The organism is Deltaproteobacteria bacterium (assembly GCA_020848745.1).
Classification (GTDB): domain Bacteria; phylum Desulfobacterota; class Binatia; order UTPRO1; family UTPRO1; genus UTPRO1.
Genome location: JADLHM010000030.1, coordinates 1 through 50,498, shown reverse-complemented (window position 1 = coordinate 50,498; position 50,498 = coordinate 1). Strand labels below are relative to the sequence as shown.

The following is a 50,498-nucleotide window of genomic DNA, read 5'->3' as shown; positions in this document are numbered from 1 at the left end:
CGAGCACGGACGCGGCGGTCGCGCGGCGATTCGCCGCCGGCGCCGACGCGGCGCGCGCGCGGATCATGCAGCGTCGCGGCGAGATCGAGGCGGCCTGCGCCGAGCGACGTCGACGCGAGGAGGCGCTGGCGAGCCGCGAGGCGCTCTGTCGGACCGTCGAGATCATGGAAGGCGACGACCTTCGCGAACGACTGGATGCGCTCGAAGCCGAATGGGCCGCGCTCGCGCCTCTCGTCGAATACGAAGTCGAGGGTGCCGAGCTGGCCGCGCGATTCGCGGCGACGCTCGCCGCCCGCCGTCGAGGGCACGCCCGGGCCGTCGCCTTCCGGGAGGATCGCGACGCGCTCGACGCCCTGGTCGTGGAGGCGGAAGGCCTCTCCGGCGAGGTCGATCCGACGGCGGTCGCGCGATGGCGGACCCTTTCCCGCGCGGCGCGCGCGCTGGTCGCGAGGCTGAACGACGCGGCGCAACCGGTCTCCGACCTGGCGGATCGCCTGGCGATCGTGGCGGCTGCCTTCGAGGCCCACGAGGCGGCCGCACGCGAAGCGGCCGCCAAGGCGACACAGGATCGGGTGGAGAAGCTCGTGCGGTTGGCCGAGCGCGGTAAGCGTGCGGCCGCGGCGGACACCGTCACCCTGCGAGAAGGCGAACGACTGCTCCGCGATCTCGCCGCCGCGATCGGGGAGATCGGCGCGCGCACGACGAAGGAGACGCGCGAGGTCGTGGCGACCCTGCGTGCGGTGCAGGAGCAGGTGACGCCTCGCGTGCAGGAGCTGCGCGACATGGACGACTGGCGACGATTCGCCAACGTCCAGCAGCAGGAAGAGCTCATCGCGATGGCGGACGCCATCGTCGCGTCGCTGAAAGCCGAGGAAGAAGCCGGCACGGCGAGCGACCTGGCGGCGACGGCGAAGGCCCTGCGTGAGCTCCACCTCCGATGGCAGGAAGTGGCGGCCGTCCCGCATCACGTCGGGCGGCGGTTGTGGGAGCGCTTCAAGGCGGCGACCGACTTCATCCGGAGCCGCTGCGAGGTCTACTACGCGGCGCTGCGTCAGGAGCGCAGCGCGAACCTCGCCGCCCAAGCGACGCTCGTCGAGCAGGCGGAAGCGCTCGCCGACTCGACCGACTGGGCGAGGACCGCCGCGCGGCTCCGGGAGCTGCAGAAAGCCTGGGAGGACACCGGACCGGCGCCGCGCGAGGCCGGCCGCGAGCTGGCGCGGCGTTTTCGCGCCGCGTGCAACACCTTCTTCACCGGTCGCCGCGGCGCGCTCAGCTCCCAGAAGAAGGAATGGGGGGAGAACCTGGCGCGCCGGGAGGCCCTGTGCGAGCGCGCCGAACAGCTGGCGGCATCGACGGACTGGGATGCGACCGCGTCCGAGCTCAAGAAGCTGCAGGCCGAATGGAAGACCATCGGCCCCGTCGGCCGCGAGCAGCGCGAGGCGATCTGGAACCGCTTCCGCTCGGCGGCGGACGCGTTCTTCGCTCGGTACCACGACCGGCACACGATCGCGGCCGCCGAGAAAGTCGCCGAGCATGCGGCGCTGGTGGCGGCGCTGGAGGATCTGGCTGGGCTCGAGGAGGTTCCCGACGATCTCGCGGCGCGGGTGCAGTCGCTCCGGACGGGGTTGTCGAATCTGCCGCGGGTCGAGGGCGCCGAGATGCAGGCGCTCCACGAACGCTGGCGTATCGCGCTCGCCGCACTGGTCGGCCGCTGGTCCGCGGCGTTCGCCGGGACGGACCTCGACCCCGACGCGATGCATGCGCGTCTCGAGAAGCTCGTCGCGAAGGTCGAGCAGCTCGTGAAGGGGGACGCGCCCGTCGCCGCGGCGAGCGCATCGAGCGCCGCGTCGCTCGCGGAGCGGCTGCGGACGGCGCTGGCGAACAACGCGATGGGTGTGCGCCCCGACGAGTCGCGATGGCGCGCCGCCCGCAAGACGGTCGAGCAGGCGGAGGAGGCGTGGCGGCGGCTCGCCCTGGTGCCGAGCGACGAGACGCGTGCCCTCGCCGCCAGGTTCGCGGCCGCCTGCGCGCGGGTCATGGAGCATGTCAAGCTGCACGTCCGCCCCACCGAAGATTTCGACGAGGGACGGGGAGGTCGCGGCCGTCGCGAACGACACGCGGGCGGCGGACGTCCGGGGAGGCAGCGATCGGCGCGGAATCAGGGGCCCGGCGCGCCGGGCGGAGCGGGGCGGCCCACGGAAGCGAAGAGCCGCTGAGCCCACCCCGGATCCCCCTCCGAAGAGTGCCTCAGTAGCGGACGCGAGAGCGGGCGGGCGGAGTCGAAGCGATGAGTCGGGGCGCGGACTCCTCTAACGGCGCGGCGCGCGCATCCAGGTGTGGCTCGGAGCGCCGGTCGCGAGCCGCGGCGACTCTTCGAGCGCCACGGGGGCAGCTTCGCGTCGGTGATCGGCGGCGCGCCGGCGGCCGCGGTCGGTGCCGATCGGGTGCGCCTCCGCGCGCGCCGCGAGACGCTCGTCGCGGGCGTCCGCTCGGAGAAGCTCGGCGCCGTCGCCACCGAGTTCGACCACGTCCACAGCGTCCATCGCGCGCTCGAGGTCGACTCCCGGCACCACGGTCGGCCCGGCCGATCTGAAGGGCCTGCGCGCGTTCTCGGAGGAGATGCGGCTCCGCCGCCGGATCGTCGTCTGCCGCGAGGGGCGCGCACGCCGGATCGACGGCATCGACATCATGCCCTGGTCCGACTTTTTGGAGGCGCTGTAGGCCGATCGGTTCCGCTGATCTCAATGTGAGGACATCGGCGCGGCCAAGCCATCGGCGCGAGCCGCGACGACCTATTCGCTCGGTGCGGGACGTGCTAACGGTGCGCCCGTGCCGACGCCTTCGAGGAGCCACGACATGAGCGAATCGCCCTCGCCCGAGAAGAAGGATCTCACGCGCCGCTACGCGCACCACTTCACGCCCATGCGCGTGCGCACCATGCAGCACGTCGGGCTCGACCTCTTCGAGGAGGAGCGCTGGGGCTGCTACACGAAGGACCTGGACGGAAGGGTCTACCTCGACGCGCTCGCGGTGGGTGGGGTCTTCAACCTGGGCCGCCGCCACCCGGAGATCGTGGCCGCGCTGCGCGAGGGGCTCGAGACGCTCGACATCGGCAACAACTTCCTCATGTCGCGCGAGCGCCTGAAGCTCGCGGAGAAGCTCGCCGCGACGACCCCCGGCGACGTGAACTGCGCGGCCTTCGGGGTCTCGGGCTCCGAGGCGGTGGACCTGGCGATCAAGATCGCGCGCGGCTTCACCAGCCGTCCGCGCATCATCTCCGCCGAGGAGTGCTATCACGGCTGCACGGGCTTCGCGATTTCCACGATCGGCAATCCGGATTACCGCGTGCCCTTCGAGCCGCTCGTGCCCGGCTTTTCCCGCGTGCCCTACGGGGAGATCGACGCGCTCGCCGCGACGATGGACCGCGACGTGGCGGCCGTGATCCTCGAGCCGCTGATCGCCGAGGCGGGGCTGCTCGAGGCCCCCGCGGGCTACTTCGCCAAGGTGCGCGAGCTCTGCGACCAGCACGAGGCGCTGCTCATCGTCGACGAGGTGGTCTCGGGGCTCGGGCGCACGGGCACCTTCTGGGGGATCGAGCAGCACCCGGGCGTGGTGCCCGACCTGATGATCTCCGCGAAGGGCCTCTCGGCGGGGATGTACCCCATCTCGGCCACGCTCTTCTCGGAGACGGTGGCGGATTTCTTCTTGACCTATCCCTTCAGCCACTACTCGAGCTTCGGCGGGCCCGACCTCGGCTGCGTGGTGGCCTCGAAGATGATCGACATCGTGAACCAGCCGGCCTTCCTCGCCGCGGTGCGGGCGAAGGGCGACCGCCTTGCGGCGGGCTACCGCGTGCTCATGGAGCGCTATCCCGCCCAGGTGCGGAGCTACGGCCAGGTGGGTCTCGCCACGGCGCTGCGCTTCTGCGACCCCGACGCGGGCTACCGCATGAACCACTACCTCGCGCTCGAGGGGGTCTTCGCGATCCTCGCCACCAACGACGCTTCATCGATTCGCCTCTACCCGCCGCTCGTGATCGAGGAGCGGGAGATCGATCAGCTGCTCGACGCGCTCGATCGGGCTCTGGCCCGTCTGGCCAAGACCAGCGCGTAGGTCGCGCGAGCGAACAGGAAGAGGAGAAGATCATGTCGAGCGCCGCCGAGCTGATCCAGGCCGCGAACTCGTTTCGCGACCTGATGAATGACAACCCGAGGATCCAGAAGCTGCTCAAGCGCTGGAGCCCGACGCTCCACTTCACGGCCACCGACGACGCGGCAGCCAGGCTGAGCCTGCGCATCGACGGGGGGAAGGCGGGGCCGGCCGAGGAGGGGCACCAGGGACGCTGCGACCTCGAGGTGCTCGGCACGGCGCAGGATCTCGGCGACATGTTCCGCGGGCGCATGAATCCGACGCAGAAGTACCTGAACGGCGAGATCCGCGTGAAGGGTCATCAGGCAGACATCATCAAGCTCGACGCGATCACGATGATCATCTGGCCGGAAGAATAATGAGGTAGGGAGCCGTACCGTGGCCGAGCTGAGACGCGTCCTCTCCGCGCCGAGCGTGGCGCTCGTCGGCGCGGGCTACGCCTTCGCCACCCTGTCGATCGTGGCCGACGTGCAGGTGGCGACGCTCATGCCGGGGGCCACCGGCTGGATGGCCGTCGTCATCGCCGGAGTCGTCTGCTGGCTCGCCTCGGCGAGCTTCGCCGAGCTCTCGGCGATGTATCCCTCGTCCGCGGGTGTGCGCCTCTATCTGCAGAAGGCCTTCGGCGAGCGCTTCGCCACGGCGATGTCCGCGACCTACATCTTCACGGTCATCGCCGCCTCGGGGGCCGAGGCGTACGTCTTCGGCAGCGTCTGCGAGGCGCTCCTGCCGGGCGGGCCGCCGGTCTGGGCCTATATGATCTCGGCGTTTCTGCTCGTGGGCGCGATCAACTACCGGGGGATCGAGCTCTCGGCGGGCGTGCAGGACGTGCTCTCCGGCGTGATGTTCGTCTTTCTGCTCAGCGTGAGCCTCGTCGCGCTGGCGAAGTTCGGCGCGCGGCTCGAGAACTGGACCGATCCCTTCGCCGCGGGCGCGAGCGCCGGGGGGCTCGTCTCCGCGGTGGGCGTGGCGATCTTCCTCTACGCGGGCTTCGAGTGGGTCACGGCCCTCTCGGAGGAGGCCGAGGACCCGGGTGCGATCCGCCGCGGCATGGCCGGCTCGGTGCTGATCCTCGGGGTGATCTACGCGCTGCTCAACCTGGCCCTCGTCTCCGCCGTTCCCAAGGAGGTGTTGAGCGGCGCCAGGCCCTGGGTGGACGGCCTGAGCTACGGCGCGCGCCCGCACGTGGTCTTCCTCAAGGTCGTCTTCGGGCCGTACGCGACGCTGGCTCTCATCGCCACGGGGCTTCTGAGCTTCCTCGCCTCGATGACGTCGTTCAACGCGGGGATCCTCACCACCTCACGCTTCCTCTACGCCATGAGCCGCGATCGCACGATGCCGCGCGTGCTCTCGCGCATCCACCCGGAGTACTTCACGCCGGCCGCCGCGGTGGTCGCGCTGACGGCTGTCGCGCTCGTGAGCTCGCTGCTCTTGCTCCTCTTCGGCGGCTTCAACGCCTTCACCTTCGCCGTGGCGGGCAGCGAGGCGCTGATGCTCGCCCTCGCCGCCGCGTGCGTGATCTGGCTCCGGCGCAAGGCCCCGGGGGTCGAGCGCGGCTACCGCGTTCCCTTCCACCCCGTGAGCACGGTCCTCGTTGCTCTGATCTTCGCCCTCCTCTTCGCCACGGTCTTTCTCGCGCCGCAGCCCGAGGCCCGCGTGGGGCTCGCGATCTACGTCGCGATCGTGGTCTTCTTCGTGGCCTACACGCTCGTCGTCGTGCCGCGGCTGCGCGCCGGCGCGACGAAGCGTCCGGGCGCGGTCCCGACGCAGGCCCGCGGCGCGCAAGAGCTCTCCGGAGAGTAGGCGCGCAGCGCTCCGGGCAGCACCCGGGCGGCTTCCCCACCGACCAGTCGATAGAGGGGAGCACTACGTACGGCCGCTTGCTACAGGAATCGCGGGACGGAGCGTTCTCAAAGAACCAATCTGGAAGGATGTGGCGGATCTCCTGCGCGAGGAGATGTCCGGGGCTCATGGGACGACGGCCGACGCGTCGGCTGCGAGGCGATCGAGCGCCTCGACGCGGCGACGCTCGGTCGGCGTGAAGGACTCCTCGAGGAGGCGCGTTTCGGCGGCGGCGCGCGCGTCCTCGCCGAGACGCGCGTCGTGTCGGATGCGGCCGCGCGCCGTGCGGAATGCGGCCACGCGCTCCCGCCAGGCGGCGCGCTCGCGGTCGAGGGCGGCGAGACGGCCGGCGGCCTCCGGACCCGCGAGGCGTTCGCGAACGGCGGCGATCTCGGCGGCCTCACCGCCGCGGGCCCTGATTTGGTCCTCGGCGGCGCGAAGGGTGGTCGCGAGGCGTGCCGTCGCGCGGGCCTCGCGCACCTCTGGCGGCAGGTCGGCCTCGCCGGCGGCGAAGATCGCTTCGACCCGCGCGGCGCGCTCCTCCGGCGCGAGGGTCGGATCGTTGGCGATCCGGCGGGTCTCGAGGAGGCGGCGTGCATCGGCTTCCTCCTCTGCGAAGAACGCGTCCGCCGCCTCCGGGCCGAGGGCCTCGCGGCGGATCGCCATCAGGGACGCAAGGCGGGAATCGAGGTCGTCGTCCGGAGCGTCCGCCGTGGCGAGCGCGCGGACCCGTGCGCGGTAGGCGAGGTAGCGGTCGAGGAGGGCGACAGCCTCGGCCGCGGGCTGCGGCGGCAGCCGGCGCTCGATCTCGCGCACGATGCGGGAGCGCAGCGCGTCGGCGGCCACTTCGCCGGTCGCCGTCAGGAAGTAATCGAAGAGCCGTCGGGCGTCGATCGTCGGCACGAAGCGGCCGTCGGCATCGACGACGAATCCGCCGTCGACCCGCGTGCCGCGGAGCGAGCGCGGACGGGGCAGCGTGTCGCCGGCCGCAAGGGGCGGGGCGAGGGGGTCGGCGGGCGCGGGCGCTGCGCCGTCCCGCGCGGGCGGCGCGGCGCGGCGCGCGCCGAGTCCGTCCTCGTGCGCGGCGGGACGCGGGCGGCCGATCCAGGCCCCCGCCGCCGCGAGGGCGACGAGGGCCAGGAAGAGTGCTCGGCGCATGCCGGCGCCGAAAACCTAGAGTCCCGCCGACTTCAACCGATTCGCGTGGGCGCGAAAGATCGACGGAGGGCTCGACTCGAAGATCGAGACCAGGCCGAGGATCTGGTTCACCTCGTCGAGGTGATTCTGGAAATAGTTGTCGCGGATCACCGTTCCGAGGTGCGAGCTGCACTTGCCGACGAGCCCGTCGTTCGCCTCGGGATAGAAGAAGGAGGAGAGCGCGAGCGGACCGTCGGAGACGTCGAGGGCGTTCGTCAGGATGCCGGTGCCACTCCAGGAGTAGTAGCGGATGCCGTTCACGCTCGCGGCGCCGGAGCCGCAGGCGGTCGCCGGGATACCCTGCGGATACTGCGCGTTGAAAGCCGCGAGGCCGGCCGTCGTGAGGGAGTTCAGCGCCGCGATGGCGTCCTGCTGGTTCGTGTGGCCGGTGAGGAGGCCGATCACGGTGCCGAGCGAGTTCGCGAAGTAGGCGAGGACCGCCTCGGTGAACGAGCCGTTCTGCACGTTTGCGCGCAGGTAGTCGGCGAGCGCGGCCCCCTTGTGGGGCGTCGCGACCGAGGATACCGACGCGACGAGATCGGGCCGGACGGCCGCCACGTAGCGCACGTCGAGCCCACCGTGGCTGTGTCCGATCAGGTTCACTTTCGGCTTCCCGGTGAGCGCCGTGATCGTCTCGATCTGGTCGATCAGCTGCTCGCCGCGCGCCTCGGTCGAGTTCAGCTGGCTCACCGTCGTCGTGAAGACGCGTGCGCCGCCGTCCTCGAGCGCGCCGACGATGCCGAACCAATAGCTGTACACGCCGAAGAGCTCGTCGAAGCCGCCGAGTCCGTGCTCCAGCACGATCGGATACTTGGTCTTGGTGTAGGTGCAGTTGAAGAGGCAGAACGTGCTTGCGCTCGTGCTGGTGCCGAGTACGAGCGCGACCACCAAGAGGCCACCCGTCACCATCCGCATGGCTGTTCGCATCGTCGCTCCTCCCTGAGGTTGGGGTTCGTGGACCGCCTCGGCGCGTAGCACGTGTCGCGCGCCCGGCACAACGAGCGACGTCGCAACTCGGCGTCGATTTCCGCGTGGAAGCGCTCGCGAGGACGGCTGGTCCGGTCCGGTCCGCGCGCCAAACCGCTCCGCGGCGGAGCCGAGTCGCCGATTTTCGTTGACTCGACGTTCGCCGCGAGAGTACGGCAACGATCGGGCAGGGGTGCCGTCCTCGTCGCTCCGCTACCGGTCTCCGCTCGACATCCAAGGAGGGAGTCATGCTCGATCGAACGTTCGGCGCGCGTGTGGCGTGTGCGCTGGGAGTCGGGATGATGTTGGGGACGGCGCCGCCCGCGCACGCGCTCCTCGGCAAGGCGCAGTATACGTGTCAGACGGCGGTCGCCAAGGAGGCGATCCGCTTCCTCGGTCCGCTGTTGCGGCTCCACCAGGCGTGTCGCGACGCCAACCTCGCGGCGCCCGGCTCGTGCGCGGCGCCCGATTCCGACGCCGTCGCGAAGCTGCGCGCCAGGCTCGCCGCCGGCATCAGGAAGCATTGCGACTTCGGTGCGCTGAGCCCCCCGAACCTGCTCGTGATCGGCTACCCGGGGCCGTGCCCCGACCCCGACCCGAGCAACGGCTTCATCGTCGACGACCTCATCGCGTGCATCCAGGGGAGCCACGAGAGCCGCATCGGCGGAGTCTGCGGCGGCGGGACGAATCTCGGCGAGTCGTGCGGCACGCTCGGTGACTGCCCCGACGCTGGGCCGGGGACGCTTTGCCGTGGCCTCCTCTCGGTGCAGTACGACCCCGAGACGACCGGTCCACTCTCGAGCTCGGCGCGGAAATGCCAGCAGACGATCGCGAAGAGCTCGAGCAAGCTGCTCGTCACGATCCAGAAGAGCATCCAGAAGTGCCGAAGCAACCTGCTGGACTGCGAGTTCCACGAGGACGAGCTCGTCTGCAAGCTGAGCGGCTTCGGAGCGGCCGACTGCGCGACCGCCGATCCCAGGACCGCGGCGGCGATCGGCAAGGCCGAGCAGCAGCTCCGCGCTCGGGTCGAGAAGGCGTGCGCGCCGAGCGACCTGCCGGTCATCGGCATCTGCGAACCGGATCAGCCGACGATCGGGGACGGTATCGACTGTCTGATCGACGCCATCCGCGACATCGTGGACAATCCCGATCCCGATCCCGGAGCCGTCCCCGACCTCGGCGACTTCGTCTACGCGACGGCGGCGGTGTGCGGCGACCGCCGCGTCAACACGCCGGCCGAGGAGTGCGACGGGACGAGCGACGCCGCGTGCCCGGGGCAATGCGGCGACCCGCTCGGTCTGTTCGCGTGCCAGTGTGCGGATGTGCCGCGTGCCCGCGCCGTATGCGCTCACCCGCCCCGAGACCGTGGTCGTCGTCGGCTTCTGAAAGGACGGCGCGAGGCACGCGAAGGCGATTGAACATGACCCACACGATCGCCGCGGCCAAGGAGAGCCAGGTGCGCCTGCCGGCCGGGCGCTGACCGCGCTGGAGCATGCGGGTCGTCGTTCCACTCGACTCCGAACGAGCACGACAGAACGAGCACGGCGTCGGCGGAGCTCGCCGCCGAGATCGTCGCGATCGAGACCAACGTCCTGGAGTGTACGAGCGACGTCTGGATCCGCGTGGAGGACGCCGGCGACTACTTCGTGAACATGTGGGACGGCAGCATCTTCCGCGGGGGCGCTGCAAGCGAGCCTCGGCGCGAGCAAGCCGCGCGCCTTGAGCCTGCGTGCCAAAGGACCAACGGATCGATCTCGGACGAGGAGCCGGAAGCCCGGACGATCCCGTCGCGAACGGCGCTACTGCTTCCGTTTCGGAGGCAGCACGACCTACGTCCAGGACCGGAGCTTCACGGCGGTGAAGGCTTCCCCCGACGAACTCGCCTGTCCGGACTAGCCGGTCAGCAGTTCGGGGTGATCGTCAGCACCATCACGTTCGGGACGTTCGGTGCCGCCGCTCACTGACCGCGCCGGTGCCCGTCGCCGCGCGCGTCAGCTCCAGAGGACCTTCGCACCATAGGGGCGGAATGCGGGGTCGTGAACCGGGCCTGCGCGGCCGGGAGGCCACTTCCGCGAATGGCCGGGCGCGGCGGCCTGGGGCGCTGCTGTACGTGCAACGCCGCGGACCGCGGCTCCGCTACCGTGTCAACGAAGCCCGGCCAGCCACTCCACGACCGCGGCCCGTTCTTCGGCGTCCCGGAGCCCGCCGAAGGCCATGCGTGTTCCGGGAGCGAACGTCGCGGGATCGCGCAGGAACGCTTCGAGCTGCTGAGGCGTCCACGCGCCAGGCTTGCCGGCGAGCGACGGCGAGTACGCGAAGCCCGGGGCGCTCGCGATGTCGCGTCCGACGACTCCGTGCAGGTTCGGCCCGGCGAGCGCGCCCGCGTTCGCGTCGGTGGGATGACACGCCTTGCAGATCTGGCTCGCCGGCGGCGGCGCGGCGCTGCTCGCGGCGGCGTCGACTCCCGGCGGCGCTGCCGCAGGACCCGCCGCGGCCCGCCCCGCGGCGCGGCGACTGCCTGCCCGGCCATTCAGCAGCGCCGCGACCTCTTGCGCCGTCCGAACGCCGCTCTCGATCGCGCCGTCGATGAAGCCGCGGAAGCCGAGAGCGAAGTCGCTTCCCGCGAAGTGCACGCGCCCGGCCGGCTCGCGCAGTTTCGCGAGCGCTCCGGACATCTGTCCCGGTCTCAGGATGCACCAGGTGCCGACCGAATACGGGTCGAGGGTCCAGTCGTACGCGAGCGTGTCGGTGACCGTCACGTGCGGGAGGTAGCGGCGCACGATCGGTTCGAGCGCCTTCGCGTCGTGGACGTCGATGGCGTTCGGGTTCGTGCCGAAGGCGATCACCGTGCCGCCGGCGCTCCCGGCTTCCGCCGTGAACATCATCGAGAGCGGCTCGTTCTCTCCGGCGAACGCGACGAAGCGCGGGATTTCCCCGCGCAGGCGCGCGTAGACCTTGACGCCGAAGCCCCCGTGCCGCTGTTTCGACGCCGCGACCTTGACCGGGTCGAGAGCGGGCGCGAACTCGACGTTCGCGAGCACGTTCATCGGGAGCGCGGCGACGACGGCGCCGGCGGTGAAACGGCGGCCCGTGTCGGTGAACACGCGCACGCCGCTCTCGTCCTGTTCGACGCGGCGGACCGGCGTGCCGAGCAGGAGGTCGGCTTTCGCGTCGGCGAGCATCGCGCTCAGCAGGCGCACGGTCCCGCCCTCGATCTTGTAGCGCGCCGAGTAGTCGTTGAAGCGCTGGAAGTCCTGGCCCGAGAGCGCCCACCAGCGCAGCATCTCGACGAAAGCGCAGTCGGAGAACGCGCCGCAGCAGCTCGCGCCGAAGACCCCTTCGAGCAGCGCGCGGTGCGAGGTGGAAAGCTCCATGCGGTCGAGACGGTCGCGCACCGAGAGGTCGTCGAGCTTCGACCACTCCGCGATGCTCGCGAAGGGATCCATCGGGAGCGGGAACGCGGTCGCGGCTCCTTCGTGGAAATCCGCCATCAGCCCGGCCAGAAGCGCGGACCCGGCGAGCGCGTCGAACTCCATGCCGGCAGTCGAGCCTTTCGCGCAGAACGCTTCGCCGACGGTCGACAGAACGTCGAGGATGCCGGCCGTCTGCAGCTCGCCCTCGCTCCACCAGAAGATCCGGTCCGGCACCGCGCCGGGCGTCTCCGCGAGCGCGAGCCCGTAACGCGAGATCTCGGCCCAGACGTGGGGCTGGCACCAGTGCACCCACATGCCGCCGAGGTCGTAGTGCCGGCCGTCGAGCTCGGCGGTGAAGGTGCGGCCGCCGATGCGGTTGCGGGCTTCGAGGACGACGGTACGAAGGCCCGCGTTCCCGAGCTCGCGCGCGGCCGCGACGCCGGCGAAGCCCGCTCCGATCACGACCACGTCGTAGTCGTCGCCGCCGCGCGCCGAAGGGACCTCGGCGCGCGACGTTCCGATCGGCAGGGCGGCGAGCCCGGCGGCAGAGCCGAGGGCCTTGAGGAAACTGCGGCGCGTCGTGCGCCCGGCGCGTTGCGAATCTTGCTCGCTCATGCCGGATCCTGCGCTCCTCTCGAATCGGGGGCGAACTGGGCGAAGGGGTCGACGCGCGGATCGCGCGGCGCCGCCTCGGCCGAGCCGAACACTCCCGCGAAGCGGGGCAGGTCGAGGCCCGCCGTCGTGTGCGCGCCGGCGAACGCGAGCACGCCGGCCCACAGCGCCGGGTCGTCGTCGAGGCGGGTCAGTGCGTCGCGCAGGCGATCGAAGAGCTCCGGGGTGAACGCGTTCCGCTTGGCGCTGCGATCGACCTCGATCACCAGGACGCGGCCGCGCACCTCCTCGCGCACCACGCCGTCGCTCGCGCCGGCCGCGTCTCCGGAAGCCGCGCTCACAGGGCTTCGATCCGCGCCGGCGTGTGCTTGTGCCACGGTGTGCCGGCGAGCCAGTCGCGGTCCTCGATGCGCGTGAGGTCGTTCGGCGCGACGCCCGTCCTGCCGAGGTCGGGGAAGTCGAGGCCGAGGCCGTTCGGCAGCGAGACGTGCCCCGGCTGCATGCGGTCCGAGACCTCGACGTCGACCACCGCGCTGCCCCGGCGGGTCGAGAGCCGCACGCGCCCGCCCTCGGCGACACCGACACGTTCCGCATCGCCGGGGTTCATGCGCAGCGCGCCGCTCTTGTCCTTCCGCCGCCAGGCGGGGTTGCGGATGATCGTGTTCGCGGTGAAGGAGCGCCGCTCGCCCGCCGAGAGCACGAACGGGAACTCCGGCGATACGCCCGGCGCGGGCTCGTCGGCCAGCGCGTCGAGCTCGTTGAAGAGCTCCGGGATGGCGAGTTGGAGGCGGCCGTTCGGCGTGTGCACGCGCGCGAAGCTCTCCTCCCAGTCGTCGACCGAGAAGATGACGGCGCTCCTGCTCCCGATCAGCGCGTCGAAGAGGGCGTCGCCCGCGTCGCCCGGCTCGCCGCCGAAGCCCGCGCGCGCCATCGGTTCGCGCTGCCGCTGCGCCGCGATCTGGCAGAGCCCCCAGATGGCGGCAGACTCCGCGAGGCCCTTCGGCAGCAGATCGCCGATCGCACGGAAGAGAAGAACCGGCACGACGCCGAGTAGGTCGGGCCTCGCCCCGACGAGCTCGAAGAACTTCGTGCGGAAGGCCGCGCGCCCGTCGCCCCAGGCGCTGCGCAGCGCCGCGACGGCGTCCTGCGGGAGCGCGCCGAGCGCTTCGACGAGGCGCGCGTGCAGCTCGGCCTCGGAGAAGAGCCCCGGCAGCGGATCCATCAGCGCCCGGCGCACGTGGAAGTAGTTCTGCGGGAACTCGAAGTTGAAGAAGGTGGCCTCCGCCTTCTCGAACTGGCTCGCGACCGGCAGCACGTAGTGCGCGAGCCGCGCCGTCTCCGTGAAGGCCACGTCGATCACCACCAGGAGGTCGAGCGCCGCGAGCGCCTCGCGCATGCGCGCGCTGTCGGCCAGCGAGTGCGCGGGGTTGCCGCTTTCGACGAGCATGGCGCGGAAGCGTTTCGGGTGATCGGTGAGGATCTCCTCGGGGATCGAGTTGCAGGGAATCAGGCCGGCGATGATGCGCGCGCCGGTGACCGGCGTGCGGCGCAGATCGGCGTCGAGGCGCTCGAGCCCCGCGACGAGCGGCACGAGCGAGGTCGGCCGGTAGGCGGCGCCCTGCTTGCCGAAGTTCCCCGTGAGCAACACCAGCAGGTAGTGGAGATACGACACCAGGGTCGAGTGCAGGTTCATCTGCACGCCGAGGTCCTCGAAGAACGCGACGCTCGACGCGCGGGCGATGCGCCGCGCGGTGCTGCGCACCCGCTCCTCCGGCACGCCGCTCTTCTCGCAGTACGCCGCGACGTCGAGCGACGCGAAGTGGGGCAGCACGTCGGCCGTGCCGTCGGCGTGGGCGGCGATCCATTCGCGCGCGCAGAGGTCCTCCTGCACGAGCACGGCGCAGAGCGCGGCGAGCAGGAAGGCGTCGGCGCCGGGGCGCACCTGGAGGTGCACGTCGGCGATCTCGGCGGTCTCCGTGCGGCGCGGGTCGATCACGACGAGCGTGCGCAGCGGGTCCTTCGCGATCTCGCGCAGGGTGACGCGCGCGCGCTGGATGCCGTGCGAGAACCAGGGGTTCTTGCCGAGGAAGATCGCGACCTCGCAGTGCTCGAAGTCGCTGCTCGAGAAGCCGCCGAGCATCCGGCCGGCGACCCAGAACTCGCCCGTCTTCTCCTGCGCGAGCGCGCTCGACTGGTAGCGCACGCCGAGCACGCTCTTCGTCGAACGGCCGTAGGCGCCGGGCAGGTGGTTTCCCTGGCCGCCGCCGCCGTAATAGAAGATCGACTCGCCGCCGTGCGCGTCGCGCACCGCCGCCAGCTTCTCCGCGACCTCGCGGACCGCCGTGTCCCAGTCGATCTCCTCGAACGTGCCGTCGGCGCGGCGGCGCAGCGGCTTCGTCAGCCGGTGCGGGCCGTTCTGGTAGAAGTCGAGGCGCAACGCCTTCTCGCACGCGTAGCCCTGCGAGATGGGATGCGCGTCGTCGCCGCGCACACGCACGAGCTGGCGGCCGTCCGCTCCGCCGAGCTGCACCTCGATGCCGCAGTTGCAGGCGCACAGGATGCAGGCATTGGATTTCCAGTCGGACGGGATGGATGCGGTGGCCATGGGGTCTCCTCGCAGGGTACGCCGGATTGGGTAGACCATCAGGTTGCATGATGCAACCATCTGCGCGAGGCTCCCGGCATGGGGAGGAAGCGCTTCGACGGGATGAACTGCGGGATCGCCCAGGCGCTCGAGGCCATCGGCGACTGGTGGACGCTCCTGATCGTGCGCGACGCCTTCTTCGGCACGCGCCGCTTCGGCGATTTCGAGTCGAACCTCGGCATCGCGCGCAACATCCTGTCGACCCGCCTCCAGCACCTCGTCGACCACGGCGTCTTCGAACGTGTCGACGTGGGCCACGAGGGCCAGCGTTTCGAGTACCGCCTCACCGAGAAGGGCGAGGCGCTGCTGCCGGTCCTGACCGCGCTGCGCGAGTGGGCCGACGAGTGGGTGTTCGGCCGCGGGCGGGAGCCCGTCGTGGTGAGGGACCGCGCGACCGGCCGGCGCGTCCCGAAGCTGCGCGTGACCGACGCCGACGGGCGGCCGTTGACGCGCCGGGACCTCCGTATCTCGCCCGGTTCCGGTGCGACGGCGCAGACCGTGCGGATGCTGGAGAGACGGCGGCCGCCTCATCGGCCCGCCTGATCGCGGTACACGAACACGAGCGGCAGCGCGAAGCACACGACCGCGAGGGTCGCGCTCGCGCCGCGCGACATCGTGATCGCGAGCTCGCACATGTGACACCGTGCACCGCACATGGGAACAGCTTGACGGAAAGCTGGGAAGCTGGGAAGCTTGCTTCCATGAAGACCACCGTGGACCTTCCAAGCGATCTCGTGCGTGAGATCAAGCTGAAAGCCGTGCATGAGGGACGCAAGCTGAAGGACGCCGTGGCGGATCTGCTGCGAGCGGGCCTGGTCGCCGGGGCAGCCAGCGCGGCGGAGAAGGCCGCCCGGAAGGGCAAGCGCCGCCTCCCGCTGGTCAAGGGCCGTCACCCGGCTACCGCGGCGACCGAAATGACGCCGCAGCGCACTGCCGAGATTCTGCTCAGACAAGAAGCGTCATGGCATGCTGAAACTCGCCGATAGCAACGTGTGGCTCGCGCTGACCGTGTCCACACATGGCTTTCACCGAGCGTCGCGGGCGTGGTTCGATGGGATCGGAGCAGTGGATCAGGTGATGTTCTGCCGCGCGACTCAACAGTCGTTCCTGCGGTTGCTGACCACGGCGGAGGTTCTCGCCCCCTACGGCATCGAGCCGCTGAGCAATGCGCAGGCCTGGGCCGCCTATGAGGGATGGCTCGACGGCGGCAGTGTCTCGTTCGTGGATGAGCCGCGCGGAACGGACCTGTGCTGGAAGGCCCTGGCAGTGCGTGCGACCGCTTCTCCGAAGCTGTGGATGGACGCGTATCTCGCTGCGTTCGCTCTGTCGGGTGGGTATCAGCTCGTGACGACGGATCGGGCCTTCAAGCGATTCAAGGGTCTCCGTCTCCAGGTGCTGGCGTCATCCTGACCGCGTCACCGATCGGTTGGTCGCGGGTGGAACTGCGAGTAGAGGGTGGTCGCCCGGCCACTCACCGGGCGCTCCGGGTCGTGCCGGCCGGCTCACGGCGACATCGGGGCCGGCGCGCGACGATCGCCGCGCGCCGGCCCTGGTGCGTGACCTACTTCTCGTGCAGCGGAATCCGCATCCCGTAGAAGGAGCGGTACACGAACACGAGCGACAGCGCGAAGAACACGACCGCGAGGGTCGCGCTCGCGCCCCGCGACATCGTGATCGCGAGCTCGACCGCCAACAACCCGAAGAGGGTCGTGAACTTGATGATGGGGTTCATGGCGACCGACGAGGTGTCCTTGAAGGGATCGCCGACGGTGTCGCCGACGACCGACGCGGCGTGCAGCTCGGTGCCTTTCTCCTTCAGCTCGACCTCGACGAGCTTCTTCGCGTTGTCCCAGGCGCCGCCGGCGTTCGCCATGAAGATCGCCTGGTAGAGGCCGAACAGCGCAATGGAAATCAGGTAGCCGATGAAGAAGAACGGCTCGACGCAGGCGAAGGCGAGGGTCGAGAAGAAGACCGTCAGGAAGATGTTGAACATGCCCTTCTGCGCGTACTGGGTGCAGATCTCGACGACCTTCTTCGAGTCGGTGATCGAGGCCTTCTCGGTGTTCTCGAGCTTGATGTTCTGCTTGATGAACTCGACGGCCCGGTAGGCGCCGGTCGCGACGGCCTGCATCGACGCGCCGCTGAACCAGTAGATGACCGCGCCGCCGGTGACGAGCCCGAGCAGGAAGGGCGCGTGCATGAGCGACAGCTTGTCGAGCTGCTGGGTGAGGCCGTGCGTCAGCACCATGATGATCGAGAAGATCAGCGTGGTGGCGCCGACGACGGCGGTGCCGATCAGCACCGGCTTGGCGGTCGCCTTGAAGGTGTTGCCGGCGCCGTCGTTCTCTTCCAGGTAGTGTTTGGCCTTCTCGAAGTTCGGCGTGAAGCCGAAGTCCTTCTTGACCTCGGCCGAGACGTTCGGGACGTTCTCGATGAGCGAGAGCTCGTAGACCGACTGGGCGTTGTCGGTCACGGGGCCGTACGAGTCGACGGCGATCGTCACCGGCCCCATGCCGAGGAAGCCGAAGGCGACGAGGCCGAAGGCGAAGACCGGCGCGGGCGTGAGGTCGCCGACCTTGATGAACAGCGAGTCGAGCCCCATCAGCGACACCGCGAACGCGGTGCCCATGAGCGACACGATGACGACGCCCATCCAGTACGCGCTGAAGTTGCCGGCGACGAGGCCCGAGATCACGTTCAGCGAGGCGCCGCCCTCGCGCGACGCGGTCACGACCTCGCGGACGTGTCCGGACTCGGTCGAGGTGAAGATCTTGATGACCTCGGGGATGATCGCGCCGGCGAGCGTGCCGCAGGTGATGATCGTCGAGAGCTTCCACCAGAGCGAGCCGTCGCCGAGCCCCGGGATCAACAGGAACGACACGACGTAGGTCATCGCGACTGACACGATCGAGGTGATCCACACGAGCTGGGTGAGGGGCGCCTCGAAGTTCATCTTGTCGGCGTTCAGGTAGCGGCTGCGCGCCATGGCGTCGTTGATCCAGTACGAGGCGGCGCTCGCGATCAGCATCATGAGGCGCATGACGAAGATCCAGACGAGGAGCTGAACCTGCACGTTCACCTGTGTGGACGGGACGGCGAGCAGGATGAACGTGATGAGCGCGACGCCCGTGACGCCGTAGGTCTCGAAGCCGTCGGCCGAGGGGCCGACCGAGTCGCCGGCGTTGTCGCCGGTGCAGTCGGCGATGACGCCGGGGTTGCGGGCGTCGTCCTCCTTGATGTTGAAGACGATCTTCATGAGGTCGGAGCCGATGTCGGCGATCTTGGTGAAGATGCCGCCCGCGATGCGGAGCGCCGAGGCGCCGAGCGATTCGCCGATCGCGAAGCCGATGAAGCAGGCGCCCGCGAAGTCGGCGGGGATGAACAGGAGAATCGCGAGCATGAGCACGAGCTCGGCGCTGATCAGCAGCATGCCGATGCTCATGCCGGCCTGGAGCGGGATCGCGTAGGTCGGGAAGGGCTTGCCTTCGAGGCTCGCGAAGGCGGTGCGGGAGTTCGCGAAGGTGTTCACGCGGATGCCGAACCAGGCGACACCGTAGCTGCCGGCGATGCCGACCAGGCTCGCGAGCAGGATGACCACGACCTTGACGGCGTCGAAGTGCATCAGGAAGCCGAAGTAGACGACCATGATCGCGCCGATGAAGAGCTCGAGGATCAGGATGAACTTGCCCTGGGTGACCAGGTAGGTCTTGCAGGTCTCGTAGATGAGCTCGGAGATCTCGAGCATCGAGCGGTGCACGGGCAGGTTCTTCAGCGTGTTGAACTGCATGAAGCTGAAGACGAGGCCGAAGGCGCAGATGACGCCGCCCATGACCAGCAGGAGCGTCCAGCCGTCCGTGCCGAGGAACTTCTCGGACGCGAGGTTCGGAAGGATGAGCTCGGCTTCGCTGGCGCCGGCCATGCCGGCCGCGCCCAGGACGAAAACCGCGACTGCCAACAACGATGACGTTACACGTGCCCGAATCATGCGGGTGCCTCCTCCAAAAACTCGAGGCGGGAAGGGGAACGGTCCGACCAGCCTCTAAGGTTTCGAGTGGTTGGCCGCCCGGACGAGAAGGCAGGGACGTCGTGACGTCTGCTTCCCGCGAGCGCTTCTGCGCACTCCCGACGAACTCGCCGCCCGTCGACGACCCGGCCGGCTTACAAGGCGGCGCTCTGTAGCATCCGGCGCCGGTAATTGCGAGCGCGCCGCGGTCCGGGAGACGGACGCCATGGGGGGAGCGGGCCAGCCGGAGACGCTGCCGTCACGGTATCGGCAGGCGGCGATCAGCGTCGATGGCGGCAATCGTCATCCCGTGCCGGGCGCCGTGTCGACTAGGCGCGGAGCCATGCCCTCGCCGAGAGCGGTAGCCATGGGGGTGCTGTGCGCGACGCTCCTGGTCGGAGCGCCGGCTCACGCGAAGCGGAAACCCCTGATTTCGTGTCCCGGCGGCCAGTTCGTGTTCGCGGAGGCGCCGCTTGACGTCGGCGACGGCACGGTCAGGCGCGCCTGGTCCGGCGTCCTCCTTGCCGATGGGATGGTCTCGATCCCGGGCGTCTGCCCGCCGGTCCCCGCCGACCTCCGCCCGGGGCGGCTCGGGATGCGGCTCAGCGCCGTCTGGACCGATTGCGACGGGATCGACGGCAAGGTCCGGCTCCGTGGTGTGACGAACGCGAGCTGTAGCGAGCTGAACCTGCGCCTCACCCTGCCGCGCACCGTCGAGAACAAGCCCAAGGGCGGCTTCAAGGTGAAGGGCATCGCCGAGGCCTGCTTCGTCGATCCGGGCACCGAGCCGCTCGAGGACGGCCAGCAGCTCTATGGCTCGACGACCTGCACCACCGCGACCGATGAGCTGCTCCAGATCCTCGGTGAGATCTGCGAGCAGCTCCAGGGCGAGCCCTGCCTGTCCACGAGCGCGAGCTGCGGCAAGCGCGCGCAGGAGATCTTCACCGGCGTGTCGCTCTTCCCTTCGGTGACCCAGCCGGCGAGCTGGAACCACTTCGGGGGGCGCGGCGAGATCATGGCGCAGGCGGGTCTCTGTATCGCCAAGGACCTCGCCAACGGGCCGCACACCAACGTCGCCGGGGTGGACATCGGAATCGGTGACGTGTCGATCAGCCAGAAGGTCGCGTTCCGCGCCTTCGACGTCGATCAGCGGATGGTGAGCCTCTACCAGAACATCGACTTCTGCGTGCCGGTCTTCGGGTGTCTGGCCGGCGTCGGGCAGGACATCGTCGTGCGGCTCGCGGCGAGCTGCCCCGCCCATCCCGTCGGGCGGTCGTGCGGCAGCTATCCCGTCAAAGCCGCGCACGCGCTCGACGTCCTCGCCAACGAGTCGGCGCGCTACCTCGGCCTCCAGGCCCCCGTGATCACCGTCGTGACGCCGTACGGACCGGTGAACGTGCGGCCGCAGATCCAATTCTGGTCGAAGCTCGGCACGGTACTGTCGCCGTTCGGCACGTCGGCAGAGACGCGCGGCCCGCTCGACTATCGCTTCCACGATCCCGCGCTCGACGCGTTCGTCGACTTCTCCGACTGGTACGGACGCATTCCGGGCGTGCTCTTCTCCACCCAATCCTGGTCCCTGACCTCCGCCATCGGCTGGGACAGTCAGGTCGGCCTCGGGAGCCGCGACCCGCGTCCCTGGACGAGCGCCTGGACTCCGGCCGGCGACCCGAACGCCGTCCGACCGGACCACGACCTCGGGGCGGCGCGCAGCAACGCGGAGAAGGAAGCGAGCGTCCACCTCCGCGCCGAGGCGGAGATCAGCTACTCACCGACGGACATCCTGCCTTCGTGGCTGACGAGCAGCGGCGTCAACCTCTCGTTCAAGATCTGGATCAAGCCGAAGGCCGACGCGGCGGTCGCCGGGCAGCTCGCCCTCTACGCGTCGGAAGGGTTCCGCTACCGCGTCGACAACGACCTCGACCTCTACACGCAGCTCGTGCTGCGCGACGGCGCGAGCGCCGCCGGATCGTTCCTGGTCGACGCGGGGATGGACCTGGTGGCGTACATCAACATGCCGACGCCGTTCGACGACATCACCCTCGTCGACGTGCATCCGGACTTCTCGATTCCCGTCACCAAGGGTGACGACGACTCGCGCGTGAACGGAGCATGGCGCGAGGCCCGCGCGGGATCGGCGTCGCTGCCCTCCAGCGCTCCGTCCTTCGATGGCCCGATCCGCACGTTCCATGGCGACGTCGATGGCCCGACCTTCATCGCCGAGTGCCTCGCGGAGCCGGTTCCCGAGCAGCCGAAGGAGCCGCCGTCGTTCACGCCCGGCGATCCGAACGCGTTGAACCGCGATCTCCTCTTCCCCTGCGACATCTGCGTCGGGGTGGGGACGCACGACATCGACATGTGCGTGCCGCAGCCGGGGCACGGCCTGGCGGAGTGTACGCAGGGTCCCCGCTGCCATCCGGCGCTCGTCGAGGCCGGCATCTGCAAGGATCTGAGCTACCACTCCACGCCGCAGACCGCGCTCCTCTATCCGGCCAACAGCAACCCGTTGCCCCCCGCGAAGCACTGGGACTGCGATGGGTACCACAAATCGGGATGCCTCGATCTCTGCGCGTTCAATACGCTCACGGGCGCGCTGACGGTGGCGAAGTCCGCCGTCGACGTGGTCGGGCCGCTGTGCGGGATCCCGATCGTGAAATAGCGCGCCGTTCGGGGCGCTGTCTCGGAGCGTATCCCCGAGGAGACCGCTCGCTCTCCGGGGGCGCCGTCTCGCCGCGTCTCGGCAGGTAGCCCTGCGGTCGCGGCCGGCGCCGCGCAGCGATAAGTAGGGAGCGCCGTGACGCTCGAGCTCCGCATCATCGGCTGCGCCCGGACCCCCTGGACCCGCCGGGAGGACGCGCCGCACCAGCCGCCGGCGGCCGCCGATGCGAAGGGCGTCATCGAGATCGCGCCGGAGTTTCGCGAGGCGCTGGCCGACCTGGAGGGCTTCGGCCGGATCTGGCTGCTCTTCCATTTCCACCGCAGCGGCGGGTGGGGATCGAAGGTGCGGCCTCCGCGGGGCGGCCCCAAACGCGGCCTCTTCGCGACCCGCGCGCCCGACCGCCCGTCGCCGCTCGGCCTCACCAACGTGGCGCTCGAGTCGGTCGACGTCGCGCGCGGCGAGATCCACGTCCTCGGCCTCGACCTCCTCGACGAGACCCCGATCCTCGACATCAAGCCCTATCTGCCGATGTTCGACGCCTGGCCCGAAGCGGGCCACGGGTGGATCGAGCCGTACCTCGCCGCGGGGATCGAGCCGAAGCTCAAGCGACCGAAACGCACGACCGGAGGAGGGTGACGACATGCAACTCGGGATGATCGGGATGGGACGGATGGGCGCCAACATGACCCGGCGCTTGCTGCGCGGCGGCCAGGAGGTGGTCGCGTACGATGTCGTGCCGACTGCGGTCGACGCGATCGCACGCGAGGGTGCGACCGGTGTGCATTCGCTCGACGCGCTCGTCGCGGCCCTCGCCCCGCCACGGGCGCTCTGGCTGATGGTGCCGGCGGCGCTCGTCGACCAGACGCTCGCCGACCTCGTCCCGAAGCTCGCGCCCGGCGACGTCGTGATCGACGGCGGCAACTCGTTCTACCGCGACGACGTCGACCGCGCGAAGCGGCTCGCGGCGAGCGGCATCCACTACGTCGACTGCGGCACGAGCGGCGGCGTCTGGGGGCTCGAGCGCGGCTACTGTCTCATGATCGGCGGCGAGGCGGAGGTCGTGCGGCGCCTCGCTCCGATCTTCAAGACGCTGGCGCCAGGGTGCGGACGGCTCGAGCCGACGGCGGGCCGCGAGTCGCGGACGTCGACCGCGGAGGAGGGGTACCTGCATTGCGGTCCGAGCGGCGCGGGTCACTTCGTGAAGATGGTGCACAACGGCATCGAATACGGCCTCATGGCGGCGTACGCCGAGGGACTGAACATTCTCCGCCATGCCGACATCGGGAAGCACGCGCATGCCGCCGACGCCGAGACGACGCCGCTCCGCGACCCGGAGTACTACCAGTACGATTTCGATCTCGCCGAGATCACCGAGGTGTGGCGGCGCGGCAGCGTGATCGCGTCCTGGCTGCTCGATCTGACCGCGCGCGCGTTCGCGAGCGACCCGCAGCTCGACGGCTTCTCCGGCCACGTCTCGGACTCCGGTGAGGGCCGCTGGACCCTCGACGCCGCGATCGACGAAGCGGTGCCGGCGAACGTCCTCGCGGCGGCGCTCATGGAGCGTTTCGCCTCGCGCGGCCAGGCCGAGTTCCAGGATCGTGTCCTCTCCGCGATGCGCTATGCCTTCGGTGGTCATCACGAGAAGGTGAAAGGCCACTGACGTCTCGGGATCGGAAACACGCATGCGACGTGGACATCGACGCCGACATCGGGATGCGATGCTCCGCTGGTTCGTCGTCGACCCGACCTTCCGGCGCGCGGTATGCTCCGCCCATCGACGTCGCCGCCCGCCGAGATCGTCACGACGCGCGGCGCGACGGCAGCCCCCAAGGAGGATCGATCATGCGAAGGACGACGATCAGCCGAGCGAGCGGCATCGTGGCGATGCTCGCACTCACCGCGGCCGCGCCGAGCGGCGCGCAGCAGCGCGACCATCTCCAGTGCCACACGATCAAGGACGAGGCCCGGGTCGCGCCGGCGCTCGCCAGCCTCGAGACCCAGCTCGGCGTCGCGAGCCATTGCAAGGTCACGGCCCGCGCCCGCCTGCTCTGCGAGGAAGCGAGCGTAGACGGCGGCGACGGCACCAGCGTCGCCCATCGCGGCGAGTGCCCGTGAGCCAGCGGCGCGTCCGCTCCATGCCGCCGATCGTGTTGCCGCGGAGATGTTGATCGACGCGGTGACGAGCGCGTCGTCGTCGTCGAGGACGACTCAAGCGGCAGTACAGATCCGACTGTCTGACAACGGGTAGGCTGACAACGCGCCGAGCGAGACTACCACCGAACGGATGCGCGCCCGTCGAGGACCGTCGCGCGAAGGGAGATCGGTCCATGGACTCAGCTTCGACCACGGAGCCTGCCAGCCCGGACGGCGCGGCAGCGTCGCTTGCCGAACAGATCATTGCGCAGACCGCCGAAGCGATCGTCTACGCGAACCGCGAAGGCGTGATCGAGCGCTGGAACGCAGCCGCCGCGGCGATGTTCGGCTTCACCGCGAGCGAGGCGATCGGCAGCAGCCTCGACTTGATCATCCCCGAGCGCCTGCGCGTCGCGCACTGGCGCGGCTTCGACGCCGCGATGCAGAGCGGCAAGCTGCGCCTGAGCGGCCACCCGACGCTGACGCGCGGGCTGAGCAAGTCGGGCGCCAAGCTCTACGTCGAGATGAGCTTCTCGCTCGTTCGCGACGAGGCAGGCCATGTGCTCGGCTCGGTCGCCGTCGCGCGCGACGCGACCGAACGCGTCGCGCTCGAGAAGGCGCAAAAGGCGGTGAAGGATGCCGGAACGCGGTGAGCGATTGAAGATCCAACTCTTGTCCGACCTGCACCTGTCGGTGCATCCCATGCCGGTGCCGCGCACCGACGCTGACGTCGTCGTCGTCGCCGGCGATCTGGCCCGGGCGCAAGGCTCGATCGAATGGGCCAGGCAGTTCGAGCAGCCGACGCTGGTGGTCGCCGGCAATCACGAGTTCTACGGCTCGGACCTCGAGACGACGATCGCGCAGCTTCGCGAACACGCGAAGGGATCGCGAATCCACGTCCTCGAATGCGAAGAGTGGCACTTCGAGGGCGTGCGGTTTCTTGGCTGCACGCTGTGGTCGGACCATCGGCTGTTCGCCGACGCGCAGCAGCGCGAAGCCGGGCTGCGGCAGGCGATGTCGATGGTGCGCGACTTCTCGCGCATCGCGGTCGCACCCGGACGCGCCGAACTCTTCACGCCCGATGTGTCGCGCGCGGAGTTCGAGAAGTCGGTCGCGTGGTTGGATGCGAAGTTCGGCGAGGCGCACGACGGCCCGACAGTTGTCGTCACGCACTTTGCGCCGGCGCGCGGCAGCATCCATCCGCGCTTCGCCGGTTCGCCGCTCAACCCCTGTTTCGTCAGCGACCTCGAGGACCGCATCCTGCGCTGGAAGCCGCGGTTGTGGCTGCATGGGCACATGCACGACAGCTTCGATTACACGGTCGGCAGCACGCGCGTCGTCGCCAATCCGCGCGGCTACGCGAAGAGCGGCGTCGTCGAGAACGCATCCTTCGATCCATCGCTCGTGATCGAGGTCGCGCCATAACCGCACCATCCTACGAGAAGAGCACCCCTTGCAGGGGTCGGCGGCCAGATTAGGAGGCGTGTGAGATCGCCAACCACGATCTGATCGAATTCCGCTCGGCTGAGTCCCCACAGCCCGGGCCGCGAGGGCGAAGAGCAGGAGCGGAATGCGAGGTCTCGAGCGGCCGCCCACGGAGTGGCGATAGTGAGGGGATGAGGCCGGTCGACAAGAAACGGCATGGCGCTCGCGACCGTGGGAGCCGCCTCGAAATCACCTGAGTTTCTCCTGATCTCGTCCAGGACTCCGTGACGCGACGGTCCTATCAGCGTCGGCCAGAGAGGAGATCCGTCATGGAGAAGCATCGTTTCGTCGCCCTGATCCTGCTCGTCGCCCTGCTCGCCGCCCGACCGGTCGCAGCCGCGCCGCACCCGAATCCGAATCCGCTCCCGGTGCCGTTCTATTCGCAACAGGACCCGCTCTGGCGGTCGGTGCTGGTCGGCGCGAACCAGGACGTGCCGATGCGGAAGCGGGGCTCGCTGCTCGCCTGCATCGCGATGGTGGCGGCGTCGCAAAACCTGGTGCCGCTCTTCCCCGTGCCGGGGAATCAGTCGGTGCTCGGTCCGACGCCCGACTACATCCACGCCTTCCTCATCGAGTTCAGCGGCTATCAGACGAGCCCCGCGGAAACCGTGATCGTCGACTACGACGCATTCTCGTTCGGCTTCCGGGACGCGTCCGGCATCCAGGCCGGTATCGACTTCGTTCCGCACGCATGGCCGGAGATGCGCGTGTACGTCGACGGCGATCTCGAGAGCGGCATCCCGTCGATCCTCTATCTGCAACGCGAACCCGGCCGCTTCCATCCGGTCGTCGTCGTCGGGTGGGACGACGTGAGCTCGTCCTATCTCGTGCTCGATCCGGCGCGCCTCCGCTGGGACGACTATCCGGTGCCGCTCGAGCACATCCTCGGGCCGGAATGGCAGCGCCTGGTGAGCGGTGGTCTCCGCGCCGTCCTCCGCCACGCCGACGAGTCGCCCGACCCCAGCGACGACGACGTCGACGACAACGGCCAGATCCGCCCCGCCCCGCTCACCGCATCGACGAAGTCACCCGTCGAGATCACCGTGATCGACCCGCGCGGACGGCGGGTCGGATGGGATCCCGCGACCGCGACGACCGTCGTCGACGTGCCGGACGCGTCCTACATGCCGCAGCCGGTGTGGGCCGATCCCCTCGGCACGCTCGCACCGCTCCCGCCCGGCCGCATACTCACGATCCCGCGGCCACTCGAGGGACGCTATCGCTTCGAGATGATCGCGACCGGCGACGGCCCGTACACGCTGAACGTCCGCGCGCACGACGCGAGTGGGGCGCGCACGGTCGAGGAGCGGAAGACCGGCACGGTGCGCACGGGCGACGTCCTCAAGTTCCAGGTCGCGTACGCGCGTCACGGCGACTCGTACTACACGCTCGGCGACAACTTCGCGCCCGAGGCGCACGCCGGCGGCGCGCGGCGCGGGACCGCGGGCGGCGCGGTCGCGTTCGACGCCACGCGCTCCTTCGACGTCGACGGCACGATCGTCGCGTACGCGTGGAGCTTCGGCGACGGCGCGACGGCGACCGGGCCGACTCCGGCGCATATGTACGCCGAGCCGGGCACCTATACGGCGACCCTCACCGTCACCGACGATCATGGTGCCGTCGGTACCACGACGGCGGCGGTCGCCGTCTTCGGCGATCAGCCGCTCGTCGGCACGACCGAACGCGTGAGCGTCGGCCCGCACGGCGAGGAGGCGACCGGGGACTCCGGATCCTTCGTGCCCGCGATGAGCGCCGACGGCGCGATCGTCGTCTTTCGCTCGGCGGCGGACGGGCTCGGCGCGCTCGGCGACAGTCACGTGTACGCGCGCGACCGGCGCGCGGGCACGACCATCCCCGTGAGCGCGTCCGCGTGCCAGAAAAGCGACTTCCCGACCGTGAGCGGCGACGGCCGTTTCGTCGCCTACGAGTGCACGGAGGCGAGCTCGGCGACGAGCGCGCCGGTCGTGAGCATCCTCGTCCACGATCTCGCGACCGGCTCCGAGGAACGGGCCGACGTCTCGTCCGAAGAGCTCGGGGGCACGTGCCCGCCGACGGCCACCGACCCGTGTCGTAGCCTCCGGCCGGCGCTCAGCGCCGACGGGCGCTACGTCGCGTTCTACTCGAACCAGACGAACCTCGTCGCCGGCGACACCAACGACACCGGCGACGTGTTCGTACGCGACCGGGTGAACGGTACGACCGAGCGCGTGAACATTGCCGCGGGTGGTGGACAGTCGGGCGCCGGCGCCAGTTCCGGCAGCGACCCGCGACTCGGCATCAGCGCCGACGGCCGCTACGTCGCCTTCGAGTCGGGCGCGACCGATCTCGTCATCGGGACGCCGGCGTTCGGCTTCGAGCGCGTCTACGTGCGCGATCGCGTGGCGCAGACGACCGAGCTCGTGAGCGTCCCGACCGGCGGCGCCCCGGCGAGCGCCGCGACCGCCGCGAGCCCGTCGATCAGCGCCGACGGCCGCTTCGTCGCGTTCGTGTCGCCGTCGTCGAGCCTGGTCGCCGGCGACACCAACGGCTTCGGCGACGTCTTCGTACGTGACCGCGTTCAAGGCACGACCATGCGTGCGGACATCTCCGGCGCAGGCGAGCAGGCGACGTGCTCGAGGTTCGAGTCGGTGGCCACGTGCAACCGTGACCCGATGATCAGCGCCGACGGACGCTTCGTCGTCTTCCGCTCGCGGGCCGACAACCTCGTGCTCGCGGACACCAACAACCGTGAGGACGTCTTCGTCCGCGATCTCGTCGCCGGCTCGACCGACCTCGCGAGCGTCGCCACGAACGGCGATCAAGGCGACGGCAGCAGCGGCGAAGGACATTTCATCAACGACGAGACCCGCATGGCCTTGAGCGCGGACGGCCGCTTCGTCGCGTTCGTCTCCGACGCGACGAATCTGGTGCCAGCCGACACGAACGGCCTCGAGGACGTCTTCGTGCGCGACCGCTGGCCGTCCGGACTCGTCGCCGATGCCGCGGGACCCTACCGCGGCTTCGCCACGGCGGGCGCACCGTCGGCGGCGATCCGCTTCGACGCACGCCGCTCGTTCGATCCCTTGGGCCACGCGCTCGCGGCGCGCTGGGACTTCGGCGACGGCACGCCGCCGGTGACCGTTCCCGTCGATGCGCCGTTCGCGCATGCGTACGCGGCGCCCGGCCGCTACACGGTCGCACTCACCGTCTCCGACGGGGCCAAGACGTCGCCACCCGCGACGACGATCGCGGACGTCCAGGCGTTCGAGGGGCCAGCGCTGACGCTCTTCCCCGCCTGCGCCGCGCCCGGCGACCGCATCCTCGCGAACGTCACGGGTGTCCCACTGGTCGCGCTCGCGAGCGGATGGAACCTCGCCGACGGCCCGGTCCCGGGCTCGAGCACGATCCACCCCGGCGACACGACGCACGTGCGCATCGATGGACCGAGCGGCCCATCCGTCTGGCGCGACGTGCCGATCGACGCCCTCAACCGCGTCTCCGCGCTCACGCTGGCGCTCCGCTTCGCGCTCTCCGTCGACGCGACGACGGCGGCGGGCGCCTACGTCGTGGACGCGGACGGCGTCGGGCTCACGGCATCCTTCACCGTTCCATGTCCGCCGCTCGCGAACGAGCCGCCGCGTGCGGCCGTCGGCGGCCCGTACGTCGGCGAGGTCGGCGTGCCGATCGTGTTCGACGGCGGCGCCAGCACCGACGCCGAGGGCGCACCGCTCGGCTACCAGTGGTACTTCGACGACGGTGGCACCGCGGTCGGCCCGACACCCTCGCACACGTTCGACGCTCCCGGTACGTATCTCGTGCTGCTGGTCGTGAACGACGGCGGCCTCGATTCGCCGACGTCGGTCGGGACCGGCAGCTATACGACGGTCACGATCGGCGGCGGTGAGGAACCGTGTACCGCGGCGCCGCCGGCCGCGACCTTCGCGTCGATCGGGTGTCGGCTGAGCGCAGTGCGCGCCCGCGCCATGGGCCTCACGGTGTCGGCCGCTCTCCAGAAGAGCCTGCGCGTGTCGCTCGACGGGGCGATCACGAGGCTCGCCGAAGCGCGCACGCTCTGCGGGACGCCGAAGAAGTACCGGTGGGCGAAGTCGAAGGTCGGCCAGGTGGCGCGGAAGATCGCTCAGTTCGGGCGCCGCTTCCGTTCCCGGCCGGCGAAGAGGCAGCTCCCCGAGTCGGTGCGCGCCGACTTCATGCAGAGCGCCGAGCCGATCCGCCTCGATGCCGTCACGTTCCGCCGGATCATGCAGTGCCCGGCCGACGTCAGCTGACGTCGGATTTCCGCGACCGGCGCGTCCCCAGCTCCTCGAGCAGGGTGCGCGCGTCGCGGAGGTCCGGGACGTCACGGCTCGCGGCGAGCGGCGCGAGGCGCTCGGAGAGGAGCGTCCGAGCTTCGCGTTGCTTCCCGCGGTCGCGCCAGAGACGCGCGAGGTCGATCGCGGCGCGCAGCTCGAGGAAGCGGGCCTCCTGACGATGGGCGATCGCGAGTGCCTCATGGAAGGAGCGCTCCGCCTTCCGGGCGCCGGCGTCGCCTCCGGCGCCCGCCTCGGCGAGCGTGATCCTACCCGACAAGCGGTGGAGCTCGGCGTCCCAGTAGTGCAACCCGCTTCGCTCCGCGAGCTCGAAGGCGGTCGCGACCGCGGCGCGCGCCTCCTCGTGACGCCCGAGACGATTGCAGACGTCGGCGAGGATGCCGAGGAACGTCGGCCGTCCGAGCTCCGCGCCGATCGCCTGATACACGGCGAGTCCGTGTTGGATGCGCTCGACGCCCTCGTCGCCGCGTCCACCTTCGGCCACCAGCCAACCGCGATAGATCTCTCCCAGCATCAGGAAGAGCTCGAAGTCGTGCTTCTGCGAGTACGCGAGCCGGACGTCCTCGAGCTCCTGGACGACGGTGGGATCGCGCAGGAGCTGGTAGAAGATCGCCGCGAAGTTGTACGCCATCGCGACGCTGAGCGGATGGTCGAGCGTGTCGGCGCCGGCGAGACACTCGCGCATGCGCACCGTCGCGCGATCCGTCTGTCCGAGCACCAGGAGCGCCAGTGCCTCGTGCGCCGCGCACGACACGCCGGGATCGTGGTCGATGGTGAATCCGCTTGCCCGGTTCGGCGCGTGCCGCTCGGCATCGTAGATCACCTTCGAGCGCTCGAGGTGGCGTATGGCCCCGGCGTAGTCGCCGCGATACATCGCGACCATGCCCGCGGTGTTGTGGGCGCCGAGCGAGGCCGCGGGGTCGCTCGTGGCCTCGGCGAGCCCGAGGAGCCGTCCCGCCATCTCGTCGGCCACCGCGAGCTCGCCGCGCATCAAGTAGAAGGCGCAGAGACCGAGCAGGATGGGAAAGAGCTCGGGCGTGACGCCGGTCGCCGCCGCGAGCGTGCGCGCGCGCTCGTAGGCTTCGGCCACCTCCGGCGCGGCCCAGCCGCTGGTCGCGATCACGGCGGCGCCGAGCAAGGTCTGGATGCGCATCTCGTCGTGCGCGCGTGCAGCCGATGCCGGCAAGGCGCCGAGCAGTTGCAGCGCCTGGCGCGCGTGATGGACGGCCTCGCGATAGCCGTGGTGGCGGAGCGCCGTCTCGGCCGCCGTGCGGCGATAGCGGACCGCGCGGTCGAAGTCGCGACCGTGCGCGAAGTGCATGGCGAGCTCGCCGGCAATATCGGGCGCGGACGCGCCGTGCGCGCGCTCGAGTCGGTCGCCGACCCGCAGGTGCAAGCCGACGCGATGGCCTGCGGGAATGCGCCCGGCGAGCACGTCGCGATAGAGCGCATGGATGAAGGCGTAGCGGCCCGCCACGGTGCCGTCGGGCCACTCGGCTGCTCCGGCCGCGCGCAGGAAGCATCCCCGCCGCGCCAGGTCCTCGCAGCATCGTTCGGCGTCGCCGGCGTCGATGCCGTCCGCGGTCGCGATCGCGGCCGAGAACTCCGCTCCGGCGACGCTCGCCACCGCGAGCACCGTCTGCTCGCGCAACGACAGCCGATCGATCTGCCGCTCGACCATCTGGCGGAGCGTGCGCGGAACCTCCGCCGCGACGCGCGCCACCGGGATCGTGAGCGTCGCGCGACCGCCGGTCGTGTCAATATGGCGTTGCGCCGCGAGCTCGTCGACGACGTTCACGAGAAACAGCGGGTTCCCGCCCGTGTTCGCGTGCAGCACCGCGGTGAGCTCGGACGGGAACGCGGCACTCGGAAAGCGACGATCGAGGTACTCGCCGACTGCGGCCGCGTCGAGGAAATCGAGCGTGATCTGGTGGCAGGCGCCGTGGACGCGCAGATCCTCCACGGCGAACTCGAGTCGGTGCGACTCGGCAGCGATCTCGGCGGCACGATAGGTCGCGAGGATCAAGAGGCGCGTCGGGTCGCGGCGTCGGGCGAGCATGGTCACCAGGTCGATCGTCTCGACGTCGCTCCAATGGAGGTCCTCGAGGAGGAGGACGAACGGCGTCTCGGCGCCGAGCGCGTCGCACGCCTCGATCAGCTCGCGGAGCATGCGCTCGCGGGTCGTCCCTTGGGTACGCCGCTGGACGGATGCAAGCTCGTCGTCGCCGAGGAGCGCGGGGAGCTGCGCGAGCCACGTCGGCGCGTAGCGCGTGAGGACGCGCAGCAGCGCTTCGCGTCCCGGCTCGCGGCCCATGCGGCCGAGCGCTTCCAGGATGGGAAGGTAGGGCTCGCTCGCGCCGTAGTGCTCGAGGCACTGCCCGCGACCGATGCGGACCGGGTGGCCCGTCGCGATCTGCTCGAGGAATGCCTCGACGAGCGCGGTCTTGCCGATCCCCGCCTCGCCGGTCACGAAAACGAGTCGGCGCCGGCCGGCGGTCGCGGTCGCGTACTCGGCACGGAGCTGCGCCAGATCGCCGTCGCGACCGACCAACGTCGGCGGGGCGATCGGGAGGACGCCGAGCGGAGCCGTCGTCGCCTCCGCGACCGCCACCCGGTCGTGGGTATCCGCCGTCGCGACCGGGCCGATGAAGCGGAAGCCGCGCCGATGAACCGTTTCGATGTAGCGCGGGGCGCGCGACGAGTCGCCGAGCGCTTTGCGGAGGTCGCGGATGCAGCTCGTGAGCGTCGCTTCGCCGACGATCGCGTCGCTCCAACCGGCGGCGAAGAGGTCGTCCTTCGTCACCAGGTGCAACGGGCGCTCGACGAGGTGACGGAGAACCGCGAACGCTTTCGGCGCCAGGTCCAGGCGGCGGTCGCCGCACCAGGCCCAGCCGGTGCGGGAATCGATGCGTACGGCGGGTGTTTCGCGGCTCGTCACCATCTCCTCGGAACCTCCCTAGTATCGCCAGGACTCTCCCGGCAACCGGCGATACGTTCCCGGACGCCATGAGCCTCGACCCTCCGCCCGACGACGGCCGGCGCACGCTGCCGTCCGACCGCGCGTTCGTCGTGCATTTCGCGCCGGTGTCGCGACCGGGACTCCGCTTCGAGGGGCGCGTCGAGCATCTCGCGTCGGGACGATCGGCGTTCTTCTCGTCGCGCGCCGCGCTGCTGGCGTTCGTCGCCGATGTGCTCGCGGCCACGCGCCGTCCGTGATGGGCGCGGCCCGCATCGCGCCGAGTCTCGAACTGGACAGGTCCGGGGCGAGGAGAACCTCGTGGACGTGTGGCCTCGATCCCTCGGTTTCTCCTGAGAAAACCCTGAGTTTCGCCAGGACCCACGCTGCCGGCCGGGTTATCTCCGCTCGCGATGGACACCAGTGACTCACGATTCGAATCCGAATTGTGGCCACGAACTACCAGCGGAAAGGCCGGCCAGACGCACGGCCTCCGCTATCAAGGAGGGCAGCAATGCAGACATCGAGAGTTGTTGTGACAATCGCGTGCGGTCTTCTCTCCCTCTCCTTCGCACCGCCGGCGACACGAACGGCCGAGGCTCAGCTGATCGAGGTGCAGGGGCTCTACGAGGGGAAGTGGACGTGCCAGGGCTTCAGTTTCTCTTCCGGCAAGTTCAAGTCGGGGAACCCGGACAGCTTCATGGTCATCTATCAGGACCCCGACGATCCTTTTCTGCTCGCGGTGCACATCGACACTCCGATCAGTCCGAACGGCGACTTCGTCTACAACGGCTTCCTCGTCCCGGATGGCGCCAACCAGGCCATGCTGAACAAGCAGGCCGAGGCCGGACTGCTCTCGTGCCCCTCCTCGGACGAGGGAGAGGTTGTGCGCGCGAGTTTTAAGGTGAAGCCCGGGACGGATAAAGGCTCCGTCAAGATGCTGTCGATCGTCCAGATCATCGACGAGGACAATGGTCCCGAGGTCGCGACCTGCAAGTACAGCTACAAGCGCGTCAGCGCCGATCCCATAGCCGTTCCGCCCGTACCTCCGTGTCCGTGAGTTGAAGGGCTTAGAAGCGGATTCTGGGGCTGCCGCGAAGCGGCTTCGTCCAACCCCCATTGTCAAACGGTCGGAGCTGTACTGCCGTTTGTCACAGCGGCGGCGAGATCTTCGAGCTCGACGACCTCGTCGCCGCCCGGACGCGCTTCGAGGCGCTCAGGGCTTGACGGGTCCCATGTGTACATATTTAGTACTGACATGAAGAGAAAACTGGTTCAGGCCGGGAGCTCCCTTGCCGTGACGTTGCCCGCGGAGGTCGTTCGGGAACTCAACCTCGCGAAAGGCGACGAGGTCGACGTGAGCGTCCACCCGCAGACGGGCGCGGTCACGATCCGCGCCGGGGTGCGCTATTTCGAGGACGGCAAGGTCGGTCGTCTATTCGGCAAAGTCGCTGATGCCGTCATCGACCGCTACACGGAGAGCTTTCGCGAACTGGCGAAGTGATCGAGTACCTCTCCATCGACCAGGTTCTCGATCTCCACCGGCGCCAGCTCCGTGCCTTCGGCGGTGCCTCCGGGCTTCGTGATCGGGGAGCGCTCAAGGCGGCGGTTGCGCGCTCACAGGAGACGTTCGGGGGCGAGGACCTGTATCCCGACGTCGTCACCAAAGCGGCGGCGCTGATGCACGCGTTGGTGATGAACCACCCCTTCGTCGACGGCAACAAGCGAGTCGGAGCGCATGCGGGCATCGTGTTCCTGGTCATCAACGACGTGGAGCCGGACTTTTCGTCCGCGGAGCTGACCGAGGTGACGCTCCGGGTCGCACGCGGCGAGCTATCGGCTGAAGCGCTCGCGATCTGGCTCCGCCAGCGGAGCCGACAGCGCACGTCGTGATGCTTCGCGGCCTGCGCCGATGGGCTGGCCTCGCACGCTCGCGAATCGGTCTGACCACGCGCCCGCGGCGATAACGTCGCCCGGAACGCCGACGCACATCTCGGACATCGAGTGCGCGCGGCGCTCGACGAGCGGGCCATCGCCAGCTCCGATCGCTTCGAGGGGATTGCGCGCGGATCGCGGCCTCCGGGAGTCGGGCCTTGCTACGCCTCCCGGAGCGGCCGCCAGCGCGCCTGGGTGCCTTCGAGCAGCCGGTTCGCCTCGTCCGGGCCGTCGCTGAAGGGGTAGTAGTTCGGGAAGGTCGGAGGCGGCAGGTTCGCCCACGCCTCGTGGATCGCGGTGATGAAGCGCCACGAGTACTCGACCTCGTCGGATCGCGTGAAGAGCGACGCGTCGCCGCGAAGGGCGTCCAGCAAGAGCCGCTCGTAGGCTTCCGGCGAGCGCTCGTGAAAGGCCTCGCCGTAGAAGAAATCCATCTCGACTTCCTGCAGCTGGATACGCATGCCGGGCTGCTTGCAGGCGATCGAGAGGCTGATGCCTTCATCGGGCTGGATGCGCATCACGATGACGTTCGACATCGGGCGCGCGACGATCGTATCGTCGTCCTCGCCGAGATAGCGGAAGAGGTGGAGCGGCGGCTGCTTGAACTCGACCGCGATCTCGGAGACCCGCTTCGCGAGGCGCTTCCCCGAGCGCAGGAAGAACGGCACGCCGGCCCAGCGCCAGTTGTCGACCTTCATCCTGAGGGCGACGAACGTCTCGGTGAACGACTGCGGGTCGACGCCTTCCTCCTGGCGATAGCCCTTCACGACCTGGCCGCTCTTCTCGCCCATGCCGTACTGGCCGCGGACGGTGTTGGCGGCGACCTCCTTGCGCGTCATCGGCACGAGCGCGCGCAGCACCTTCACCTTCTCGTCGCGGATCGCCTGGGCCTCGAGCGCCGACGGCGGCTCCATCGCGATCAGGCAGAAGAGCTGGAGGATGTGGTTCTGCACCATGTCCCGCATGGTGCCGGCGCCGTCGTAGTAGGCGCCGCGCCGGCCCTCCATGCCGAGCTCCTCGGCGACCGTGATCTGCACGTTGTCGACGTACTTCTGGTTGAAGAGCGGCTCGAAGATCGAGTTGCCGAACCGGAAGCTCAAGATGTTCTGGACGGTCTCTTTCCCGAGGTAGTGATCGATGCGGTAGATCTGGTTCTCGTCGAGGGTGGCGGCGACGATGGCGTTCAGCGCGCGCGCGCTCGTGAGGTCGGTGCCGAACGGTTTCTCGATGATGACGCGCGACCAGGCGGCGTCGGTCTTCTGGCGGATGAGGCCCGCCGCCGCGAGGTTCTCGAGGATGAGCGGGAAGAACTCCGGCGCAACCGAGAGGTAGAAGAGCCGGTTCCCGGGAAGGCCGCGCTCCTTCTCGATCTTCTCGAGACGGACGCGGAGCTCCTGGAACGTCTGCGGGTTGTCCGCGTCGCCCGGCTGGTAGTAGAGCGCCTGGGCGATCGGATGATCGGCGCCGATGGTCTCGCCCGTCACCTGCTCGCGGAGGGCCGCCAGCATGTGCTCGCGGTAGGCGTCGTCGCTGAGCGGCGTGCGCGAGAAGCCGACGACGGCGTAGCGCTCCGGGAGGTAGCCGCCGGCGTGGAGGTGGTAGAGGGCGGGGATGAGCTTCCGTTTCGCGAGGTCGCCCGAGGCGCCGAAGATCACGATCGTGACGGGATCTTTGGCGCGGATCGCCTCGACGCCCCGATCCGGACCTTCGGTCCGTTTGATCGAGACGCCCGTCTTGCCGCGGGCCGGCGCGGGCGCGCTCATCGACCCCGCCGCGCGCGCGTGCGGCGCGCCGTCCCGATCCTGGAGGCAGGCTTCTTCTTGGCCACGCGCGCCGTGGATCGTTTCGTCTTCACCGGCTTGGCGCGCGCCGGTTTCGCCTTGGCCTTCGGCTTCGCGGGCTTCCTCTTCGCGGTCGCCGCGCTCCGTCTCCGCCCGTCGTCCGCGACGACGGCGAGGATCGTCCGCATGCCGAGGTCGATGTCGACGCCGAGCGAGACGCGGAGCGCCCGCCGGCCGCGCGACGCGAGCGACTGGTAGTCGCCGAGCGCCTGCGCCGCCTCGAGCGTCCCGAAGCTGAACGTCTCGCCGGGGATCGCCAGATCCTCGGCGGGCTCCGCCGAGAGCTGGATGAAGACGCCGTTGGCGGCGCCGCCCTTGTGGAGCTGTCCCGTCGAGTGCAGGAAGCGCGGCCCGTAGCCGACGGTGGTCGCGACCTTGAAGCGGTCGCGTAGCGCGGACCGGATCTGCCGCAGGACCTGCTCGCGCTCGCCGGTGCGCTCGACGTACGCGGTGACCGCCACGTAGTCGCCTTTGCGTATCTGCCGCAGATGCGCCTCGAGCCGGCGGGCGAAGTCGGTGGCATTCGCCGACACGATGCCGCCCGGGTCGGGGAGGGCGCCGCTCTCCTGATACTCCTTCAGCAGGCGCACGGTGTTGTCCTTCGACTCCTGCACGTTCGGCTGATCGAACGGGTCGATGCCGAGGACCCAGCCGGCGGCGGCGGTCGCGATCTCCCAGCGCAGGAACTCGCCGCCGAGGTCGTAGGCGTCCTTCAGGCGGAACGCGACGACGGGATGGCCGCCGCGGATGAGCCCCTGCACGGCGCGCTCCTGGCCGCCGTCGAGCCGGACGTAGGCGAACACGCGATCCTTGCCGTACGCATCGGGGCGGCCGACGGGCTCGCCCTCGACGGGGACGATGCCGGTGCCCTCCTTGCCCGTGGACTCGGCGATCAGCTGCTCGGTCCAGTAGCCGAAGGTATCGAGCTTCCTGTCGATCACGAACGTGAGCTTGTCGCGACCCGCCTTGGCGAGCGTGCCGATCACGGCCCCGAGGTAGAGTCCGGGATTTTGCGACGCCGGGACGGTCGCGCCGCAGGCGAGCATCATACGCTTGGCGCGCTGCAGGAGCTTCGCGACGTCGATGCCCATGAGGGCCGCCGGCACGAGCCCGAAGTGCGAGAGCGCGGAGTACCGTCCGCCGATCTCCGGCCGGGCGAGGAAGATGCGGCGGAAGCCGTGCTCGCGGGCGCGCGCCTCCATCTTGGTGCCCGGATCGGTGATCGCGACGAAGTGCTGCCCGGCCTGATCGCCGCGGGCCGCGCGGACGCGATCGTAGAAATACTGGAAGAAGACGTTCGGCTCGGTCGTGCCGCCCGATTTCGACGAGACGATGTAGAGCGTCTTGGCGGGATCGCTCCAGCGCTCGAGCGTCGCGACGGCGGCCGGATCGGTCGAATCGAGCACCTGGACGTCGAGGTATCCCTTGGCGACGCCGAAGGTCCGTCGCAGCACCTCGGGAGCGAGCGACGAGCCGCCCATGCCGCAGAGGACCGCGCGGGTGAAGCCGGCTTTGCGGATCTCGTCCGCGAAGGCGGTGAGCTCGTCGATCTCGCCGAGCATCAGGTCGGCGACGTCGATCCAGCCCATGCGGATCTTGATCTCGGCCTGGTGCGCGGGGTCGTCCGCCTTCCAGAGCGTCGGGTCCTGCTTCCAGAGGCGCTCGGGGAGCTTCGCCTCGTCCATCTTGGCGAGGGTCGCCCGCACCGCCCGGTCCGACGCGCCGAGCTTCGCCAGGGTGAGGTCGGTGAGGAGGAGCGCCTCGCGCGCCGCCGACACGACGGCGATCAGCGATTCGAACGACTTCGCGAACGACGCGACGCCGTCGGCCTCGAGCTTGCGGGTGACGGCGTCCATGCTGATGCCGGCGTCCTCGATGCGCCGGAGGACGGCCGCCGCCGCTTCCATGCCCGCCGCGAGGCGCGGCGCGGGCTTCCCGTGGTCCTTGTACGCGACGATGGTCGCGGGCGGCATCGTGTCGACGGTGTCGGGACCGACGAGCGCCTCGACGTAGTAGACGTCGGGGTAGGACGGGTTCTTGGTCGAGGTGCTCGCCCAGAGCGGCCGCTGCAGGCGCGCGCCCTTCGCCGCGAGGGTCTGCCAGCGTTCCCCGGCGAACTTCTTCCGGAAGGCGGCGTACGCGAGCTTGGCGTTGGCGATCGCCGCCTTGCCGACGAGCTGCCTCAATTGCGCCTGCTGGTCGGGGCCGCTCTGGCTGATCTTCTGCTCGATCTGCTTGTCGACCGCGGTGTCGACGCGGCTCACGAAGAAGCTCGCGACGGACGCGATCTTGTCGATCGGCTTCTTCGCGGCGGCGCGCTTCGCGAGGCCGCGGAGGTAGGCGTCCATGACCTCGTCGTAGCGCTCGAGGGAGAAGATGAGGGTCACGTTGATATTGAGGCCGTCGGCGATGCAGCGCTCGATCGCGGGGACGCCTTCGCGCGTCGCCGGGATCTTCACCATGAGGTTCGGACGGGCGACGGTCTTCCAAAGGCGCTGCGCTTCCTTGACGGTCGCCTCGGTGTCGGCGGCGAACTTCGGCGCGACCTCGATGCTGACGTAGCCGTCGGCGCCGCCGGTGCGCTTGTAGACCGGCGCGAACACGTCGGCGGCGGCCCGGATGTCCTCGATCGCGAGCGCGTCGAAAATGTCCTCGGCGTTCTTGCCCTTGCGGGCGAGGATGCGGATGCCTTCGTCGTAGTCGTCGCTCTGCGCGACGGCTTGCTCGAAGATCGTCGGGTTGGAGGTGAGCCCGGTGATGTCGCCCGCGGCGACCATCTTTTTGAGCTTCCCCGACGTGAGCAGGCCGCGACTGATGTTGTCGTGCCAGGGGGACTGTCCGAGACGCTGCAGCTCGACCAGCGGATTCGCCATCATCACCCTCCCGAGCATCCGAGCGGCGCGCGGTGCTCCCGACGCGGTCCATCCGCGTCACGCGTCGCCATGATGCCTAAGCGCGACCCAAAGATACAGGGGCGTTACGGTCGCGGGGGTGGGCGGACGGACAAAAACGGCTCAGGGGCAGGTCGAAATCGACGAGAGCCCGGCGGCGTTGCGCAGCACGTTCACGCCGTCGGTGACCGTGATGGCGCCGCTGGAGTCGACGTCGCAGCGCGCGGCGGTGCAGTCGCTCGAGAGTCCGGCCGCAGCGCGCAACACCTGGACCCCGTCGGTGACGGTGACCGCGCCGCTGAGATCCGCATCGCCGCAGATTCCCGGGGTGGGGTTCGGGGTCGGCGTCGGGTTCACGACCGGGTAGATGCGCTCGGCTCCCCGGACGTCGGCGGTCGTCGGGTCGCGCACGAAGCAGTTGCTCTGGGGCGTGAAGAGGGACGCGGAGCGCATGAGCACGTTGAAGTCGTCGCCGCACTGATCGGGGTGGGAGAGCCCGAGAGCGTGGCCGAGCTCGTGGGCGAGCGTCGCCTGGAAGCCGGGCTGCGAGAACTGGAAGGCCTGGTTGACCGTGATGTTGGCGTCGATCAGCTGCCCCGCTTGCGGGCCGCCGCTGAAGAAGATGCTGAGCGTCACCGCGAGCACCCGGCTGCCGTACGTGGTTCCGTCGCAGAGCGTCGTCGTGCCGCCGATCGAGACCTTGCCGTCCTCGGTGTCGCAGAAGGTCACCGTGTCGTCGGCGTCGACGAACGTGAAGCGGCCCGGCAGGTCGGCGTTCCAGGCGTTCGCGGCGTCCTTGCAGAGCGCGATGCAGGTGCCCGCGTCGCCGCTGCAGTCGATCCCGTTGGCCTCGTCCGCGAAGAAGCTGCAGTCGTACGGCACGGCCGCGTCCGTCCAGAAGACCTCCGGGCTCGCCGGGCACTCGTCGCTTCCGGCGTTGATGAACGCGAAGACGTCGTCCGGGACGACGGGGCACGTCTGGGCGGCGGCCGGCGCGGCGAGGCCGGCGCAGGCGAGCATCGCGAGGCCGAGACGGCGGAGGGCGGTCACTTGCGAGCGGCCCGCAGGGTGTCGAGGAAGGCGTCGAGCGCGGGATCGCCGCCAGCGCCACGGCTGCCGGCGGGCAGGGCGTCGCTCGTGAGCGCGTGCCCCGCGCGGTCGCGGACGACTGCGCTCGCGCGGCTCTCGCCGACGACGCGGTAGAGCCCCTGGTTGAAGCCGACGAACGGGCTCGCGAGCGGCGGCGACTGCTCGGGCTCGAGCAGCACCACGTAGCGCTCGCCGACCGCGAGCTCCGGCATGCCGTCGACCCGTTGCCGGATGCCGTCCACCTCGCCGCCGGAGTAGGCGAGTTCGACGTTCGCCGGGATGGCGCCGGCGACCGTCTCCTCGACCGTGAAGCGGACGACGGTTTCGAAATACCGCGGGTGCGAGGCTTTCCGGCGGCTCAGGACGGACGCCACGGTTCCGACGAAGATGCGGTCCGCGGCGGTCGCTTGCGTGGCGGTGCTCATGCTCGCGACCATCGTCGCGTCGGCGGGCCGTACGCCGACCGCGTTCCCGAGCGCTACGCCGAGGAGCATCGCTCCCGCCCCGGCGTACGCCGCCCCCCGGCCGCCCCCCGCTCGCCGCGCCATGCCGACTGCCGTTAACATACGCCGTTTCATTGCGCGACCCACGAGCCGTTCACTTTGCGGAGGCTTTTCCTGATGTTGATGGACTGGGTCTGGCGTCGCCCCCCGGCGTCGAAGCTGTCCTCGCGCGTCAGCGTCACGACTGCGCTGTCGGGTCCCTGCACGTCGATCGAGCTCGTGCCGATCCGCACCTCGAGGTCGTTCAGGTCGTTCAGCGCGTCGGCGAGCTTGCCGCGGTTCTCGGGTTTCAGCACGCCGAGCGCGACCAGCCGGTCGACGTTCTTCTGCTGGTAGGCGTCGCGGTAGGCGGCGATCCAGCTCTCGAGCTCCCGCCGCGGATCGCCGCCGGCGCGCGGCGCGACCGGCGTCGGGGCGGCGCGCGGCGGCAGGGCGGCGAGCTGGGTCGGGACGGCCGCGGGCTCCGGCTCGCGTGCCCGCACGGTCCAGCGGCGGACGGCGGCGGTGCGGTCGGGCGCCTCGACGCGGACCTCGACGTCGGCGCTGCCCCCATGCTCCGGGCGGTACGTGAAGCGCGGGCCGGCCGCGCCTTCGGCCGCCCGCTTGTTGACGGTCCAGACGTAGGAGAGCTCGCTCGCCGGGGCGCGTCCCGCGCGCGCTTCGACGCTGAAGTCGGTCGTGTCGCCGAGGTCGGCGACGACCTCGGCCGGCGCCGGGACGTGGCGGGTGATGGTGACCGGCGCGTTCGGCACCGTGACCGTCCATGCGGTCAGGGCCGCCGGGCCGTCGCCGTTCGTCACCTCGGCGCGCACCTCGTGCGTCGTGCCCTCTTCGTCGTCGGCGGCGCTGAAGTCGAAGGTCGGCGTGTTGCCGCCGGCGGTCTTCTCGTCGACCGACCAGGCGTAGCGGAGCGGCGCGCCGCCGGCGCCCTTGGCGGTCACCTTGAAACGCGTGCTCTTGCCGGGTGCGAGCTGCAGCGTCTTGCCGCGCGGCTCGAAGCCGCTGATCACGGGCGCGGTCGGGGCCTCGGGCGGCGGGAGCGGCGAGAGCGCCGCGAGCTCCCACTGCTGGCGCGCCTCGCCGCCCGCCGTGCGCGCGGTCACCTCGACCCGCTGCGGCTTCTCCTTGGCGGAGATCGTGGCGCTGGCGGCGGTCGCGTCGCTCACGACCCTGCCGTCGACCGACCAGACGTAGGTGGCGCCGGCCGGGTCCGCGAGAGCGATGCGAAACGGCTGGGTGTCGCTCGCGGGCTCGACGCGCGTCGTCGCGGGCTCGAAGCTCGCGATGCGCGGCGCGGGCGGTGGCGGCGGTGGAGGCTCGGCCTTGGCGACCTGCTGGGGCGCGGCCGTCGCGGCGGGCGGCGGCGGCTCGCGCTGCTGCACGACCTCCTGCGGGGGCGCGGGCGGCGCGACCTCGGTCTTCTTCTGCGGCTCCACGTCGGTCTTCGCGGCGACCTTCGGCGGGATCGCGGGCGTCGTCGTGGTGTCCGTGGAGCCGCTCCGCATGAGCCATACACCGGCGAGCAGCGCGACGCCGGCGGCGCCGGCTCCGATCCACGCCACCGGGAGCCCGCGCGCGGGTGCCGGGGCGGGCATCTGGCGTCCCACGAGCGTGGCCGCGTCGGAAGGAGTCGCGAGGGACGTTGCCTCGCTCGCGGCGAGGGTCGCTCCTGCGCGCGCCGGCGCGCTGGCGATCGCGGTCGCTTCGCCGAGCGCGGGGGCGGCGACGACGGAGGTCGCCTCCGAGGGTGGCGCGGATCGCTTGGCCTTCTTGCCGGCGGGTGGGGCCGCGACCGGCTGCGGCGCGGCGGCGGGCGGAGCCGCCGCCGCGGGCATCGCCTCGAAGAGCTGCGCGGCGTCGGTGTATGCGGCCGCCGCGCCCGCGAAGTCGCCGCTCGCGCCGGCGGCGGTGCCGCGAGCGAGCGCCGCATCCGCCTTCGCGAGCTTGCGGCGGGCGAAGAACCCGGTGGCGGCGGGAGCGCGCGTCGCGCGGAGCGTCTCGACGCGCGCGCGCGCCTCGCGTGCCTGGCGCTCGGCGGCGGCGCGGATCGCGGCGTCGCGCGCGCCGCCGAACGCGTCACGCGCTCTCGTGAAGTGACCTGCGCTCCCCGCGTAGTCCTCGCCCTCGAGGGCGCGCTCGCCCGCGGTGAACGCCGCGACGGCCTTCTCGAGCTCGGCGGTGGCGAGCTCAGCGGCGCGCGCCGCTTTCGCCTCGTCCCCGGCGGCGCGGGCGGCGGCGCGGGCGGCGAGCGCGCCCGCGCGCTTCTGCTCGCGGGTCGCGGTCTTCGCAGCCGTGCGCAGTCCGCGTGCCGCCTCCAGGAACTCCCGCTCGGCCTCGGCGAAGCGGCCGGCGGCGAAGGCCCGCGCGGCGCCTTCGAGCGCACCGAGCGCGGCGCGGTGCTCGTCGGCGGCATGCGCGCTCGCCGCGGCCTCGTCGGCCTCGGCGCGCGCGGCCTCGGCGTCTTTCTCGGCCGCGCGCGCCGCGGCCGCGCGGGCCTCGCCCGCCACTCGGTAGCCTTCGGCCGCCTTGCGGAACGCGATCGCCGCGGCGGCGCGCTTTCCTTCGCCGCGCCGGTGCTCGGCGTTGGCGAACGACTTCTCGGCGGCGCCGGCCGCTTCGTCGTCGGACCCGGCGAGCTCGGCGGCCCGGCGCGCGGCGACCGCGGCCTCCCGTGCCGCGCCCACGGTCTCGTCGAGCGCGGCGTCGAAGCCCTGCTCGGATTCCGCGGCGAGGGGCAGGACGCCGTCGCAGTCGCCGTCGTGGCGGCGCGCGAGGGCCTCCTTCTGTCGTTCGAGCGCGCGGGCCCACGTCATCGCCGCCGCCGACTCGGCGCCGGCCTCGCGCGCCTCGGCGGAGGCCGCCGCCACGTCGGCGAGCGCCGCGTCCGCGGCGGCTTCCGTCTTGGCGCGCTCGACCGCGCTCTTCGCGGCGGAGAAACGGTCGCGGGCGGCCGCGGCGGAGCTCACGACCAGGCTCAGCTCGTCGGCGGCGAGGGCCCGCTCGGCGGCGGCGAGCTCGTCGGCGGCCGCGGCGAACTCGGGATTCTGTCCGGCGCCCGCATCGAGCGCCTGGCGCTTCGCCTCTTCGACGGCGGCGAGCGTCTCCTGCAGCTCTTGCCGGCGGACGACCCGCTCGGCCGCGGTGGTCGCCGCGTCATAGCGTTCCGTCGCGCGCGCGTAGTCGCCGGCCGCCGCCTCCATGCCGGCGGCGTCGTTCGCGGCGTCGCCGGCCTGCTTCGCGAGGGCGTCCGCTTCCTCGAGGAGCGCGGTCGCGTGTTGCCGGGCGCCCGCGTTCTTCGCGCGCGCGCGTGCCGCTTCCATGGCGTTCCGCGCCTCGACGCGGCCGGCCGCGAGCCGCTCTTCCTCGGCGCGCCGCAGGGCCGCGGCGCGGACCTCCTCGAACGCCTTCGCGGCGTCGCGATAGAGCTGCGCGGCGCGCTCCCATTGCTGCTTCTCTTCCGCGGCGCCGGCGTCGCCCTCGCGCGCACGCGCCTTCGTGAGCGCGTCGGGGACGAGCTGCTCCGCGCGCGCGGCGAGCGCGCCGTCGCGCGCGGCGGCCATCGTCGCGCGCGCCTCGACCGCGGCGCGGCTCGCTCGAGCGGCGATCGCCGACTGCTGCGCCGCCGCGAAGCCCTCGCCGACCGTCGGTAGCAGCGTACGGACGCGTGTCAGCTCGCCGGCGGCGAGCGCCGCCTCGAGCTCGGTCTGCGCGCGCGCTGCCGCGCCGAAGACGTCGGCGGCGAGCGTCGCGGCGCCCGCGCTCTCGGCTTGCGCGCGCGCCGCCTGGACGGCGGGGATCTCCCCTGCGAGGATCTCGCGCTCGCCGGCGCGGACGGCCGCGGCCGTCGCCGCGCGATAGGCGTCGGTCGCTCGTCCGAGCTGCGCGACGGCGAGCTCGAGCTGTCCCCGCTCGACCAGCTTCTCCGCCGCGCCCGCGAGGGCTTCCGCCTCGATGCACGCCGCCTTCGCGCTCTTCGCCGCGCCCGCGGCGCCCGCTTCGGCGGCGGCGGCGCGCATGGCGGCGCGCGCCTCGTCGACGCTCTGATGGAGGCGGCGGTTCGCTTCCTCGCCGGCGCTCGCGAATCCATCGCGGACCTTCGGCAGGAGCTCGCGGACGCGCGTGAGCTCGCCCGCGGCGAGCGCCTCTTCGAGACGGAGCTGTTCGCGGACGGCCGCCGCGAACGCGTCGGCGGCAAGCGTCGCGGCATCCGCCTGCTCGGCCGCTTCGCGCGCGGCGCGCAGCGCCGGCATCTCGTCTTCGATCGCCTTGCGGGCGCTCGCCTGTCGCGCCGTGGCGAGGGCGGCGCGGAAGGCTTCCTCGGCCTGGCGGAACTGCGCGGTCGCCTGTTCGTGCTGCCCCTGCGCCGCGCTCGCCTCGGCTGCCGCTACGAGCTGCGCCGCCTGCTTCATCGCGTCGGGGGCGAGCGCCGCGATGTCGCGTTCGGTCGCCTCCTGCGCGACGATCTGCATGGCGGTCTTGGCCTGCTGCGCGGCTCGTTGCGCGCGACGCTCGTTCGCCTGGGACGACGCGACGCCGTAGGCCTGGAGGGCGTTCCGGTAGAGCTCGCCGGCTTTCGCGTGGTCGCCGCGCTCCTGGGCCGCCTTGGCCTCCTGCTCGAGCTCGCCGCCGCGCCGGAAGTCGGTGGGAGAGGCGTCGAGAGCGCCGGCGGCTTCGGCGGCCTCGCGCGCCGTGACGACGGCCTGGACCGATTCGACCGCCGCGCAGGCCTGGAGGTCGGCGAGCAGCTCGGCGGCGGTCTTGTAGCGCTCGTGGCGATCGCGGGCGATCGCCTTCTCGAGGACCCGGATGACGGCGGGCGGCGTGTCGGGGAGGTTGGTGATCTTGTGGTCGCAGGCATGGGCCCGCGTGACCGGACACGCGCCGCTCTCGATCGAACGGTGGTGCTGCTCGACCTCCTCGGCGGAGAGCCCTGCGAAGAAGTGGCGGCCGGTGTAGATCTCGTAGAGGACGATGCCGAGCGCGTAGATGTCGACGCGCGCGTCGAGGCGGCGTCCGCCGCCGGCGGCGAGGAACTGCTCGGGCGCGGAGTAGGGGACGGTGCCGGCGAACACCGTGTGCGTCGGGGCGTTCCCGATCTGGGTCTCGCCGCCGCCGGCGTCGGCCATGAGCTTCGCGATGCCGAAGTCCGTGACGACGACGCGGCCGGTCTCCTCCTCGATCATGATGTTGACCGGCTTGATGTCGCGATGGACGACGGCTTCGGGCTTCTGGCTGTGCGCGTAGTTCAACGCGTCGGCCGCCTGGATGCCCATGCGGATCACTTCCGCGAGCGGGAAGCCCTTGTTCTGCCGCGCGTTCAGCAGCTGCCGCAGGTTCTTCCCGCGGATGAGCTCCATCGTGAGGAAGTAGGTCTCGCCGTCCTTCCCGAAATCGTAGACGCGGACGATGTTGTCGTGCTCCAGGCGGAACATCAGCTGCGCTTCGGTCAGGAAGCGCTCGACGATGTCCTCCGAGCGCCCGGGCGCGAGGGTCTTGAGCGCGTTCTCGCGGCCGCGGGTCGTGTCGCGGACGTGATACACCACGCCCATGCCGCCTTGGCCGAGCAGGCCGAGCACCTCGTAGCGCGCGGAGATCTTCACGGGGCGCCCGCGTCGTCGGCGTCGATGCGCAACACGACGACGGTGGAGTTGTCCGGCCCGCCGCCGTCGTTCGCGCGCGTGATGATGGTGGCGCAGATGCGGTCGAGATCCTCGCCGCCTTCCTCTACGATGATCGCGAGCTGCTCGGAGGAGAGCACGCGGTAGACGCCGTCGGAGCAGAGGAGGAACGTGTCCCCGGGCGCGACCGGCCGCGCGGCCACTTCGACGTCGACCGTCGGGGCGACGCCGATCGCGCGCGTGAGCACGCTCTCGTAGCGCGCGCGCAGCGCGGGGTCGGTGAGCTCGACGCCGCGGGCGGCGAGGTCGTTCAAATAGGAGTGGTCGCGGGTCAGGGCCTCGATGGTGCCGTCGCGGATGCCGTAGACGCGCGAGTCGCCGACGTGCGCGATGTGACCGACGTCGCCCTCGATGAGCACCGCCGCGACCGTCGTGCCGAGGCCGTGCAGCGCGGGCTCGAACTGCGGCACCGTCCACACCCGCCGGTTCGCTTCCTCGATCGCCCGGCGGAGGCGCACGCCTCCGTCCATGCCGCCGGGCGCGCCCGCGGCGAGCGATTCCGTGATCACCCGCGCCGCTTCTTCGCTGGCTCGCCTGCCGCCGGCATGACCGCCCATGCCGTCGGCGACGAAACCGAGGCCGAGGTCCGTGGCGAGCCCGAAGTTGTCCTGATTCTCGCGGCGCACCCGACCCGGATCCGTGCGCGCTGCCCCCCTGATCTTCATGCAGCGTCGACGAAGGTAGCAAGGAAAGCCGAGGGTTTACAACCGCGGAACGGCTCCGGAACGCATGGCACATGCGCCACGACACGCGCCTTGACCGTCGGAGCGGGGGATCGCTGCGGCTCGCGCCGTACGCGCGAGCGTCCCAGGGGAGACCTCTGCGCCTTTCTCGCCAGGAGCGGGCTCTTCGGGCAGTGCCGCGGCGGCGTGACGATCGAGCGCATGCCGGTGCCGATCTTCGCGGCCGCGGTGGCGGGCGATGGCGCGTGCGAGCCGGGAGCCCGGCGCGCGGAGCCCGCCGCTCATCGACGCGCCGGTCCGTCCCGATCGCGACGGCTTCAGCCGCGCCGATCTCGACGGCGCCGCCGAGATGTGCGCGCGCGTCGCCGCGAGCGTCTTCCCCCGCGTTCCCGCTCGCGTTCCCGCTCGCTTGACCTCGCGCTTTCAGCTTTGGTATCGCCGCACGGGCCTAGAAAGATCGCTGATCGCGGCTCTGTCGCACAGCGGAGGGGGTGGATCATGCGGTTTGCGTTCTCGGTGGCGGCGTTTGCGGTGGTGGGGATGGTGGGATCGACGACGTCCGCGGCCGCCCGGACCCTGCAACGTGCCCTCGTTCCACCGTCGGTGCGCGGAACGTTCCTCGAAGCCGCCATCAATCCGCTGTCGACGGCCATCTCGACCCAGGTCGCGAATCAGATTCCGACGCTCTCGACGTCCGCCGGCTACACCTACGAGTGGAATCCGGAGCTCGAGGTGCTGGAGCGCTCCGCGAAGACCTTCGGCCCGCTCTTCACCGAGCGCGCCGTGACGCTCGGGCGCAACAAGTTCAACCTCAGCGCTTCGTACAGCTACATCCGGTTCCAGTCCTTCAATGGCAAGGACATCGACAAGCTGATGAGCCAGGCCGAGGTCGCGCGCGTCCCGGAGACCGGCGACATCGAGTTCTTCGGGCCGTCTCGGCAAGCGGACCTCGACGGCAACGGCACGCAGGAAGCGCTGATCGGGGATCAACTCCGCCTGGACCTCGAGCTCGAGACCCAGCTCTGGGATTTCAGCTTCACCTACGGCGTGCTCGACAACCTCGACGTGAACATCGACATTCCCGTGCTCTACACGTATGCCCGTAGCTCGCTCGTCGAGACCCTGCCGGATCCGCGCTGTCTCGGCGTGTCCGCCGATTGCGACGCGCTTTTCGGTGCCGACATCGGCGATCACGCGGCGGTGGTGGACGGCGTTCCGGGATCGTTCACGGTGACCGATCCTTCGGCCGATCGGGACGACAAGCTCGGCATCGGCGACATCCACCTCCGCGCCAAGTACGCGCCGCTGCGTCGACCCTTCAACATGGCGGTTCTGCTCGACCTGTCGCTGCCGACCGGAAAGAAGAAGAACTTTCAAGGCACGGGCGACACTCGCCTGCAGACGTCGCTCGTGGCGTCGAAGGACGTGCTCGACTTCCTCGAGGTCCACACCCAGGCCGGGGTGCTGTTCAACATCAACACGGTCGACCGCAGCGACGCGCGCTACGCGGTGGGCCTCACGGCGCAGGCGACGAACTGGATGGCGCTGACGGTGGACTTCATCGGCCGGAGCGAGTTCGGCCCCCAGAGCCGGATCCCGAATACGGGACGGCTCCCGGCGGTCCGGACGATCGGCGGCGAGCCGACGCTCACGCAGCCGAGGAGCGAGATCGACGGCCTCGACGAGAACGGCGACCCGGTGAACGAGGACGACAACTTCAAGGGACGCCCGATCTTCGTCGACATCAAGCGCAACGACATCCTCGATCTCGCGGTCGGGACGCGTCTCGGCGTCGGGGAGTTCGGGATTCTCTTCGTGAACTTCCTGGTTCCGTTGAACCAGGACGGCCTCCGCGCCGATTTCGTTCCGACGGTGGGCTTCGAGATGACGTTCTGATGGAGTAGGGTCGCGACATGTGGGTACGGGTCGCGCAGGCCGTCGTGGCGGCGGCGATCTTGGGCGCGACGCTCGACTCACCGGTCCGCGCCGAGACGTGCGGCGACGCGGACGGCGGCGGCGACGTTTCGGTGAGCGACGGTGTGCAGGTGCTGCGGGCCGCCGCCGGGATCGACGCCCCCTGTCCCCCGGTCGAGTGCGACGTCGACGGCAGCGGCGGCATCACGGTCACCGACGGCGTCAACGTGCTCCGTACCGCGGCGGGCCTCGACGTCCAGCTGCGTTGCTCGCGGTTGAACGCGCAGGAGACGCAGGTCTTCGGGGCGCTCCAGAAGTCGGCGCAGGTGACGCGCCTCGTGGCGCTCGGCCTCGACGCGGCGGGCGGCGGGGCCGCCGCAGCGGCGACGGTCCCGTGTCCGAACGGCGGGACGATGGCGCCGGAGGCGGGCGGCGTCGTGTACGAGGGCTGTCGCGTGCGGAGCACGATCTGCTCCGGCGGCGCCGCCTTCGGTGACGGTACGTTCGCGCCGGGCCTCGAGTGTCGCGATCTCTCCGAGGACCGGCTCTTCTCGCTCACCGGCACGCTCACGCCGAGTGATACCGCCGCCGGCCGCGCCCTCAGCGGAACCGCGTCCGGCACCCAGGGGTCGTCGCCGGTCTTCGAGTTCGACTACGACGCGCTCGCGCTCGACGAGAGTGCCAGCGGCGGGCGCGCGTCCGGGCAGGTGGAGGTCGGCGGCGCGTTCTTCTCCGGGGCGTTCGAGCGGGTGCAGGTGTCGTTTCCGGGCCGCAATCCCGCGACCGGCGACGACGATCCCGGCTTCGCGAAGATCGTCGGCCTGCGGTCGGGCGGCAGCGTGATCTTCGTCTTCGTGTTCGACCTGAACCTCGCGACGGGCAAGCTGACGGCGCGCTGAGCCGGGCCGCGCGACCGGTCGCGCCGTCGTTCGGGGCCCGTTCCGGCCGCAGCCGGGGTCGCGGCGACAAAAAAGAAGGGCGGCGTGATCGCTCACGCCGCCCTTCGGGTGTTCGTGCGTCCGGTGTCGCCGCCTACGAAACGGTCGTGGTGACCGTCAGGTCGGCGATGTTGCCCGGGCCGTTGTCCTGCGTGACCTCCTGCACCGTCACGGTGAGGTCGTCCGACGTGATCGCCGACGTCGCGTCGAAGCTGCACTCGACGTTGACCGGGAACGTCAGGTTCGACGTGTTGGCGACGCTCAGGGTGAGCGTACCGGCCGCGTCGTTGTCGTTCTTGGTGAAGATGCCGCCGCCGCCAGTCACCGTGCAGGCGACCTGATCCGCCTCGCCCGTGAAGCTGCCCTTCGCGGTCGGGTACGCCACCCGCACCTGGAAGGCCTGGATGCCGTTGGCGGCGGTGAAGTCGAAATCGACGGTCTGCGTGGTGGTTTCGCCCGGCGTGGCCGTCGGCGCGGTTACCGGCGTCGCGGTGGCGGCGATGGTGGTCGGCGTGGCCACCGGACCAGGCGTCGCGGTGCGCACCGGCCCGGGACCGCCGTTGTCGTTGCCGTTGTCGCTGTTGTCGTTGTCGCCACAGCCGCCGGTCATGGCGAGCGCTGCCACCAGCATCCCGATCGTGAGTCCAGACTTGAGCGTGCGTT

At 70.6% G+C, this 50,498-nt stretch carries 36 protein-coding genes; 21 read left to right on the top strand and 15 right to left on the bottom strand.

Translation table 11 applies throughout. The features are described from left to right. Positions 1-2,216 (top strand): DUF349 domain-containing protein (locus IT293_04510; protein ID MCC6763907.1); only part of this gene is annotated, 2,216 nt, incomplete at its 5' end. 93 nt (positions 2,217-2,309) lie between these two features. Here the strand turns inward: IT293_04510 and IT293_04505 are convergent. Further along, entirely contained in the window at positions 2,310-2,690 is a 381-nt protein-coding gene (locus IT293_04505) for a hypothetical protein (protein MCC6763906.1), read from the bottom strand. A gap of 166 nt (positions 2,691-2,856) precedes the next feature. On the opposite strand from IT293_04505, the gene IT293_04500 reads away from it, so the two are divergent. From IT293_04500 to IT293_04490, 3 genes are read left to right on the top strand one after another with little or no spacing between them, the layout of a single operon-like run. Continuing rightward, entirely contained in the window at positions 2,857-4,113 is a 1,257-nt protein-coding gene (locus IT293_04500) for an aspartate aminotransferase family protein (GenBank protein ID MCC6763905.1), read from the top strand. Between the two features lie 32 nt (positions 4,114-4,145). Next, positions 4,146-4,508 carry an SCP2 sterol-binding domain-containing protein gene (locus tag IT293_04495; protein ID MCC6763904.1) on the top strand — a complete coding sequence of 121 codons (363 nt, stop codon included), beginning with the start codon at positions 4,146-4,148 and terminating at the stop codon, positions 4,506-4,508. Positions 4,509-4,527: 19 nt separating this feature from the next. Beyond that, positions 4,528-5,949, top strand: coding sequence for an APC family permease (locus tag IT293_04490; protein MCC6763903.1), 1,422 nt, complete (start codon positions 4,528-4,530; stop codon positions 5,947-5,949). A 165-nt stretch (positions 5,950-6,114) separates the two neighbouring features. Here the strand turns inward: IT293_04490 and IT293_04485 are convergent, their stop codons facing one another. After that, positions 6,115-7,146 (bottom strand): lipase chaperone, encoded by a 1,032-nt coding sequence (locus IT293_04485; GenBank protein ID MCC6763902.1) that lies wholly within the window; start codon positions 7,144-7,146, stop codon positions 6,115-6,117. Between the two features lie 15 nt (positions 7,147-7,161). Then, positions 7,162-8,094, bottom strand: coding sequence for a triacylglycerol lipase (locus IT293_04480; GenBank protein MCC6763901.1), 933 nt, complete (start codon positions 8,092-8,094; stop codon positions 7,162-7,164). A gap of 305 nt (positions 8,095-8,399) precedes the next feature. On the opposite strand from IT293_04480, the gene IT293_04475 reads away from it, so the two are divergent. Next, positions 8,400-9,569 (top strand): hypothetical protein, encoded by a 1,170-nt coding sequence (locus tag IT293_04475; protein MCC6763900.1) that lies wholly within the window; start codon positions 8,400-8,402, stop codon positions 9,567-9,569. Between the two features lie 726 nt (positions 9,570-10,295). Here IT293_04475 and IT293_04470 read toward each other — a convergent pair. Genes IT293_04470 through IT293_04460 form a run of 3 tightly spaced genes read right to left on the bottom strand, consistent with a single transcriptional unit; the run spans position 10,296 to position 14,781 of the window. Continuing rightward, positions 10,296-12,179, bottom strand: a complete 1,884-nt coding sequence (locus tag IT293_04470; GenBank protein MCC6763899.1) for an FAD-dependent oxidoreductase — start codon at positions 12,177-12,179, stop codon at positions 10,296-10,298. Beyond that, positions 12,176-12,517, bottom strand: a complete 342-nt coding sequence (locus IT293_04465) for a hypothetical protein (protein ID MCC6763898.1) — start codon at positions 12,515-12,517, stop codon at positions 12,176-12,178. The genes IT293_04470 and IT293_04465 overlap by 4 nt, the downstream gene beginning before the upstream one ends. After that, a complete protein-coding gene (locus tag IT293_04460; protein MCC6763897.1) occupies positions 12,514-14,781 on the bottom strand; it encodes a molybdopterin-dependent oxidoreductase in 2,268 nt (755 codons plus the stop codon). Before IT293_04460 ends, IT293_04465 begins: the two co-directional genes overlap by 4 nt. 78 nt (positions 14,782-14,859) lie before the next feature. Between IT293_04460 and IT293_04455 the strand changes: the two genes are divergently transcribed. From IT293_04455 to IT293_04445, 3 genes are all read left to right on the top strand, one after another. Next, positions 14,860-15,363, top strand: coding sequence for a helix-turn-helix transcriptional regulator (locus IT293_04455; protein ID MCC6763896.1), 504 nt, complete (start codon positions 14,860-14,862; stop codon positions 15,361-15,363). Between the two features lie 158 nt (positions 15,364-15,521). After that, positions 15,522-15,806: an antitoxin gene (locus tag IT293_04450; protein MCC6763895.1), complete on the top strand. Its 285-nt coding sequence runs from the start codon at positions 15,522-15,524 to the stop codon at positions 15,804-15,806. Then, a complete protein-coding gene (locus IT293_04445) occupies positions 15,790-16,230 on the top strand; it encodes a PIN domain-containing protein (protein ID MCC6763894.1) in 441 nt (146 codons plus the stop codon). The genes IT293_04450 and IT293_04445 overlap by 17 nt, the downstream gene beginning before the upstream one ends. Positions 16,231-16,381: 151 nt before the next feature. Here the strand turns inward: IT293_04445 and IT293_04440 are convergent, their stop codons facing one another. Continuing rightward, complete coding sequence (locus IT293_04440; GenBank protein ID MCC6763893.1) at positions 16,382-18,805, bottom strand: sodium-translocating pyrophosphatase; 2,424 nt, start codon at positions 18,803-18,805, stop codon at positions 16,382-16,384. 361 nt (positions 18,806-19,166) lie between these two features. Between IT293_04440 and IT293_04435 the strand changes: the two genes are divergently transcribed. The 7 genes from IT293_04435 (at position 19,167) to IT293_04405 (ending at position 29,365) form a co-directional block, all read left to right on the top strand. Then, positions 19,167-21,482: a hypothetical protein gene (locus IT293_04435; GenBank protein MCC6763892.1), complete on the top strand. Its 2,316-nt coding sequence runs from the start codon at positions 19,167-19,169 to the stop codon at positions 21,480-21,482. A gap of 135 nt (positions 21,483-21,617) precedes the next feature. Then, on the top strand, positions 21,618-22,118 hold the full coding sequence (tsaA, locus tag IT293_04430) for a tRNA (N6-threonylcarbamoyladenosine(37)-N6)-methyltransferase TrmO (GenBank protein MCC6763891.1): 501 nt from the start codon (positions 21,618-21,620) through the stop codon (positions 22,116-22,118). 4 nt (positions 22,119-22,122) lie between these two features. Continuing rightward, on the top strand, positions 22,123-23,142 hold the full coding sequence (gnd, locus tag IT293_04425) for a decarboxylating 6-phosphogluconate dehydrogenase (protein ID MCC6763890.1): 1,020 nt from the start codon (positions 22,123-22,125) through the stop codon (positions 23,140-23,142). A gap of 182 nt (positions 23,143-23,324) precedes the next feature. Further along, positions 23,325-23,597, top strand: a complete 273-nt coding sequence (locus IT293_04420) for a hypothetical protein (GenBank protein MCC6763889.1) — start codon at positions 23,325-23,327, stop codon at positions 23,595-23,597. A gap of 212 nt (positions 23,598-23,809) precedes the next feature. Continuing rightward, on the top strand, positions 23,810-24,268 hold the full coding sequence (locus IT293_04415; GenBank protein ID MCC6763888.1) for a PAS domain S-box protein: 459 nt from the start codon (positions 23,810-23,812) through the stop codon (positions 24,266-24,268). A gap of 4 nt (positions 24,269-24,272) precedes the next feature. Continuing rightward, entirely contained in the window at positions 24,273-25,040 is a 768-nt protein-coding gene (locus IT293_04410) for a metallophosphoesterase family protein (GenBank protein ID MCC6763887.1), read from the top strand. Between the two features lie 329 nt (positions 25,041-25,369). Then, complete coding sequence (locus IT293_04405; protein MCC6763886.1) at positions 25,370-29,365, top strand: PKD domain-containing protein; 3,996 nt, start codon at positions 25,370-25,372, stop codon at positions 29,363-29,365. Here the strand turns inward: IT293_04405 and IT293_04400 are convergent. Beyond that, entirely contained in the window at positions 29,358-32,348 is a 2,991-nt protein-coding gene (locus IT293_04400) for an AAA family ATPase (GenBank protein ID MCC6763885.1), read from the bottom strand. The genes IT293_04405 and IT293_04400 overlap by 8 nt on opposite strands. A 65-nt stretch (positions 32,349-32,413) precedes the next feature. Between IT293_04400 and IT293_04395 the strand changes: the two genes are divergently transcribed. From IT293_04395 to IT293_04380, 4 genes are all read left to right on the top strand, one after another. Then, positions 32,414-32,623: a hypothetical protein gene (locus tag IT293_04395; GenBank protein ID MCC6763884.1), complete on the top strand. Its 210-nt coding sequence runs from the start codon at positions 32,414-32,416 to the stop codon at positions 32,621-32,623. A gap of 254 nt (positions 32,624-32,877) precedes the next feature. Then, positions 32,878-33,423 carry a hypothetical protein gene (locus tag IT293_04390; GenBank protein MCC6763883.1) on the top strand — a complete coding sequence of 182 codons (546 nt, stop codon included), beginning with the start codon at positions 32,878-32,880 and terminating at the stop codon, positions 33,421-33,423. A 198-nt stretch (positions 33,424-33,621) separates the two neighbouring features. Then, on the top strand, positions 33,622-33,867 hold the full coding sequence (locus IT293_04385) for an AbrB/MazE/SpoVT family DNA-binding domain-containing protein (protein ID MCC6763882.1): 246 nt from the start codon (positions 33,622-33,624) through the stop codon (positions 33,865-33,867). Next, positions 33,864-34,256 carry a type II toxin-antitoxin system death-on-curing family toxin gene (locus tag IT293_04380; protein ID MCC6763881.1) on the top strand — a complete coding sequence of 131 codons (393 nt, stop codon included), beginning with the start codon at positions 33,864-33,866 and terminating at the stop codon, positions 34,254-34,256. Before IT293_04385 ends, IT293_04380 begins: the two co-directional genes overlap by 4 nt. A 203-nt stretch (positions 34,257-34,459) precedes the next feature. On the opposite strand, the gene zwf is transcribed toward IT293_04380, so the two are convergent. From zwf to IT293_04350, 6 genes are all read right to left on the bottom strand, one after another. Further along, positions 34,460-36,061, bottom strand: a complete 1,602-nt coding sequence (gene zwf / locus IT293_04375; protein ID MCC6763880.1) for a glucose-6-phosphate dehydrogenase — start codon at positions 36,059-36,061, stop codon at positions 34,460-34,462. Further along, complete coding sequence (locus tag IT293_04370) at positions 36,058-39,012, bottom strand: bifunctional transaldolase/phosoglucose isomerase (protein ID MCC6763879.1); 2,955 nt, start codon at positions 39,010-39,012, stop codon at positions 36,058-36,060. The genes zwf and IT293_04370 overlap by 4 nt, the downstream gene beginning before the upstream one ends. A gap of 141 nt (positions 39,013-39,153) precedes the next feature. Next, a complete protein-coding gene (locus tag IT293_04365; protein MCC6763878.1) occupies positions 39,154-40,080 on the bottom strand; it encodes a hypothetical protein in 927 nt (308 codons plus the stop codon). Continuing rightward, complete coding sequence (locus IT293_04360; GenBank protein MCC6763877.1) at positions 40,077-40,613, bottom strand: hypothetical protein; 537 nt, start codon at positions 40,611-40,613, stop codon at positions 40,077-40,079. The genes IT293_04365 and IT293_04360 overlap by 4 nt, the downstream gene beginning before the upstream one ends. An 80-nt stretch (positions 40,614-40,693) precedes the next feature. After that, positions 40,694-46,222 (bottom strand): protein kinase, encoded by a 5,529-nt coding sequence (locus IT293_04355; protein MCC6763876.1) that lies wholly within the window; start codon positions 46,220-46,222, stop codon positions 40,694-40,696. Further along, positions 46,219-46,965 carry a serine/threonine-protein phosphatase gene (locus IT293_04350; GenBank protein MCC6763875.1) on the bottom strand — a complete coding sequence of 249 codons (747 nt, stop codon included), beginning with the start codon at positions 46,963-46,965 and terminating at the stop codon, positions 46,219-46,221. The genes IT293_04355 and IT293_04350 overlap by 4 nt, the downstream gene beginning before the upstream one ends. Positions 46,966-47,481: 516 nt before the next feature. Between IT293_04350 and IT293_04345 the strand changes: the two genes are divergently transcribed. Next, entirely contained in the window at positions 47,482-48,879 is a 1,398-nt protein-coding gene (locus IT293_04345; GenBank protein ID MCC6763874.1) for a hypothetical protein, read from the top strand. A 17-nt stretch (positions 48,880-48,896) separates the two neighbouring features. Then, on the top strand, positions 48,897-49,796 hold the full coding sequence (locus IT293_04340) for a hypothetical protein (GenBank protein MCC6763873.1): 900 nt from the start codon (positions 48,897-48,899) through the stop codon (positions 49,794-49,796). Between the two features lie 133 nt (positions 49,797-49,929). On the opposite strand, the gene IT293_04335 is transcribed toward IT293_04340, so the two are convergent. Then, on the bottom strand, positions 49,930-50,460 hold the full coding sequence (locus IT293_04335) for a hypothetical protein (protein ID MCC6763872.1): 531 nt from the start codon (positions 50,458-50,460) through the stop codon (positions 49,930-49,932). Between the last annotated feature and the right edge of the window lie 38 nt (positions 50,461-50,498).

Excerpts from the sequence above, each read along its gene's own strand:
- IT293_04350 (MCC6763875.1), bottom strand. The coding sequence starts at position 46,965 with ATGAAGATCAGGGGGGCAGCGCGCACGGATCCGGGTCGGGTGCGCCGC.
- IT293_04460 (MCC6763897.1), bottom strand. The coding sequence starts at position 14,781 with ATGGCCACCGCATCCATCCCGTCCGACTGGAAATCCAATGCCTGCATC.
- gnd (MCC6763890.1), top strand. The coding sequence starts at position 22,123 with ATGCAACTCGGGATGATCGGGATGGGACGGATGGGCGCCAACATGACC.
- IT293_04435 (MCC6763892.1), top strand. The coding sequence starts at position 19,167 with ATGCCCTCGCCGAGAGCGGTAGCCATGGGGGTGCTGTGCGCGACGCTC.
- IT293_04390 (MCC6763883.1), top strand. The coding sequence starts at position 32,878 with ATGCAGACATCGAGAGTTGTTGTGACAATCGCGTGCGGTCTTCTCTCC.
- IT293_04505 (MCC6763906.1), bottom strand. The coding sequence starts at position 2,690 with ATGATGTCGATGCCGTCGATCCGGCGTGCGCGCCCCTCGCGGCAGACG.
- zwf (MCC6763880.1), bottom strand. The coding sequence starts at position 36,061 with ATGAGCGCGCCCGCGCCGGCCCGCGGCAAGACGGGCGTCTCGATCAAA.
- IT293_04495 (MCC6763904.1), top strand. The coding sequence starts at position 4,146 with ATGTCGAGCGCCGCCGAGCTGATCCAGGCCGCGAACTCGTTTCGCGAC.
- IT293_04480 (MCC6763901.1), bottom strand. The coding sequence starts at position 8,094 with ATGGTGACGGGTGGCCTCTTGGTGGTCGCGCTCGTACTCGGCACCAGC.
- IT293_04485 (MCC6763902.1), bottom strand. The coding sequence starts at position 7,146 with ATGCGCCGAGCACTCTTCCTGGCCCTCGTCGCCCTCGCGGCGGCGGGG.
- IT293_04470 (MCC6763899.1), bottom strand. The coding sequence starts at position 12,179 with ATGAGCGAGCAAGATTCGCAACGCGCCGGGCGCACGACGCGCCGCAGT.
- IT293_04370 (MCC6763879.1), bottom strand. The coding sequence starts at position 39,012 with ATGGCGAATCCGCTGGTCGAGCTGCAGCGTCTCGGACAGTCCCCCTGG.
- IT293_04415 (MCC6763888.1), top strand. The coding sequence starts at position 23,810 with ATGGACTCAGCTTCGACCACGGAGCCTGCCAGCCCGGACGGCGCGGCA.
- IT293_04500 (MCC6763905.1), top strand. The coding sequence starts at position 2,857 with ATGAGCGAATCGCCCTCGCCCGAGAAGAAGGATCTCACGCGCCGCTAC.
- IT293_04340 (MCC6763873.1), top strand. The coding sequence starts at position 48,897 with ATGTGGGTACGGGTCGCGCAGGCCGTCGTGGCGGCGGCGATCTTGGGC.
- IT293_04440 (MCC6763893.1), bottom strand. The coding sequence starts at position 18,805 with ATGATTCGGGCACGTGTAACGTCATCGTTGTTGGCAGTCGCGGTTTTC.
- IT293_04450 (MCC6763895.1), top strand. The coding sequence starts at position 15,522 with ATGAAGACCACCGTGGACCTTCCAAGCGATCTCGTGCGTGAGATCAAG.
- IT293_04360 (MCC6763877.1), bottom strand. The coding sequence starts at position 40,613 with ATGCTCCTCGGCGTAGCGCTCGGGAACGCGGTCGGCGTACGGCCCGCC.
- IT293_04475 (MCC6763900.1), top strand. The coding sequence starts at position 8,400 with ATGCTCGATCGAACGTTCGGCGCGCGTGTGGCGTGTGCGCTGGGAGTC.
- IT293_04400 (MCC6763885.1), bottom strand. The coding sequence starts at position 32,348 with ATGGTGACGAGCCGCGAAACACCCGCCGTACGCATCGATTCCCGCACC.
- IT293_04455 (MCC6763896.1), top strand. The coding sequence starts at position 14,860 with ATGGGGAGGAAGCGCTTCGACGGGATGAACTGCGGGATCGCCCAGGCG.
- IT293_04395 (MCC6763884.1), top strand. The coding sequence starts at position 32,414 with ATGAGCCTCGACCCTCCGCCCGACGACGGCCGGCGCACGCTGCCGTCC.
- IT293_04345 (MCC6763874.1), top strand. The coding sequence starts at position 47,482 with ATGCGGTTTGCGTTCTCGGTGGCGGCGTTTGCGGTGGTGGGGATGGTG.
- IT293_04420 (MCC6763889.1), top strand. The coding sequence starts at position 23,325 with ATGCGAAGGACGACGATCAGCCGAGCGAGCGGCATCGTGGCGATGCTC.
- IT293_04405 (MCC6763886.1), top strand. The coding sequence starts at position 25,370 with ATGGAGAAGCATCGTTTCGTCGCCCTGATCCTGCTCGTCGCCCTGCTC.
- IT293_04385 (MCC6763882.1), top strand. The coding sequence starts at position 33,622 with ATGAAGAGAAAACTGGTTCAGGCCGGGAGCTCCCTTGCCGTGACGTTG.